A 56855-nucleotide genomic window follows, 5' to 3' on the forward strand; every position below is an offset into this window, starting at 1 on the left:
GCCCGTTCGCGCCCGGCGGCGAGGCGGCGCAACGGGCCGGTCATGGCGCGCGCCGCCCCGGCAGGGTGGCGATGGTCACGATGTCGGCCAACGTGGTCAGCACCAGATAGGCCAGGCAGAAGACCAGGGCGCAGGCCTGCACCGTCGGCACGTCGCGCGCGGTGACGGCATCGACCATCAGCCCCGCGACGCCCGGATAGGCGAAGACGGCCTCGATCACCACCACCCCGCCCAGCAGCGAGGACAGGCTGAGCGCCACCGCGTTCACCACCGGCCCCACGGCATTCGGCAGCGCATGCACCACGACCAGCCGCACCGGCCCCACGCCCTTCAGCCGCGCCATCTCGACATAGGGGGCGGACAGCGTGTCCACCATCGCCGCGCGGGTCATGCGCACCATCTGCGCCAGCGTCACCAGGGCGAGACTGGCCACCGGCATGAAGAACGCGCGCAGGAACTGCCACAGCGTATGCACGCCGCCGATATCCGACAGGGCGGGCAGCAGGTGCAGCCGGGTCGCGAACACGAACACCGCCAGCGTGGCGATGACGAATTCCGGCACCGACACCAGCCCCAGCGTCAGGACGGTTACGCCGCGATCGTACAGCGTGTCTCGCCAGACCGCCGCCGTAATGCCCAGCAGCAGCGACACCGGCACGGCCAGCAGCGCCGACGCCCCGGCCAGCAGCAGCGAATTATGCAGCCGGGGCCGCAGCATGTCCGCCACCGGCAGGCCGTTCAGCAGCGACCGGCCGAAATCGCCGTGCAGCAGGCCGCCCAGCCACAGGACGAAGCGCAGCGGCGCGGGCCGGTCCAGATGCAGGCTGTGCCGCAGGGCCTGCACGGACTGGGGCGTGGCGCTCTGCCCCAGCACGCTGTCCGTCGCGTCGCCCGGCAGCAGGCTGGTGATGGCGAACACGGCCACCACGACGAAGACCAGCGACAGCGCCGCCGTCGCGAAGCGGCGCCCGACCAGCGGGACCAGAGCGCGCCTCACGCCCCGCCCCCGTCCAGCCAGACGAAGCGGGCGAAATCGTAGCCCATCAGTTGCCCGGCCTGGCTGGGACGCAGGCCGCGGACATGGGGCGCGTACCCGTCCAGGCTGGTGGTGAAATTGGGAATGCAGACGCCCGAGCCGCCCTTGATCATCGCCTGCATGTCGCCGTACAACTGCCGGCGCCGCGCGTCGTCGCGCGTGGCGCGGGCTTCGGCCAGCATGGCGTCGAAACGCGGGTCGCGCCAGCGGGATTCGTTCCAGGGCGACGCGCTGGCGAAGCCCATTTCGAAGATCAGGCTGGGTGCGGGACGCGGATTGACGTTGCCGAACCCGAACGGCGCCTTCATCCAATATTGCGTCCAATAGCCGTCGGCCGGCACGCGCCGGACCGCCAGGTCCTGGCCGATGCGGCGCGCGGCATATTGCAGCAGCACCGCGATATCCACCGACCCCAGCGCGGCCGGCGAACAGACCAGCGGGATGCGTTCGCCCAGGAATCCGCCGCGCCGCAGCAGGAAACGGGCGCGATCCGGGTCATGAACCGCCGGGGGCAGGTCATGGTTGCAATAGGGGCTTTCCGGAGCGATCGGCTGGTCGTTGCCCAGGCGGGAATAGCCCAGGAAGACCGAACGGCGGATCTGCTCGCGGTCCAGCAGGCACTTGATCGCCTCGACGAGGCCCGGCGCGCGCGCCAGCGGCGTATCCAGCCGGATCGCCAGGTCGGTATAGGTCCCGACCGGACTTTCCATCAGCCCGAAGCCGCCCGCCTGCACCATGCGCACCAGCCGCGGATTGACCGAGGCGATCAGGTCGACATCGCCCGACATCAGCGCGTTGTGACGCGCCATCTCGTCGGGAATGGCGATGAGTTCGATGCTGTCCACGAACGGCCCGTCGCCCCAGAACGCCGCGTTGCGCCGCCCCAGCGTGCGGATGCCGGGCACGAATTCGGCGCAGGTAAAGGGCCCGGTGCCGTTCGCCGTCTCGAAACGCCCCGTGCCGTCGCGGATGATGGCGAAATTGCTCATGGCCAGGATGGCGGGAAAATCGACATTCGGCGCCGTCAGCACGATCTCGACGTCGCGCGGGCCGGTCGCGCGGATCGTGTCCATGGTCCGCGCCAGCATATATTGCTGCGCGCCGACCGAGGGAATTTTGTGCCGGGCCAGCGAGAAGACGACGTCGGCGGCGCCCAGCGGCGCCCCGTCATGGAAGCGCACGTCCCGCCGCAGCCGGATGTGCCAGGTCGTCAGGTCGTCGCTCTCGATGGTCTCGGCCAGCGCCGGATGCACGACCAGCGCGTCGTCCAGCGCCGTCAGCCCGTCGTAGAACATGTGGCCGCGCACATAGTCCGTCGCCATCGACAGCCGGGCCGGATCCAGCGTTTCCGCCGTCGATCCCACCGCCCCCGCGACGCGCAAATGGCCGCCGCGCACCGGAGCGGCGACTGGAACGGCGCTTGGGACGGCGCCCCGCGCCCCGCCCGTCGCCAGGCCGGCCATGGCGGCGCCCCCGCCGCCCAGCACGGCCCGCCGGGGGATCGCGCCGGCTCGGCCGCCGACCGGTGCTGTCTGGCGCGGGTCCAGGGTTACAGTCCGACGACGGCAGGCAGGCCGCCGATATCCGTGATCTCGGTATAGCCATAGGCCGGGGTGGACGGCTCATGGCCGCGCGCCACGAAGACTTTGTGGGTGATGCCCAGGTCCCGTGCGGTCATCAGGTCGTAGCGCAGCGACGAGGAGACGTGCAGCACATCCTGCGGCCCGCAGCCAAGCTGGTCGAACATATATTCGAAAGCGCGCATGCGCGGCTTGTAGGCCTGCGCGTCCTCGGCGGTGTAGACGCGGTGGAACGGCGCGCCCAGCAGCCGCACATTGTCATGGATCTGCCGGTTGTCGGCATTCGACAGGATCACCAGCGGGATCTCGCGGGCGATCCTTTGCAGCGGCTCGGTGACGTCCGGCCACGGGCCCCAGGTGGGCACCGCGTCATAGAAACGGTTGGCGACGTCGGCGTCGAAGCGGATGCCCCAGCGGCGGCAGGTCCGCTCCACCGCGTTCATCACCACATAGCGATAGGGCTTCCAGGCGCCCAGGACCTCGTCGAGCCGATAGCCCGCGAAATCGGCGCAGAACCGGGTCATCCCCTCTTCCGGGACCTGATCCGCGAACAGGGTGCGGGCCAGGTCGCTCATCCGGAAGCGGGTCAGCGTGCCGTAGCAGTCGAAGGTGATGTATTTCGGCCGGAAGACAGACATGACTCTCTCTCTTTCTCTTCGGTGGGCTTTCTCCACTCCATCACGGACGGCACGGTCGGATCATCCGAAACGGCCGCCGGCACAGAGTTTCCTGCCGAATGACTTTCAGATCATAGCAGGATCGCCTGCACCCGGCGTCTTCATCACCAGCTCCCCGCGATCAGCCAGGTCGGCCAGTTCGGCCATGCTGTGGACATGATAGTCGGGCGCGGTCAGCGTCTCGACCGCGACGGTGCCGCCGAAACCGCCGCCCGCCGCCTTGCGCCGCTCGATCCAGCAGACGGTGTAGCCCAGCGCGCGTGCCACGCCGATATCATGGAACTGGCTCTGCGCCACGTGCAGCACATCCGCCTTAACGAACCCGGCGGGGGCGAGCTTCGCCAGCGCACGATCGAAGAAGGCCGGATCCGGCTTCTCGCATCTTGCGTCATCCACGGTGACGGTGTCGAAGAACGGCATGCCGAGCGTCTTCTCCATGCCGGCGAAGGCCCAGCGCCGCGCATTCGTCATCGCCACCAGCCGGAAATGCCGTGACAGGCGCGCCAGGGCCTCGACCGAGTCGGCAAAGGCCGGCCAGTCATGCGCCGCCGCGACGAAGCGTCGTGCCGCCTCATTGCCGGCCGGGAGGCCGAAGCGGGGCGCCAGTTCGTGATAGATCGGCTCCAGATCCTCGGGGAACAGGCGCTTGTCCGGCCGGTTCCGCATGCCGCGATAGGCCGTCAGGAAGGATTCGAAGTCCAGCGGCGGCGCGTCCGGGCCGCGCAGGGCGCGCAGGGAGTCATGCATGCCCCGTTCGAAATCGATCAGCGTGCCGACGACGTCGAAGGTCAGGACCCGGGGTGTGCGTGTCATGGACTTGGCTTTCGCGATGACGGGTTTCAGAACCCGGTGGTGAGGGACAGCACGCCGGCGAAGCCGCCGCCGACATAATAGGTCGGCGCGCTGCCGGCGATGCTGGACCCGAAGACGCCGCGTACCGTCTTGGCATTCGTGCTCAGGCCGCTGACGCCGGACAGGAAACCGTTATTGCCGATATTGAGCAGATTGAGCTGGATCTGCGGATGTTTCAGATAGCCGAAGGAACGGAAACGATAGCCCATGTTCAGGTTGAACGTCTCGAAGGACGGCACCGTCTCGTCATCCATGAAGGTCGAATATTGCTTGCTGACGTAGTTCATGTTGAACGCGCCGAACAGGCTGCCGTCATCATAGGACAGGCCGACGGCGACCGTCGCCTTGGGGCTCTTGACCGCGATCTTGCCGGCGGTCGGCACATAGTCGCCGCCGACCTGCAGGTTGTTGTCCGTCGTCGCATGCAGATACTGGGCCGAGACATAGGGGCTGACATGATGCCACGGCCGCAGGCCCAGCTCGATCTGCGCGCCGCGCGCCGTCTGGCCGCCGCCATCGATCGATTCCGTGACCGGAATGCCGCTGGCATAGGTCGTCGTATTGATCTGCCGGTTGGTGAAATTATAGTTGAACAGCGCCAGCGCCAGATTGACCCGGCCGTAATGGCGATAGCCGATTTCCTCGCCGATCGCATATTCGGGCTTGGGGTCGACGGCGTGCGCGCGAGTCAGCGCGCCGGTCGAGACGCTGAAACGGTCGGCATAGGACATGATGGAGGCCGGCAGGCGGAAGGACGTCGTGCCGTTGACGTAGACCATGTCGTGCGGCGTCAGCCTGTAGCTGACGGCGACCTGCGGCAGCGGCGCGGCCTCGCTTTCGCCATTGCGGTAGGTCGCGCCGGGAATGTTCTGCGTTTCGGTCCGCGTCACCATGGTTTCCTTGAACCCGGCCGTGAGCGTCAGCCGGTCGCCCAGGGCCCTGTAGGTGTCGTTGATGAACAGCGAGTTCGTCTGCTGGACCAGGTGGATGTCATATTGCGACAGCGGCAGGCCGCTCTGCGTCAGGATCGGCCACTGGCCGTACATGCTGGAGACCTGCCCCTGGGGCCCCAGCGCCTCGTACAACGAGGGCTCGGACTGGTCGAAATAGGCATACCAGTAGCCGATGGCCAGCGTGTTGCGCCCCGATGTCCAGGACAGCGTATTGTTCAGGCCGCTGTAATACAGATTGTAGGTATCGATCGAAATCGCGGGGATGATCGGCCCCGCCTGGGCACCCGGCACCTGCAGCACGCCGGCCGGCTGGTTGCCGTAATAGCTGGCCGTGCGCGACAGGTTGGTGCCGCCATTGTCATAGCCGGTGGCGTAGGTGAAATAGGGCGTGGTGTTGAAGCGCAGCCCGCCGCCGAGGTCGAGACTGACGGGCGCGCCAAGGATCACGGTGCGGTGCACGTTCTCCTCGAGCTTGTAATAGGCCGAATTTCCGGTCGTGTATGTGTCGGCATAGTTGTAGTTCACGCCGTACCGGTTCCATTGCGCGCGGGTCGGCGCGCGCAGGTAGTATTGCAGCGGGTCGTTGTAGGACAGCACGAATTCGGCACGGTTGCCGTGCCCCCATTCCTTCAGGATCTTGCCGTCCACGTGATAGCGGCGGGTCTGGCCGACGCCGCGCCATTCATCCGCCTCGCGATAGGAAAAAGACAGGAAGGAACGGATGCCGGTATGGCCGATCTCGCCGCTGTCCAGCCGGACGAATTCCCGCTTCAGGCTGAAGGAGCCGTAGGACGCATTGACCAGGCCGCCGAAATTCTCGGACGGATCGCGCAGCTTTTCCGTCAGTTCGCCGCCCACCGCGTTGTAGAGCGGCGAGGTGATGTCGGGCGAGCCCTGGGTCAGTTCGATGCTCTGAATATTCTCGTTGTCGGCGGTCGACGAGGTATAGGGCAGCAGATAGACCGGTGCCGCGGTCGGAATCCCTTCGTACAGATAGCCGATTTCCGTCTGGTCCAGCCCGCGTACCGACAGGCCCTGCTGGTCGTCATTGGTGCCCAGCGGATCGTTGCCCGAATAGACCACGCCCGGCAGGCTGGCGACCATCGCGACGGGGTTGGAGGTCGGGCTCTGCTTGGCGATGAAATCGCGCGTCAGGCCGCTGCGCGACTTGGCGACCGTCTGCGGCGGCATCAATCCGCCGCCCGGGGTGGTGTTCGTCACCCCGGTGGCCGAGGCGATCCCGGCGCGGACCGTGATGTCCTCGCCCGCCCGGCCCTGCATGCCGCGCGGACGGCTGGCCTGCTTGGCCGGAGATGGCTGCCGGGGATGGGACGTCGCGCTCGCCGCCCAGCCGGCATGGGCCGACAGCAGCGTGGACAGCGACAGAACGGCCAGGCGCCCCCCTGCCGTCAGGCGTCGCCGGACGCAAGGCCCCGGAAGAACGGACGATGTTCTGGAATATGCCATGTCGGACTCCATCTGCGGGAGACGGGGTGCCGCTTCACACCAGCCCCGGCCGCGTTGCGTTTTCTCCTGACAGGCCATTCGTTACACATCCGGGTCAGAGCATTCTGTCGATTGTCCCCCTGTGACGGCAGATGATTTCGTTCTTTGAACGAAATGCGCAGGATGCGCCCTATGAGGCCGGCAGCGCCGCCGCGATGGCCTCGCCAAGGTCCGCCGTCTTTGCGCTGCCGCCCATGTCGGGCGTGCGCGGCGCGTCCGCCCGTTCCAGGACGGCCGACAGGGCGCGCAGGATCATGCCGCCGGCCTCGGCCTCGCCCAGATGGTCGAGCATCATCGCCGCCGCCCAGATCTGGCCGATCGGATTGGCGATCGCCTGTCCGTAGATGTCGGGCGCCGAGCCATGCACCGGCTCGAACATCGACGGATAAGCCTTCTCGGGATTGATGTTGGCGGACGGCGCCACCGCGATGGTTCCGGTCATGCCCGGCCCCAGGTCGGACAGGATATCGCCGAACAGGTTGCTGCCGACCACCACGTCGAACCGTTCGGGCGACATGACGAAGCGCGCTGCCAGGATGTCGATATGGTACTGGTCGGTCCGCACGTCGGGATAGTCCCGGCCGATCGCCGCGAACCGCTCGTCCCAATACGGCATGGAATGGAACAGGCCGTTGGACTTGGTGGCCGAGGTCACGTGCGGCCGGCCCAGACCGCGCGCCAGCTCGAACGCATAGCGCAGGATCCGGTCGGTGCCGAGGCGGGTAAAGATGGCGGTCTGCGCGACGCCTTCGGCCGGCGTGCCTTCCGCGAAGCGGCCCCCAATTTGGGAATATTCGCCTTCGACGTTTTCCCGCACGATCCAGAAATCGACGTCGCCCGGTTTCTTGCCCGCCAGCGGGCAGGGAATGCCGGGCAGCAGGCGCACCGGGCGCAGATTGACGTACTGGTCGAATTCCCGGCGGATCTTCAGCAGCATCCCCCAGAGCGACAGATGGTCCGGCACGCCCGGATATCCCACCGCGCCCAGCAGGATCGCGTCGTTCTGCGCCAGTTGCGCCATGCCGTCATCGGGCATCATGCGCCCGGTCTTCAGCCAGGTCTCGCAGCTCCAGTCGAAATGGCGGAAGGCGAAACCGATGCCGCATAATTGCCCCACGCGCTTTAGGACCTTCAGCGCCTCGGGCATGACCTCCTTGCCGATGCCGTCGCCGGGCAGCACGGCGATCGAATATGTCGTCATGATTTCTGATCCTTGTCCCTGTGCCGGCGCCCGCTCGCGGACGGACTCTCAATCCTCGAAGGCCATCAGTACGCTCTTGTGCCGCAGATTGGCCTCGACCGCCTGGCGGCCCAGATCCTTGCCGATGCCCGATCCGCCGAACCCGCCGGTCGGAATGACGAAATCCGCCGACCGGCCATAGCGGTTCACCCAGACCGTCCCGGCCTTCAGGCCGCGCACCGCCCGCATGGCGCGGCCCAGGCTGGCGGTATGCACCCCGGCGGCCAGCCCATAGGTCGGATGCGACGCCAGGGCCAGGGCCTCGTCCTCGTCATCGAATGTCTGCACGGTCAGGACCGGGCCGAACAATTCGTCGCGCACCGCCGGGGTTTCGCCGGTCACGCCGTCCAGGATGCAGGGCGACAGGAACACGCCGCCCCCGCCCTCCAGCCGGGCCAGCGGGGCCAGCGCCCGGGCGCCGCCGGCCAGGCTGCGCGTCACCGCATCCTCGATTCCGGCGGCCTGGCGGGCCGAGATGATCGGCGAATAGCGCGTGGCGCCGTCCTCCAGCCGACCGGCGCGCAGCAGGGCGGCACGAGCGGCGATGCCGTCCAGCAGCGCGTCGCGCACCCCGCGCTGGACCAGCAGACGCGATCCCGCCACGCAGACCTGTCCCGCATTGCCGGTAAAGGCCCGCAGGATACGCTCGGCCACGGCGCCGACGTCGCGGATATCGTCATAGACGATCTGCGGGCTCTTGCCGCCCAGTTCCAGCGTTACCGGCTTCGGCCCGCTTTCCGCCGCCGCCTTCATGACGGCGATGCCGGTACGGGTCGAGCCGGTGAAGGTCAGCTTGCCGCAGGCGGGGTGGCGGGCCAGCGCGTCGCCCGTCACCGTGCCGCTGCCCTGCACGACGTTGAACAGGCCCGCCGGCACCCCGGCCTCGACCGCCAGGCGGGCCAGCATGACGATCGAAAACGGCGTCATCTCGGACGGTTTCAGCACGACGCCGTTGCCCGCCACCAGTGCCGGCACCACTTTCCAACTGCCCATGACCAGGGGGAAGTTCCACGGCGCGATCGCGCCGACCACGCCGTACGGCTCGGCCATCACCATGCCCAGCAGGTCGGTCTGCGTGGCCGCCACCTCGCCGCCCAGCTTGTCTGCATATTCGGCGAAAAAACGGATGCCCTCGGCCGTGAACGGCACGTCCCAGCCCGCCGTCTCGGCGATCGGCCGGGTGGAGCATACCGTCTCCAGCCGGGCCAGCTCCGCGGCATGGTCCTCGACCAGCCGTGCCCAGCGCCGCATCACCCGCGCGCGCTCGCGCGGCGGGCGATCGGCCCAGCCACTGGCGCGCTGCGCGTCCCGCGCCAGCCGCACCGCGCGATCGACCATGCCTGCGTCCGCTTCCGGCAGCGCGCCCAGCAGGCGGCCATCCGACGGCGCATGGACCGGCAGCACGCCCGCCCCGCCGATCAGCTCTCCGCCGATGAAATGTCCCCAGGGCAGCGTGACCGAAGCAGGATCGAAACTCAATGCCGACATGAAACAACCACCTTGCGGAGCGTGGGCAAACCGTAGCCGGCGCGACACTGCGCCCGGCGTCGCGGCAGGCGCAAACGGCAAAACGCGCGCCGCGCAAATTCGGAGATCTGTGCTTTTCCGGCCGCGATTACGGTATTTTCTGCTCTGGGATACGGTGTTTCTTGCAGGACATGCCACACGTTCCGGACGATGATCGTCGTCCTGATCCCGACAGGATACCGCCATGGATACCGCGCGCCTCATTTCGCTCGACCGCGAGCATCTGATCCATCCCGTCTCGTCCTGGCGCGGCCACGAGGCGGCCGGTGCCACCATCCTGGAGTCCGGCAAGGGCGCGTGGCTGACGGACAGCGAGGGGCGGCGCCTGCTGGACGGGTTCGCCGGCCTGTGGTGCGTCAATACCGGCTATGGTTGCGACAGCGTGATCGAGGCGGGACGCAGGCAGCTTGAAAAACTTCCTTATGCCACGGGGTATTTCGGATTCTCCTGCGAACCGGCGATCGAGCTGGCCGCCCGCCTGACCCGCCATGCGCCGGGCACGCTGAATCGGATCTATTTCTCGCTGGGCGGGTCGGACGCGGTGGACGGCACGCTGCGCTTCATCCGCTATTACCAGAACGCACGCGGCATGCCGCAGAAACGGCACGTGATCGGGCTGGAGAAGGGCTATCACGGCTCGTCCTTCGCCGGGTCGGGCCTGACGGCGCTGCCGGTGTTCCACCGCGACGCGGACGTGCCCCTGCCGTGGCAGCACCATCTTCCCAGCCCCGATCCCTATCGCCATCCCGCCGGGCCGGATGGCGAGGCGATCATCCATGCGTCGGTCCGGGCGCTGCACGATATGGTCGCGTCGCTCGGCGGCCCGGACCAGGTGGCCGCGTTCTACTGCGAACTGGTGCAGGGGTCCGGCGGGGTGATCGTCCCGCCGGACGGATGGGCGCGCGCGATGCAGGCCGCCTGCCGCGAGCTGGACATCCTGTTCGTCGTCGACGAGGTGATCACCGGCTTCGGCCGCACCGGCCCGCTCTTCGCCTGCGCGCATGAAGGGCTGGAGCCCGACATGATGACCGTCGCCAAGGGCCTGACCGCGGGCTATGCCCCGATGGGCGGCGTGTTCCTGTCCGATGCGGTGTACGAGACCATCCGCGACAACACGCCCCCAGGGGTCGCCATCGGCCACGGGCAGACCTATAGCGCCCATCCGGTCAGCGCGGCGATCGGCCTGGCGGTGCTGGACCTCTATGAGGGCGGCCTGCTGGACAATGGCGTGGCGGCGGGGCGCCACCTGGCCGCCAGGCTGGCGGGACTGGGCAACCATCCGCTGGTCGGCGCCACACGCGCCAAGGGCATGCTGGCGGGCATCGAACTGGTGACGGACAAGGCGGCGAAGGCGAAGCCGGACCCGAAACTGGGCATCGCAGGAAAACTGGGGCGCTACGGCTACGAACAGGGTATCCTGTACCGGGCCTTCGCCGATGACGTGATCGGCCTGGCGCCGCCGCTCTGCTGCAGCACGGATGAGATCGACATCCTGTGCGACGGGATCGTCGCGGTCCTGGACCGCGTGATGCGGGACCCCCAGGTCGCGGACGCCATGCGGGGGTGACGGCGCCTTTTTCCGCTTCCTCCATCCGGATAAGAGGGATCATGCAGGTTCAGTTCCGACGTGTCGCCGAAACGGGGCGCAGGACCATCGCGCTGGTCATCGACGGCCGGGCGGTCGAGGCATGCGAGGGCGATACCCTGCTGGTGGCCATGATGACCAACACCACGCGCCTGCGGCAGAACGAGTTCGACCACCGGCCGCGCGCCGGGTTCTGCCTGATGGGCGCCTGCCAGGATTGCTGGGTCTGGACCGAGGACGGCGAACAGTTGCGCGCCTGCTCGACCACGGCGCAGGACGGCATGCGCATCCGCACGCAGGAGGCCGCATGGACGACCGGCCAGTAATCGTCGTCGGCGCCGGGCCGGCCGGCACCCGCGCGGCGCAGCGCCTGGTCCGCGCCGGCCTGCGGCCCATCGTGCTGGACGAAAACGACCGGCAGGGCGGGCAGATCTATCGCCGCCAGCCACCAGGATTCACCCGGCCGGCGGCGCGCCTGTACGGCACCGAAGCCGGAAAGGCAACGGCGCTGCATCGGGATTTCGAAGCCATCCTCCCTGACATCGACTATCGCCCCGGCACGACCGCCTGGGGCGTTTCGGGCGACGTGCTGCTGGCCAGCCGGGGCAGCGCGGTATCGGAACTGTCCTTTTCCGCCGTCATCATCGCGTCGGGGGCGACCGACCGCATCATGCCGTGCCCCGGCTGGACGATTCCGGGCGTCTTTTCACTGGGCGGCGCGCAGATCGCGCTGAAGGCCCAAGCCTGCGCCATCGGCGCGCGGCCGGTCTTCATGGGCACCGGACCGCTGCTCTATCTGGTCGCGTGGCAATATCTGAAGGCCGGCGTGCCGCCCGTCGCGGTCCTGGACACCAGTTCGTACGCCGACCGGCTGCGCGGCCTGCGGCAGATGGCGGCGCGCCCGCGCGTGCTGGCAAACGGCCTGCGTTACCTGGCCGACCTGCGGCGCGCCGGCGTGATGCTGCGCACCGCCATCCGCCCCGAACGCATCGAGGATGACGGCGGCACGGTCGGCGGCATCGCCTGGCGGACCGCGCGGGGCACGCTGCAGCGCGCCGCCTGCGACGCGGTGGGCGTCGGCTACGGGCTGCGTTCGGAAAGCCAACTGGCCGACCTTCTGAAGTGCGATTTCGCCTTCGACTCCGTCTCGGCCCAATGGGCGCCGGTGATCGACGGGTTCGGCCGGACGTCCAACCGCCAAGTTTACCTGGCCGGCGACGGCGCCGTCCTGCGCGGCGCGGACGGGGCCGAGGCCGCCGGAACGCTGGCCGCCTGCGCCCTGCTGCTGGATCGGGACCATCCCGTCGCGACCGCCGAGATCGCCGCCCTGCAACAGCGCGTGGCGGTCATGGACCGGTTCCGCCAGGGGTTGGGCCGCGCCTTCCCCTGGCCGGCCCACCTGGCCGGCGCCCTGCTGGACGAGACGATCGTCTGCCGGTGCGAAAACATCACGGCAGGCGAGATCCGGCACGCCGCGCAGGCGCTGGACGCCCCGGACATCAACCGCGCCAAGGCGCTGGTCCGGCCGGGCATGGGCCGCTGCCAGGGGCGGATGTGCGGATTGGCGGCAGCGGAAATCCTGGCGCATGCACGCGGGGTGCCGGCGGAGCAGGTCGGGCGCATCCGCACGGCAGCGCCCGTCAAGCCGCTGCCGCTCGACAGCAGGATCGTGCCATGAGCCGCGCTCCGTCCGCCGCGCCGCGCCGTGCCGACGTCGTGATCGTCGGCGGCGGCTTCATGGGGGCGGCGACCGCCTTCTTCCTGCGCCGGCACGGCCTGTCCGTGATTCTGCTGGAACGCGACCTGATCGGCCAGGCGGCCAGCGGCGTGAATTTCGGCAATGTCCGCCGCCAGGGCCGCTTTCTGCCGCAATTGCCCCTGTCCAACCTGTCGCGCGACCTGTGGGGGCGCCTGCCGGAACTGATCGGCGAGGATGCGGAATTCCTGCCTTCGGGGCATATCCGCGTCGCCTTTACCGAGGACAACGCCGCCCGCCTGGAACGCTACGCCGCCGATTGCCGGCCCTATGGGCTGGAACTGGAGCTGCTCAGCGGCAATGCCGCGCGGGCCCGCTTTCCCATGCTGGCGCCCGACGTGCATACCGTCTCGTTCTCGCCCGCGGACGGCCACGCGAATCCGCGCCTGGCCGCACCCGCCTTCGGCCGGGCGGCCAGGCGCGCCGGCGCGCACGTGCTGGAAGAAACCGAAGTCACCGGCATCGGCAAGGACGGCGAGGATTTCGTCATCGAGACACGCGGACAGGGCGTCTTTCGCGCCCCGCTGCTGCAGATTTCCACCGGCGCCTGGGCGCAGGCCATGGCCGCGACCTTCGGCGATCATCTGCGCCTGATTCCGCGCGGACCGCAGATGGGCGTGACCGAACCGGTGCCCTATCGGATCGGGCCGGTCATCGGCTTCGCCTCCGACGTGACCGAGGAAGGCGTCTATCTGCGCCAGGTGGCGCGCGGCAACATCGTCTTCGGCGGCGGCAGGCGGACCGACGCCAACCTGGTGACGAAGCGCGCGCCGCTGGACCCGCTGAACACGATCCGCCAGATGCCGCACCTGGCGCGGCTGCTGCCGGACATCGCGCGGCTGCGGGTGATCCGCACCTGGTCGGGGGTGGAAGCCTATCTGGACGACGACATCCCGGTGATGGGCCCCAGTGCCGGGGTGGCCGGGCTGTTCTACGCCTTCGGCTTCTGCGGACATGGATTTCAGCTTGGCCCGGGGGTCGGCCATGTCATGGCGGAACTGATCGCGACCGGAAAAACCAGCGTGCCGATCGACGCCTTTCATATCGGCCGCTTCCGCGGTCCGGACCGGCCGAACGTTTGAACAGCATGGCGGCCGCCTCCTGCCCATCCGCCTCCTGCCCTTCCGCCCCTGGCCCGGTGCGCACGCTGGACGACCTGCCGCCGACACCCTTTCACGCACGGCTGGCGGCGGTCGCGGCGGGCGGCCCGTTCTGCGACGGCTATATCCTCGGCATCGTCGGCATCGCTCTTCCCAGCCTGGCACAGGATCGGCATCTGTCCAGCGGCGGCATCGGCCTGGTCGGCGCCTCGGCCCTGCTGGGGGTGCTGGCGGGTGGCACGCTGGGCGGGGTGGTGGCCGACCGGCTGGGGCGCAAGCCGCTCTTCACCCTCAATATCGCGGCCTTTGTCGTCCTTTCGCTGCTGCAGGCCGCGTGCCCGGACCTGGCGACGCTGGTCCTGCTGCGCTTCCTGCTGGGAGTGGCGGTCGGGGCGGACTATCCGATCGCCACCGCCTATGTGACCGAATTCATGCCCCGCGCCTGGCGCGGCCCGATCCTGTCGGGCCTGATCCTGTCCTGGTGGGTGGGCTATACCGCCAGCTATGCCGTCGGCTATCTGCTGTCGCTGCTGGGGGACGATTTCTGGCGCGCCGGCCTCGCCTCCAGCGCCGTACCGGCGTTGCTGCTGTTCCTGATGCGGGCCGGACTGCCGGAATCCCCTCGCTGGCTGGCCCAGCAGGGCCGGATCGAAGAGGCGCGCGCCGTCGTCCGCCGCCATCTGCGCGCGGATCTTCCGCTGGGGCAGGAAAGCCAGGGCGCCCTGTCGGTGATGCAGATCCTGCGTTCGCGCTATCGCGGGCCCCTGCTGTTCGTCAGCGCCTTCTGGATCCTGCAGAGCGCGCCGGGCTTTGCCATCCATACGCTCCAGGCGCAGTTGCTGACGCAATATCACGTGCCGGGCGCGCTGCTGGGATCGTTTATCCTGACCGGCCTGACCGTGCTGGGGATCCTGCCGGTCTCGCTGGGGCTGATCAACCGGGTCGGCCGGCGGCCGCTGCTGATGAGCACGTTCGCCGTCAGCCTGGCGGGCCTGCTGCTGCTGGGCGCCGCCCCGGCCCCGGCGGAATGGGCGGTGTTCCTGGGCTTCACCCTCTATTCGGTCGCCGAGGCCGCCGGATCGGGCCTGCAGTTCGTCTATCCGAACGAACTGTTCCCGACCGCCATCCGCGCCACCGCCATGGGCCTGGCCTGCTCGTTCAGCCGGCTGGGCGCCGCGTTCGGCACGTTCCTGCTACCCGTCGGCTATGCCCGGTTCGGCATGCAGGCGATGATGCTGGTCGCCGCGGGCTGCATGCTGCTCGGCCTGCTGATCAGTTGGCGCTGGGCGCCGGAGACCACAGGTCTGCGCCTGGACGATACACCCCAGCCCCCGGCGCACCTTGCCGCCGGTTCCCTTTCCGACCTGCCCGAGCGGACTACGCGATGAAACTCACTTCCTACTGGCTCGACACCGCCGCGTCCCCCCAGGGAACGCCGCATGACGCCTTTCCCTCGACCGCGGACGCGGTGGTGGTGGGCGGTGGCTTCACCGGTCTGTCCGCCGCGCATGCTCTGGCGACGCGCGGCCTGTCGGTCGTGGTGCTGGAAGCCGACATGATCGCCTGCCATGCCTCGGGCCGCAATGGCGGGCATGTCAATAACGGCACGGCCGGCAGCTTCCAGGCATTGGCCGCGACCCATGGGCTGGACCATGCGGTCGCGCTGTACCGCTTCTTCGACGACGCCGTGGACACGGTGGAACACCTGGTGGCCGACGCGGCGCTGGAATGCGATTTTCGCCGCTGCGGCAAGCTGAAAGTCGCCTGGACCGCCAAGCATCGCGAGGCCCTGCGCGCCGACCAGGCGGCACTGGCGCGACACGCCGACTCGCAGACGGATTTTCTCGATCGCGACGCGGTGGCGGCGGAAATCGGCACCCCCGCGTTCCAGGGCGGCATTCTCTACCGCAAGAGCGCGCAGATGCATGTCGGCCGCTTCGGAGCCGGGCTGGCGCGGGCGGCCATGACGGCAGGGGCGCGGATCTTCGAGCATACGCCAATGACCGCCTTGCGCCGGACCGCTGGAGGCCATGAGATCATGACCGCGCTGGGTGCGATCCGGACCCGGAAGGTGCTGCTGGCCACCGGTACCAGTCGCCGGGCACCGAACTGGTTCCGCCGCCGGATCATGCCGGTGGGCAGTTTCATCGTCGCCACGGCCCCCCTGCCGGACGCGCTGCTGGCGCATATCCTGCCGGGCCGTCGGAATGTCGTTACCACACGTAATATCCACAATTATTTCCGCACCACCGCCGACGGCCGCCTGATCTTCGGCGGACGCGCCAATTTCTCGCAATCCAGCGCGGCGTCGGACGTCAAATGCGGGCAGATCCTGCATCGCGCGATGACCGAGATCTTTCCGGCGCTGCAGGACACGCCCGTCGCCTATTGCTGGGGCGGGAACGTGGATATGAGCGTCGATCGCCTGCCCCATGCCGGCGAATGGGAGGGGATTTATTACGCCATGGGCCTCAGTGGCCATGGCGTGCAGATGTCGGTCCATCTGGGACAATTGCTGGGCCGGAAGCTCGCCGGCGAGACAGTCGCGATCCCGATCTGGAATGCGCCATGGCACAAGATCCCGGCCTATGGCATTGCCGCTTCCCTTATGCCGGCCGTCGGCCTGTATTACCGGATCAAGGATCGTCTCGCCTGACGATCGAGGGCGGCGCCAAAGGCGCGTATCCCTCTCGGCGCGAGGCAAAGCCATCCGGACTTGGCACTTCCCCCGTATCGGCGCATCCTTGCCGGCAAACAGAGGGAGGAACCCGTCCATGTTCATCGTCAGCCTGAGCTACCGGAAGCCGGTCGAGGAAATCGAGGCGCAGATCGTACCGCATCGGGACTATCTGGACCGCTATTATGCCGAAGGGATCTTCCTTGCCTCCGGCGCAAAGACTCCGCGCACGGGCGGCGTCATCCTTGCCAGCGGGAAAGTCTCACGCGGGCGGCTGGACGCCATTCTGGCCGAAGACCCGTTCCACCTGCATGGCATCGCGGACTATGAGATTATCGAGTTCTCGCCCACGAAATACGTCCCGGCGCTCGAGGGTCTTCTCTGACGTTCGGGGCGACCGGCCGGAAGCGAAAAGCGCTTGCTTCCGGCCACCGCCTCGGAAATCGGCCTCCGCATTGCGGCGGCCATCGCCGCCGGGTGGTTCGATATCATCTTTGCGGCGAAAGCTTTTCATACCGGCCCAGGCATCGATCAGGGTGCCGTCGACCGAAAAATACTCGCTGGACAGAAGCTGCCTGACCCGTTGCTGCTCCAGGATAGCAGCGAGAAACTTGCCCGCGGGCGGCGTTCGTAACGGCGTGCTATGTTGGTCGAGGTCCAGGTCGCGTCGATGAACACCAGACGCTCCGGATCAAGCTCGGGCTGGGCGTCGAACCAGTCCCGCCGTCGGGTCAGGATGTCCGGATGGTTCTGCTCCGCCGCATGGTCGGACTTTTTCCATGTAGTCTGATGGCGCGCGAAGAAGCGTCACAGCGTGCCGATCACGAAGTGATACCCGTCATCGGCCAGCCGGGCACGAATCTCGGCTAGCGTCGGGTTGTGCTTCTCGGCGATCAGGGCATGGATCCGCCCGGCTTGCGCCTCGATTCTGTGTGACAGGCGATCCCCCTCGCAAGGGCACACCAACGAATGGCACGCGCCGGGCTGACGCCGAACCGATCGGCTGCCTGGCGGCGCCCTCCTATCGCAGTCCGGCGAACACCAGCCGACTTGCGAGCCATTCTTGATCTGAGATCAACCGGGAAAACGAAAGTCGGATATGCGGAGCACCACCAACGGAACATTTTTTGCCGCCTGTCACCCGAATGCCGTCGGATGCCAAGGTTGCCAGTGCATCCACTTCATTCACCACCGGCAACCAGAGACTGAACCCGCCCCCGCCGCCGACATCGATGCCATGATTCGCGAGGGCATCAGCCAATGCACGCCGACGCATACCATAGACATGTCGTGCCCGGGCAACGGTCGCACAGGTTTCGGTATCAGTCAGCATCCACGCGGCTGCAGACTGAAGCAGACGGCTTGTCCAGCCCGCTCCAAAGCTTCGGAATGCCTGCAGTTCCCGGATGATACGGGCCGACGCCGAGATGACGCCAATTCGCAGATCCGGTCCAAGGCTCTTTGACAATGAGCGGACGTGGATCGTTTGCTCCGGTCGCCAGACACCCAGGCTTGCGGCCGTTTTGTCGGCCAACCCGGATAACGCGTCGTCCTCGATAATCCAAGTCGCTGGCGCGTCTGCCATGGATACGGCAAGTTCCGCCGCCCTTGCCGCCGAAATCGCGCGTCCGGTGATCGCATTCAGGCCGGGTTGCAGATAAAATGCCGTCGCGCCTCGCCCGAGTGCGGCTTGCAGTGAATCAGGCAGTGGGCCCTCCTCGTCGCTCCGGACCGGCACAATGAGAGCGCTGAGATGATCAAGAATATCGAGCACGCGCATAGGTGCCGGGTCCTCTACGGCGACCATGGAGCCGGGGGGGATAAGCGCATGCATCACATCGTGTACCCCACCATAGCCCCCGTTGCAGGCCATGAAATCCTCTGGCGTATAGGGCCAGGTGTCCGACGCGATCGCCCGCAATGCACCAATGATCGTCTCGTCTTCGTAGGCGTTAAGGTTCGGCGTCCGTCCAACCAATGAAAACGCCCGATCCAACGACGGCAGCAGGCTCAGGTCGGGCGTGTAGCTGGTCAGATCGAACGACGTCTTGCTCAGGCCCACGCTCGCCGTCCGGCGAACCGGGTGTGGAACGATCGATGTTCCGGTCACAAACATGCCAGACCGTCCGCGCCCCTCGATCAGGTTGCGCCGGCGCAGTTCTCCCCAAGCGATCGAAACTGTCGCCGGGCTGACGCCAAGAGCAAACGCCAGCTTTCGGATCGGCGGCAAATTCGTGCCGACCGGGAGCATGCCGGACTGGATCAGGGCCGCGACCTGCCGGGACAACCCGCGGATCGACCGATCATGCAAGCGAGCGACGAACCATTGAGATTCCACGATACATACCTGTGATTATCGAATTTATTGTACAATAACGTAATAACATTTGTCGGATTGGTCGATAGGGGCCTTAATCATTTCGAACGAAATTCGTTCATGTCCCTTCTCTGCATTTCGGACGACGCCCATGATTCCTGTCCGTATTCCTTCGTTTGGCCGACGCATCGGCGTGCGAATGCTGCTGTGCGGCACGATGCTACAGGTCTGTCCGGCGTCGATCGCTGCCGCACGACGCGCGCCCCCTCATGCATCCACGCGCCATGCGATATCGTCGGCCCGCAATATCCATCAAGCACGTCCGGAGGCCATGACCGTCACCGGCACGCGTCGGTTCAACTTCGCCCACGCACAGAGAGAAGCAGACTCCACGACGCATATCTCCGCCGAGACATTACGCGATCGCCATGTCGTGGCGGTCACGGACCTGCAGAATCTCGCGCCCAATCTGACGGTCCAGTCGCTCAAGGGCACGCAAAGCATCAATTACCATCTGCGCGGCGTCGGCCTCGACGATTACTATGAGAACAACGTGTCCTCGGTCATGGTCTATGTGGACGATGTGGCGTACCCGTTCAGTTCCATGACGGACGGGATGATGTTCGATATCGCCGACGTCGGCATCGCCCCAGGGCCAGCGGGCTTCACGCACGGTACGCCTGACAGCGGTGGCGAAGTATCACTCCATAGCGCCGATCCGACCTCGACATGGCATGGCGGCGCATCGGAAGATATCGCAAGCTACGCGCGCTCAATTACCAACGGTTATATTTCCGGACCGATCGCGCGCAATCTTACGTTCCGCCTCGCCGGCCAGACAATCCAGGGCGGTGGTTGGCAGTACGATCCGAGCAACGGCGCGCATCTCGGCGATCAGGATCAGTCCGCGCTGCGCGGCAAGCTGCGCTGGACTCCTGATTCCCGCACATCCATCCAGATCGGCGGCCACTGGACACGGGACAATTCGGAGCTGGTCAATGGCAAGCCGGTCATCAATCTCGATCCGTCATGGCAGCACTATCCGGACCTGTCCGGCTATCGGCAGACCGCCTGGGACATGCGGCCCGATTTCGCGAAGCTCGTCGGGCGCCCCGATACGCTCAAGCCGTCGGAACATAATATCTTCTGGGGTGCGGACGTCCGCATCGGCCATGATTTCGGTTTCGCGAAATTCGATACGATCTCCGCTTTTGAAACCGAGCGACAGGGCGAATATTCGGACGAGGATGGAACGGCACTCGCAACCGGCGACGTCTATCGCAACGTGGACGCCAACGCGTTTTCGCAGGAAGTGAAGCTGACATCGGCAGACGGCCATCCGCTCCACTGGGTGATCGGCGCGTATTATGCCCGGTCACGCATGGCGCAGCAATTCTTCTCGAATTTCACGGATTACAAGGGCCGCGGCTATATTTCCCAAAGTTCCTACGATCAGAATCAGCAGGCTTTCTCACAATACGCCAATCTGGAGTATCGTCTGACGCACACCATCAACTTGATCGGCGGCCTCAACCACATGTCGGACGACCGGCAACTCCTGAACTATCGTACCATTCAATACGGGCATAGCAATCTTGCCTTCGTTCCCGAGGGCGCGTTGACCAACCAGATCGGCGGCCTCCTGGGTATCCAGGACCAGTTCACCGAACATTTTCAGGGCTATTTCAAGGTCAGCAAAGGCTTCAAGCCCGGTGGCTTTGCCGCCAACAACACCGTCGCGCAAGCCCAGCTCAATGCATTCAAGCCGGAATCTCTCGTAGCCTACGAACTTGGCTTCAAGAGCGACCCGTTACCCGGCAAGCTGCGCCTGAACGGCGCTGCCTTCTATTACGATTATCACAACCAGCAGGTCGTCTCGAGCTTTCTGCTCACAGATTACGGACCGCTCGGTACCTACGTGAATGTACCACGTTCCAACATCTGGGGCATCGAATTCAGCGCCGATGCCCGTCCGCTGGCCCATGTCTACCTCAACGGCAACATGGGATACGAACGAGGCACCTACACGACGTTCGATGCCCTCAACACCCCGGCCACAAACGCTTATCATGCCGCGACCGGCGTCTATCGCGCCTTCTATACCGATTACAGCGGAACGGATCTTGGCATTCCAAAGCTCACGATGACCGGATCTGCCGCCTATCGCACTGATCTGACAGCGGACCTGACCGGCGAATTGGGCGTGAACGGCAATTATCGCGATTCCCAGGCCATGACGATCGGGGGCACGGGTGCCTATCGACTTCCTTCGTATTTCCTGATGGGTGCCTGTGCCACGGTCGCCAGCAAAGCGCATGGCTGGAGTGCGACCGTCTATGCAACCAACCTGCTCGATCGCCACTACAGCGTCACCTCCTCATCCGAGAGTACGACCTACCAGCATGTACCCGGCGCTCCACGTTTCATCGGCGGTCGTCTGAGCTACGGCTTCTGAAAAAGGAAGACATCATGAAAGTTGCTCTGGGACAGTTCGCCGTTGCCGCAGACTGGCATACCAATCAGGCGGCCTGCCTGAAGCTGATTGCGCGCGCGAAATCGGGCGGTGCGGACCTGCTGGTCCTGCCCGAAGGCATCCTCGCACGCGACATCAACGACCCGGAGATCATGCCCAAGACGGCGCAGCCGCTCGATGGTCCATTCATGGCCGGACTGTGCGCGGCTTCCGAAGGCATTACGGTGATGGGCTGCGTCAACGTGCCGGACGGGGATGGTCGTTTTTACAACACGCTCGTCGTTCTGCGCGACGGCAACATCATCGCGCGCTATCGCAAGATCCATCTCTATGACGCATTCGGCGCGCGTGAGTCCGATCGCACGGCACCGGGCCACAGCCTCCCCCCGGTGATCGAGATCGGGGGGCTCAAGGTCGGCGTCATGACCTGTTACGATGTTCGCTTCCCCGAAGTCGCACGCGCGCTCGCCGCGGCAGGCGCCGAAGTAATCGCCATACCGGCAGCGTGGATACGCGGCCCGGGCAAGGAGCACCACTGGCGTGTCCTCAACACGGCGCGTGCGCTGGACAACACCTGTTATGTCGTGGCGGTCGGTGAATGCGGCGTGCGAAACTGTGGCGCCAGCATGGTGGTCGACCCGCTGGGTGTCGTGACGCTTGATCTTGGTGAGGCTCCGGCGCTCGGCTTCTGCGACCTCGACCCTGCGCGCATCGCGCATGCCCGGAAAGTGCTGCCCGTGATCGAGAACCGGCGCTTTGCCAACCCGATCCTGCGCTCGGCCTGAACCGCGCATGGCTGATACTCAGGAAGTCGTCGCCGAGCGTGCTGATGGTTCCTCCTGGACCATGCTGGTGGCTCTTGTGGTTCCCATTAACATCATGATGGCGCTCGACAAGAACAGCTTCGCACTCGCCGCCCCACGTATTGGCCATGCGCTCGGACTGAATTACGTCCAGATATCGACCGTGATTGCGTCCCTCGCCTGGAGCTACGCCGTCATGCAGTTGCCGAGCGGATGGCTCGTCAGCCGGATCGGGCCGCATCGCGCCTTGGGCTTTGCCTGCCTGCTTTGGTCGCTTGTCACAATGGCGATGCCGCAGGCATCAGGCTTTACCAGTTTCCTTGCCTTCCGCATCGCCATGGGTGCCTTCCAGGCACCCGACTGGAGCGCCAGCGTCAGCGCCGTGCATGACTGGTTCGCCTCGACCCGCCGGTCCCGAGGCAATGCCGTGCTTCTGGGATGCCTCTATATCGGGTCGGCATCGGCCGGTCCGATCACCACGCAAGCCGTCACGGTCATCGGGTGGCGCCACACGCTTGTGGCATTCGGTGCGATCGGTGTCGGGCTGAGCCTTCTGTGGCTCCTGTTTTACCGCGACGGCCCGCATCGTGGCGATCAGACGTCTCCACCCCGAGCGACGACGCCGATTTTCGCAGCCTTGCTACGCTCGCCCCGCTTCTGGGCGAGCGGCGCTTTCTATCTCTGCGTCCTGTCGGTGCAGTCCTTTTATCACGTGACCTTGCCGCACTACCTGATGTCAGCCCGTCATCTGAGCTACGCGTCCATGGGTTGGATCTTCGCCATGCCGTGGCTCTGCCTTTACGTTTCGGTCATCGGCAGCGGCTTTGCCAGCGATCTGATCCTGCGGCGCACGGGGTCGATTTTTGCAAGCCGCGCGGTGTTCGGGGCCGTCGGCGCGGTACTCAGTGCATTGGCCCTGGAAGCCGCGACATTCTGCGCCAGCACGATCGCCGCCGTGGCCTGCCTGTGCATGGCCCTCGCAGCACTCGGCATGTGTCAGGTCTCCATCTGGTCGCTTGCACAAGGGCTGACAAATCGCTTCGTCGGCATTGTTGTCGGATGGGCGGGGTTCTGGGGAAACGTCGCCGCCGGTATCGTACCGATTGTGACGTCCTGGATGCTCGCACGCGGCGTCGGCTGGTCCGCTGCGCTTGCCGTTCCGTGTCTGCTCGGCGTTCTCGGCGCTGTGTTCTGTCTGGTGGCTGGCAGACGCGGGCCCACGCTCGACGCGGATTTTTTTTGACAATCCTGAACCCATAGGGAAAAAGATTGTGGACAACACTTCCCTCAGCGGTTGCTGGATCATCGACGCGGCGCATTCGTCGTGGAGCGATGGCCGGTTTCCACCCGACATGAGTCTGCGCCTCTATCTCGAGTTCACGCAAGATCGGCTGCGGTATCACTCGGAAAATGATACGGATCGTACACAGGCCGTCCGTACTCTCGATTACGACACGGTCCTGGACGGAAGCACGTCAGGCCTTGCGGGCAGCCCGCGCTTCGATACCGTCCGCGCACGCCAGATCTCCGCGTTGGAATTCGAGATTCTAGAACTGCTCGATGGCGACGTGATCGTCGCCGCCTATTGGCGCTTCAGCGAGGACGGGCGTACTCTGTGGCGGTGGGGTGTTGGGAAGTCCCCGCTCGGACGCTCCCGTACTTACGCAGAGCTCTTTGTCCGCAAGGATTGATTGCGAAAGAGGCCCTCATATGTCACTGCACCGCGTCTGTGTCGTTCGAAGCAGCCAAGGTGCCGCCTGCGTTAGCAGGGGGAATGCTGCGGAGCGGTCTATGAATGCCAACAGCATTTTCCGCGGCGATCGAGCTCCACCATCGCAAAATATGCCGATGCCTTACGCAGGATCTCGTTGGCGCGCCGCAACTCTTTGTCCTCGCGCTCAAGCTCTTTGAGCCGAATGCGCTCGTCACCAGCTTCCCCGCCGATCCTGCTCGCCGTCTCGCCTCATCGCGGTACCAGCACCACGGCGCCTCGGCCGTGCAGCCGATCTTGGCAGCAATCGAAGTCATCGCAGCCCATTCCGAGCCGTAATCGGCGCGATGCTCGCCCACCATACGGACTGCAGGCTCACGGACCTCAGGCGAACGCGGCGGATTTCTCCTCCTTTCATCGTATTCTGAGCTGCAATCACTGGAGTGCTCTGGCCCTGGCCAAGACGCCGTTTGTCTGGCTGGTCGCGGTTCTGGTGCCTGACGGTTCGGTCATCATCGGGGGTCGACGATACGCTGGAACCGCGGACAGGGCGCAAGATCAGCGCGCGTGGCATTTATCGTGATCCGATGTGCTCGTCGCATGGACATTTCGTCAAAGCCAGCGGCCTACGCTGGCAAGCTTTCATGCTTCTTGCGCCGACCTCATGGACCGGACGGGTGGGGGATTGCCGTTCCCGACTGCGCTGTGCCCCTCGGAGTGCTACGCCCGTGAGCGTGGTCGCCCTCACCGGAAGCTGACGGACAGGGCGCCACCGTGCCGAGCATCCGGCCATGCTCCATCCAGCCACCGCCGCCGCCGTCGCAGCCGGCCGCTCAATCGCTCCACGGATCGACCCGTTCGACGCCAAATCTTTTGAAGTCGCGTAGACGCGTTTGTGACAAACTGCTCCTGTGGATTGAACGACCAAGGCTGCCGCTGAAAAGCAGAAAGAACCTGCGGAATGACGCCCCGAAGGAAAACCCCGAACGCCGACCCGCTTGCAAGGTTCGCCTCCGCGACCCGCGCATGGTTCGACGCGGCGTTCGCGTGTCCGACCGCGGTGCAGGCGGCAGCCTGGGCGGTCATCGGCGCCGGGGAAAACGCACTGGTGATCGCGCCGACCGGTTCGGGCAAGACCCTGGCCGCATTCCTGCATGCGATCGACCGGCTTTTCCGCGAGCGCGAGGCGGAGACCGCCGCAGAGGCGGCACCCGAGTCAACGACGCCCGAAGCAAGGGCGGCGACACGCATTCTCTACATCTCGCCGGTCAAAGCGCTCGGCGCCGACGTGCAGCGCAATCTGCGAATCCCGCTCCATGGCGTTGGAGTGGAGCGGGAGCGGCGCGGTGACGCACCCGTTGAAATCACTGTCGGCATGCGCACCGGCGATACCCCTGCGGCCGAACGGGCGGGGCTGCTGCGCCGCCCTCCCGATATTCTCATCACTACGCCCGAGTCACTCTATCTGATGCTGACCTCGAAGGCGCGCGAGACGCTGCGTGGCATACAGGCCGTGATCGTCGACGAGGTTCATGCGGTGGCCGACACCAAGCGCGGTGCGCATCTGGCGCTGAGCCTGGAGCGTCTGGACGCGCTGCTGGCCACACCAGCCCAGCGGATCGGATTGTCGGCGACCGTGCGTCCGGTCGATCGGGTGGCGCAATTCCTGGGTGGGGCGCAGCCGGTCACGGTCGTGAATCCGCCCTCGAGCCGCCGGCTCGATCTGAAGATCGTGGTGCCGGTCAAGGACATGGGCGACCTGGCGGCATCGGGCGGCCAGGCCGGCGATGAGGAACGGAGCGTACGAGGCGGCTCGATCTGGCCTCATGTCGAAGCCAGCATCTTCGAGAAGATCCTGGCCCAGCGCGCGACGATCGTCTTCGCCAATTCGCGCGGCCTTGCCGAGAAGCTCACGGCAAGGCTTAACGAACTCTATGCCGAGCGATTCGCGCAAGACGCGCCGCTCATGCCGAATGCCGAGCCGCCCGTCCATTACGCGTCGGCCTCCGGCAGCACCGAAAAGCGATCGACGGGCGTGCCGCCGCTGCTCGCGCGCTCGCATCATGGCTCGGTCTCGAAAGAGCAGCGCCGCGAGATCGAAGACGCCCTCAAATCCGGCGATCTACGCTGCGTCGTCGCGACGTCGAGCCTGGAACTCGGCATCGATATGGGGCTGGTCGATCTGGTGATCCAGGTTGCAGCGCCCCCATCGGTGGCGAGTGGCCTGCAACGGGTGGGCCGCGCCGGCCATCAGGTCGGCGGCGCGTCATCCGGGTTGGTCTATCCCCGCACGCGGCGCGATCTGGTCGATGCCACCGTAACCGTCGAATCCATGCGCGCCGGCCGTATCGAGGCGATCGACCCGCCTCGCAACCCGCTCGACGTGCTGGCCCAGCAGACGGTGGCGGCGGTCGCAGTCTCACCCGTGGCCGTCGAGGACTGGTATGCGGCGGTGCGCCGCGCCGCGCCTTTCCGGACCCTGCCGCGCGGCGCGTTCGATGCGACGCTCGACATGCTCGCCGGGCGCTATCCCTCCAACGATTTCGCCGCGTTCCGCCCCCGCCTGGTCTGGAACCGCGAGACCGGGGTCCTGACGCCGCGTCCCGGCGCCTTGCAGCTTGCCGTCACGAGCGGCGGCACCATTCCCGACCGGGGAATGTTTGCCGTCGTCCTCCCTGAGGGCGAGGAACGGGCCGGGTCGCGCCGCGTCGGGGAACTCGATGAAGAGATGGTCTACGAATCCCGGGTGAACGACATCATCACACTCGGCACGACGTCCTGGCGCATCGAACAGATCACCAACGACCAGGTTATCGTGACGCCGGCGCCGGGCCGCTCGGCCCGGCTACCTTTCTGGCACGGCGATGGCGTGCGGCGGCCCGCCGAACTGGGGGAAGCGATCGGCGCCTTCCTGGCCGCGCTCGACGCCGGAATACGCGAAGAAACCGGAGACGACGATACCGTTCCCCCGCCGGCGACGAGGCTGCGGGCGGCCGGGCTGAACACGAACGCGATCGCCAACATGCGTGCGCTCGTCGACGCGCAGCGTGCGGCGACCGGCGTGCTGCCGACGGATCGGACGCTGGTGGTCGAGCGCTGCCGCGACGAGGCCGGCGACTGGCGGGTCATCCTGCACTCGCCCTATGGGCGCCGCGTGCACGATCCCTGGGCGCTGGCGATCGCGGCGCGCGTCCGGCGCCGGTTCGGTGTCGACCCTTCGGTAGTGGCCAGTGACGACGGCATCGTCGCCCGCCTGCCCGATACCGCTGGACAGGTGCCGGGGGCGGAACTGTTCCTCTTCGACCCGGACAAACTCAGGGGCATTGTGACAGAAGCCGTGGGCGGCTCGGCATTGTTCGCTGCCCGCTTTCGGGAATGCGCCGCTCGCGCGCTGCTTCTGCCGCGCCGTGCGCCCGGCCATCGCTCCCCGTTGTGGCAGCAGCGGCTGCGCGCCGGCCAGTTGCTGGAGATCGTGCGGGACCATCCGGATTTTCCGATCCTGATCGAGACCGCCCGCGAATGCCTGCGGGACGTGTATGACCTCGCAGCACTCGACAGCCTGGCGCGCCGGCTCGCGGATGGCGCGATTCGGATCGTGGAGGTGACAACCGAAATTCCGTCGCCGTTCGCGGCGGACCTTCTGTTCGGATACGTTGCCGAATTCATGTATGCGACGGACGCGCCGATCGCCGAGCGACGCGCCTCGGTGCTGTCTCTGGACAGTGGGCTGCTCGCCGAACTTCTCGGCGAAGTCGATCTTGGGACACTTCTCGATCCCCTGGTCGTTGACCAGGTCGAGAATGAGTTGCAGCGCCTGGCACCGGCTTATCGGGCGAAGGGGAAGGAGGGCGTGGCCGATCTCGTGCGCGAACTCGGCCCCTTGTCGGCAGAGGAGGTCGTGGGGCGCCTCACGGATGGCAACGCCGAAGCCTGTCTCGCCACACTCGCGACCGAGCGCCGCCTCATCCGGGTGGCGATCGCAGGCCGAGCGTGCTGGACCGCCGTCGAGGACGCCGCCCGCGTGCGCGACGCGCTCGGCGTGACGCTGCCGGCCGGTCTGCCCGACATCTTCCTGCAGCCGGCCGCCGACCCGCTCGGCGATCTGGTCGCGCGATATGCGCGCACCCATGGACCGTTCACGACGAACGCGATCGCAGTCCGTTTCGGGCTCGGCGTCACGGTCGCCGACGCGGCACTGGAACGGCTGCGCGCGCAGGGCAAGCTGCTCAAGGGGAATTTCGGCGTCGAGCGCCGGCTGGAAGCGCAGGAGGAGTCCGCGGGCGCCGATCCCTCGATGCGCAATCCCCCCATGCCTAATCCGCTGGCTGGCCACGAATGGATAGCGGACGACGTGTTCCGGCGCCTGCGGCTGCGCTCGCTAAAGGCCGCGCGCGAGGCGACCCGCCCGGCCACCAGAGAAACCTATGTACGCCTGCTACTGGAACGCCACGGCCTTGTTCCCCTGTCCGTCGGGCAGGCCGCGCTGCATCCCAGGCATACGGAGGGGGGAGCCCTCACGGGCATCGACGGTGTCGCCCGCGTTATCGAACAACTCGCCGGCGTGCCTTTGCCGGCCTCGGTGTGGGAGAACCAGATCCTGCGTGCCCGCGTGCACAACTACACCCCGGCCATGCTGGACGAACTGATCTCCATCGAGACGGTCCTGTGGTGCGGCCATGGCAAGCTCAGCGGGGAAGACGGCCTGATCTCTTTGCATCCGCGAGAATTCGCCGCCGAAACTCTGCCGCCCACAGCAGGCGCTGATGACGCAGCGGCCCTGTCGCCGCTTCAGCGAGCGATCCTCGATGTTCTCGCCGATGGCGGAGCCTATTTCGCACGCCAGCTTGCGACATTGGCGCCCGCCCGATTGGCGGAAGGATCGGTCGGGACCAGGGACGATGGTCCGCTGGTCCCGGCGTCCGATCTCGCTACGGCGCTCTGGGACCTTGCCTGGGCCGGATATATCACCAGCGACAGCTGGTCGCCGCTACGGGCTCGCACGGGCACACGCGCGCCGCACCGTCCGATTCACCTGTCGCGGCGACGCAGGGGGCTTCGCGGATTGTCCTCGTTCGCGCAACCGAGGACAACCGGTGCTTCGACATCCGGTGCACGGGGCGATCCGACCCTGGCGGGCCGCTGGTCGCTGCTGCCCCGCGAATCGGCCAGCGACACCGCCCGTACACTGGCGCTGGTCGAGGGGCTTCTCGACCGGTACGGCATCGTCACACGCGGCGCGGCCGTCGCGGAAGACGTGCCGGGCGGCTTCCCCGCGCTCCAGCCGCTTTTCCGGAGCATGGAGGATGCGGGGCAGATCGTGCGCGGCCGCTTCGTCGAAGGGCTGGGGGCCGCCCAGTTCGCGGAACGTGCGACCGTCGACCGGCTCCGCGAACTCGCGGACATGCGTTCCGCCGATCCCGTTCCGGTCGCGCTTTCGGCTGGCGATCCGGCCAACCCCTTCGGCATGATTCTGCCATGGCCGCCGCACCGATCCGCGATCCGCCCGACCCGCCGCGGCGGCGCGTTCGTCGTGATCGCCGCTGAACGCCTCGTATTCTATCTTACGCAGGGCGGCCGTAACCTGCTGACTTATATCGATGCGGATGATCCCGCCCTCGCCCCCGTCCTCAGCACCAGTCTTGCAGCGCTCGCCGCCGCGCTTAAGCGCGAGAAGCATCTCATGTTCACGCTTGAAATGGTTGACGACCGTCCCGTGAGGACGACGAAGCTGGACGCTGCCCTGCGCGCCTGCGGTTTCTCAATGGTGCCGAAGGGCCTGAGCTGGCATCAATAACGCGGCAGCCTCGAGATCGGCTGGCAGGAATCGCAAGCTGGGAGCTGAGATCCGTCGTCGTCCGGTCATAGGAGAAGCCGCTCATGTCCATTCGCATCGGCGTCGCTGGTTGGTCGATCCCGTCCGCGCTTACCCAGCGATTTCCCTCGGTCGGCACGCACCTTGAACGTTATGGCGCGCGCTTTTCAGCTGTCGAGATCAATAGCAGCTTCTATCGACCGCACCGGCGCACGACCTATGAGCGCTGGGCAGCAAGCGTGCCGCCCGAATTCCGCTTCTCCGTCAAGCTGCCCAAAACGATCACGCATGAGCGCCGCTTGATCGATTGTCGGGCGCTCATCGAACGCTTTGCCGAGGAAACGAGCGGCTTGGGCGACAAGCGTGGTCCCGTCCTGGTTCAGCTTCCTCCGAGTTTCGCCTACGCCGGCGACATCACCGAACGATTCATCAATGAGCTGAAGGCCACGGTCACTGGATCTGTCGTTTTGGAGCCGAGACATGCCAGTTGGTTCCAGCCGGAGGTCGACCACATGTTAGGGAGGCAGCAAGTGTCACGGGTCGCGGCGGATCCGGCCAAACCATTGCTTGCGGCGCAACCCGGAGGCTGGAGCGGCCTCGCCTATTTTCGGCTGCACGGCTCCCCTCGCATCTACGAGTCAATTTATGGGAAAGAGGCTATTGAAGCTCATGCGAAAGTCGTTGCTTCGCTCGCCACGTGCGGCGCCGATGTTTGGACGATCTACGACAACACCATCTATGGCGCAGCCACCCAGAACGCGTTTCAGCTTACCGAAACTGTGATTGAATACGAAGTCGGAGACGAATTGGTCAGTTGCCGTTAGCAGGCGAAACCGCATGCGCGGGAGCCGTCTTCCTTATCGGCTCCCGCGACATCATCGTGGACGGACTCGTGTCAGTTCGGTCCGTCCACCGCCATCAGTTCAGGATGGAATGCAGGGCTGTCTATACACTTGAATCCCCCTTTACTCGACAAGGAGCCGGCCATGTCCGCAGAACCGTCTCCATCTTCGTCGGTCGAATCATTGAAATATTGGTCCACCAGATCCGGAGTGGGCTGAAGCGAGCCGATCTCCAGAGGCGACAAGCCCAGGCTGTCCAATGCCAGCATGAAGGCCTTCATATGCGTGATTTCACGAGTCATCAGGAACTGCAGCGCATCCCGTGTGCCCTGGTCGTCACAAAAATCGATCAACCGCTCATAGGTGATCTTCGCACGGGCCTCCGCCGCGATATTGTTACGAAGGTCTACCTCTGGCTGCCCGGTGATCTTCAGGTAATCAGCCGTCCACGCATTGCCTCGGGAGTTAAACAGATTGACACCACTCCCCCCGGTGATGGCGAGCAGCGGGTCGGCGTCAGCGTCCTCCCGCGACGTTTTCATCGGCTTGAGGTGCATGCGAGCCAGCGTGCCGATCACCTCCAGGTGACTCAATTCCTCGGTGCCGATATCCATCAGCAGATCCTTCAGCATCGGATCATCCGTGTTAATGCCCTGAATCGAATATTGCATCGCCGCGGCCAGCTCGCCGTTCGCCCCGCCAAATTGCTCCAGAAGCATGGCACCGAATCTCGGATCGGCTTCACCGATCCGCACTGTATACATCAGCTTTTTTACATGATGGTACATAACACATTCCTATATCTTCTAAATATAACGTTTTCCCCCGGTGGGTTTCGCAGTCCAGAAAGGGCGTTGCCATCATCGGCCTGGATCTGGCCAAGAACGTGTTTCAACCTGATTGCTAGGTATTCCCTTCCGTCTCACGCTCCGGCTGGTGAGCACTGGCCTGCGGATTGTTGATCTGTTGAGCGATTTCGGAAAGCAGAGAATCGGTCCGCTTTTCCTCGCCCAGTGTTTCATCCAGCAACTTTTCCGCGTCTGAAAGGCCAAGATCGGCCGCCCATGTCTTCAGCGTGCCGTAGCGGGTGATTTCATAATGCTCGATCGCCTGAGCGGTGCCGATTAGTACCGCGTCGGACGCTTCCGATCCACCAAACTCTTCCAGATCATCCTCCATTTCGGCAAGAATTCCCTGCATTGCCTCGCAGGTCTTGGAGCGCGGGGCCTTGCCGATAATTTCGAAGACCTGATTCAAGCGCTCGATATGCTGCATCGTTTCGCTGCGGTGAGTCTCGAACGCCTCCCGCAACTCCGGTTCCTGCGCCACGCGCTCGGACCTCTTCAATGCCTTTACGATCTGCTTTTCAGCGAAATAGATATCTTTCAGCGTTTCATAAAACGCATCAGACAATGTCTTTTCTCTTGTCGACATGATGTCTTCCACTTCGTTTTTTGCCATCTGGATCGGAACAGATCCCGACTACGGCCGAAGCGCCTCCGACACTCACCGCCCGCTCGAAAAAGGATCCGTGGCTGCTAACAACCCCCGTTCGGGTGGAGTTTCGTCTCGGCGCTGGTTTAGTTTTTCGTCCTGTGGAACAGGATCGGAAAGGAGGAATGCGGTATATCGCTACCCAGCGTGAGGCGTCATCATCACCTTTATGCATCCTTCCCGTTTTGCACGAAAAGCCTCGTACAGTTCCGGACCATCTTCAAGTTTTGCACGATGGGTTATAATGCTGTCCGACCGCAACCGGCCGGCAAGGATAAGATCCAGAAGCGGCCGCATATAGCGCAGCATGTGCGTCTGCCCCGTACGCAGGGTCAGGCCCTTTTGCATCAGCGCGCCCAGGGCGATGGGACCGACCTGGGCGACGAAGACCCCCGGCATGGACACTGTTCCGCCTGGACGGCAGGCCAGGATTGCCTGGTTCAAGGCAAAAGGCCGCTCGAAACTGGTCACGGCACCCATCACCGCCGAGGCCACGCTCTGGGCCGTGGTCGCGCCGTGGCTTTCCAGCCCCACTGCTTCGATAACGGCGTCCGGCCCGGCTCCCTTGGTCATGGCCAGGATCTGTTCCTGCATGCCGTGTCAACGCGCGCATGATGATTTCCCCCTGTCCGGGACACCTCCCGCATATGGCAGTCCGGTCCCCAAGAGACAGGAAAAATCTCCAACGTCCGGAACACGTCCCAGTGAGAGTACAAATGAGCCAATGGAACAGATAAATTTGACGATCTCTTCACGCAAGCTTGCGGCGTAGACATGCAACATCTGTGAACGTGGCGTCTTGTCTGACTGCCGGACGAATTCCGGCAGCCCGTTGCAAAGGAATCCGAGCCATGAGCAAGACGCCATCCGGGCACCTGCTTGACTGGCTGCGCGACGCGCATGCCATGGAAGAACAGGCAGAAAAGATGCTGCAGGCCCAGGCTGCCCGCCTTGAAAATTATCCTATCCTGCAGGAAAAAATTCGGCAGCACCTGGAGGAGACACGCCGCCAGGCCACCCTGATCCGCGGCTGTATCGAACGCCACGGCAGCAGCCCGTCCGGCCTCAAGGATACGGGCGGAAAGCTCATGGCCATGCTGCAGGGTCTGGGCGGCTCGCTGATGGCGGACGAAGTGATCAAGGGCTCCATGGCGAGCTACGCCTTCGAACATTTCGAAGTGTCCGCTTACGTGGCGCTGATCGCCGCCGCCGAGTTCTGCGGCGACATCCAGACGCGTGACGTCTGCGCGCAGATCCTGGAGGAGGAAAAGGCCATGGCCGAATGGCTGGCGCAGGCCCTGCCGGAAACAGTGGGGCTGTTCCTGACCCGCGACAGCACAGAAACCGGCAGCGCGAAGCGATAGGCGCTCGACCTCACCATGCCGCCGGGGCAGGACGCGACGGCGATGCAGGACACGTCAGCGTCGCGATGTATGAACGTGACAGCCAACATCTCCACTGGCTGGTTACGCATTTGGCGGCCTCGGCGCCGCTGCCGTTCACGATCGCCTTCGGCCTCGACGTTGTGATCGCCGCGGACCTTATGCTGGAGGGAGATGGTCGCGCGGGCGCATGGTCGGCGTAGCGTGTTCGGGCTGTGGTGCGTCTGGGCCGATGGCGATACGGCGATCCAGCAACCCCTGATCCGCCGCACCGTTGATTCCGGGCCCTCCGACTGGCCGATGACTTTCGCGGTCATGCGGAAACCGACGGGCTTTTCCCGGTACGCCCGCGTCACAGGCACAGTCCGAAACCTACGCAAAGGGGACCTGCGATGGCCGAGGCCGAAATCGTCCTGATGCGGCATGCCGAAAAGCCGGACAAGGCGCGCGACGAAATCGGCCTGTCCCCCACCGGCCGCCCGGACGAACACGCACTCGGCGCCCGGGGCTGGCAACCCGCGGGCGCGCTTGCCCTGTTGCTGGGCAGCGACCCGTGCGTCCAGGCGTCCTTGCCGACGCCCGACAGAATCCTCGCCTCCGCTTTTCGCAAGGATGGGGGCCACAGCCGCCGGCCGGAACAGACCGTATTGCGCCGGCCGCCGGGCGTGCATCTGGTCTACTGGGAGCGTGAAGGCCTGCCGGCCCCGGCAAGCGCGATCGCGCCGGACGCCCTGGCGGACATTCCCGAAAAACGGACATGGCCGGCGGAGCGTTTCGACGTGTTCTGGCGCCGTCCGCATCCGCGCGTGGCGGTTCACGCGGTCCAGCCAGTGCCTGCTGCCCGGCGATATGGACCGGCCCTTGACGCTGCGGGGCTGACGGCCCGCCCGTACGGATCCGGCCTCGACAAGGATCGATCCCATGAATGTAAGCGAGTTCGTCTGGCGTCGTCTTTGCGAATGGGGATTGCGCCGCGTCTATGGATATCCCGGCGACGGCGTCGGCGGTCTGGACGTCGCGCTGCAGAAGATGCTGGACCTGGGCATGGAATACGTCCAGGTCCGGCACGAGGAAATGGCAGCCTTCATGGCCTGCGCGCACGCCAAGTTCACCGGACAGATCGGCCTTTGCTACGCCACGTCGGGACCGGGCGCCATCCACCTTCTCAATGGCCTGTACGACGCCAAGCTGGACCATGTCGGGGTCGTCGCCCTGGTCGGACAACAGGCGCGATCGGCGATCGGTGCGCAGTACCAGCAGGAAATCGACCTGCAATGCCTGTTCAAGGACGTGGCCGGCGCATTCGTCGCCACCGCCTCCGTACCGTCGCAGGTACGGCACCTGATCGACCAGGCAGTGCGGACCGCCGCCGCCCAACGGGCACCGACCTGCGTGATCCTGCCGAATGACCTGCAGGAATTGCCCTATGCCGACCCGCCGGTGGCGCATGGCGCGACCCACACCGGGACAGGCTTTCCCGACACGGCCATGGTGCCGGACGACGCAGCCCTGCACCGTGCCGCGGCGGTGTTGAACGAAGGACGCCGGGTCGCGAATCCTGGCCGGCGCGGGCGCGCTGGACGCGACCGACGAACTGCTGGCGGTGGCCGAGATGCTGGAGGCTGACGTGGCCAAGGTCCTGCTGGGCAAGGCCGCCCTGCCCGACGACCTGCCTTTCGTCACCGGATCGATCGGCCTGCTGGGCACCCAGCCATCCTGGGCACTGATGCAGGGATGCGACACGCTGCTGATGGTCGGCTCATCCTTTCCCTACAGCGAATTCCTGCCCAAGCCGGGCGCGGCGCGCGGCGTGCAGGTCGATATCGACGGCGCCAATCTTTCCCTGCGCTATCCGATGGACGTTGACGTGCTCCCCGAAAATTGGACCAGCTCGAGTTGGAATTTTCCACTTATGATCCCGTGCTCGGGATGAGGAGAGTTCCATGAAGGCATCGAAGTTCACCGAGGCGCAGATCGCGTTTGTTCTGAAGCAGGCCGAAGGGGGAGCGTCGGTCGCCGAGGTCTGCCGCAAGGCGGGTATTTCGGATGCGACGTTCTACAATTGGCGGAAGAAATATGCGGGTCTGATGCCGTCCGAGATGAAGCGGCTGCGGGTGCTTGAAGAGGAAAACGCCAAGCTGAAGCGGATCGTGGCGGACCTGTCGCTTGATAAGGCGATGCTGCAGGACGTGCTGTCAAAAAAGCTTTAAGGCCTGCGCGCAATAAAGTGCTCCCCGATCTTAGGCCAGGGCGAGCTGGAAATTCCCGGGGTTAGGGCTCGACCGGCAAGCACGCCGGCAAGCTATTGAGCAGCGATATCGGCGGTTTATTGCCGATGGCACTGTGTGGGCGGACCTCGTTGTAGTCCTGACGCCAAGCCTCCATTTTTGCCCGGGCGTCGTCAAGGCTCATGAACCAGTGCGTGTTCAGGCACTCAGCCCGGAATTTCCCGTTGAAGGACTCGATAAAGCTGTTGTCGGTCGGTTTGCCGGGGCGGGAGAAGTCGAGCACGACCCCCTTCTGATACGCCCAGAGATCCAGATCCCGGCTGACGAACTCCGTGCCCTGGTCGACCCGGATGCTTTTTGGGTAACCCATCTGCGCACAGATCCGCTCCAGCGTCTGGACGACATCCTCGCCACGATAGCTGAACCGTGGATCGGTCGCCGGCGAGAAGCGGGAGAAAGTGTCGATCACCGTCAGGATCCTGATCTTGCGGCCCGTCGCTAGCTGGTCGTGCACGAAATCCATGGCCCAGGTGTCGTTATTATGGGCGGCCGGACGGCGATCCTCGCGCACCTTCGCCTTGACCCGGCGCCTGGGCACCTTGTTGCGTAACTGCAAGCCCAACTCCTTGTAAAGCCGATAGATCCGCTTCGGATTGACCGCCCAGCCATCGCGTTTCAACAGGACATGAACGCGCCGATAGCCATAGCGAACGCGCGTTTCACAGATCTCGCGGATCTTCTGTGTCAGTTCGGCCTGCGTGCCACGCTTCGACTTGTAGACATAGAGCGAGCGGTCGATCCGCAGCACCGCGCAGGCGCGTCGTGTCGAGACTTTCCAGTCGCCCTGCAGCATGTCCACGAGTTCGCGTTTGCGCGCAGGCCTTAAAGCTTTTTTGACAGCACGTCCTGCAGCATCGCCTTATCAAGCGACAGGTCCGCCACGATCCGCTTCAGCTTGGCGTTTTCCTCTTCAAGCACCCGCAGCCGCTTCATCTCGGACGGCATCAGACCCGCATATTTCTTCCGCCAATTGTAGAACGTCGCATCCGAAATGCCCGCCTTGCGGCAGACCTCGGCGACCGACGCTCCCCCTTCGGCCTGCTTCAGAACAAACGCGATCTGCGCCTCGGTGAACTTCGATGCCTTCATGGAACTCTCCTCATCCCGAGCACGGGATCATAAGTGGAAAATTCCAACTCGAACTGGTCCAATTTTCGGGGAGCACGTCAGCAAACGCGAACTCGTGGACATGTGTCAAACGAATTGAAGAACTGACCCCTTTGGCGAAGCGAGGAACTGACCCCGTCATGAAGTGGTTGTCTCGGCTTCTCTGATGGACGCTCCGGCCTTCTGCAGAAGGCCGGAGCGTCGTTTCTCCCGCAGACGGTAGCTGTCGCCGCGGATGGTGATCACGGTGGAATGGTGCAGCAGGCGGTCCAGGATGGCGGTGGCCACCACCGGGTCGCCGAAGACCTCGCCCCATTCTCCGACCGAGCGATTGGAGGTCAGCAGGATCGAGCCGCGCTCGTAGCGCCTTGAGACGAGCTGGAAAAACAGATGCGCGGCGTTGGCTTCGAACGGCAGATAGCCCAGTTCGTCGATGATCAGCAGCTTCGGTCGCGATAGGAGCGCCAGTTGCTTGTCCAGCGCGCCGTCCGCATGCGCCTTGGCCAGCATGGCGACCAATGTCGCGGCGGTGACGAACTGCACGCTGTAGTTTCGCCGGATCGCCTCGCGCCCGAGCGCCACGGCCAGATGCGTCTTCCCCGTTCCCGGCGGCCCCAGCAGCAGGATCGTATCGCCGTGCGCGACCCAGCGGCACTCGGCCAGATCGCGGACCTGCCGGGGATCGAGGGACGGCTGGGCGTCGAACTCGAAGCCGTCGAGTTCCCGCACGAACGGGAACTGCGCCATCTTGCTCGCCATGGCGATGCGGCGCTCGTCGCGTCGCGCGATCTCGCGCCCGACCAGGAATGCCAGTGCCTCGCGTAACGTCATGTCCGAGCGCGCCGCCTCGTCGAGCAGCGTGTCCAGCTGGTCGCGGATCGCCGTCAGCTTGAGCCGGTCCAGCATCCCGACCAATGCCGCATGGTCCACGCCCGCCATCACCAGGCCCCTCCCGCGACAGCCTCATATTCGGCCAGCGGCCGGAGCAGGTCGGGCAACGGGGTCGGTAGCCCGGCAAGTGATGGGCCGTTCGCGGCCGGTCCGCCGACCACGCCGGCGAGATGGGAGCGATCGACGATCCGCTGCCGGCGTCCCGCGCAAAGCGGATGATCCGCCACGACCTGCCCGGCATGACGCACGACGACGCGTCCGCCCAGCACCACAATCTGGACGCTCTCGCCGATCAGCCGCCACGGCACGGAGTAGCTGTTGGTGTCCAGGTCGATCGCGCAATCGGCCTGAACCTTGCGCACCAGATCGCGCAACTGGCCGAACGGCGCGCGTCCACCGAGCGGGCGCAGGGCCTCGGCCTCGCCGGCGAAACGCTCCGACGGTGCAACGCCCGTCGTGCCATGCACGCGCCGGTCGGCAATCTCGCGCGTCCATTGGTCAAGATGCGCCTCGAACATCGCCCAGTTCGCGAAACGCCGTCCCGCGACCGCGTTCTTCTTGACGTAGCCGACCCCGCGCTCGTCCTTGCCCTTGGTCCGGGCGCGATACGGCGCGCAGGCACGCGGCGCAAAGCCCCAATACCGCGCAAAGGCGTGCAGCCGCCCATTGAAACGAACCTCCCGCGTCGTCGCGTCGTGATGCTCGACCAGAGCTTTGGCATTATCGAGCAGGATCTCCGCCGGAACCCCGCCGAACCGCAGGAATGCGCCCTCCATGCCCGCGAACCAGTCCGCCTGTCCCTGCCTCAGCGACGCGCGGATATGCAGGCGGCGCGAATAGCCGAGCGTCGCCACGAACAGATACACCCGCAGCCGCTCATCGCCGATCCACACCCGCGTCTCGCCGAAATCGATCTGCAACTGCCGCCCAGGCGGCGTCTCGAAGCGAACCGTCGCCCGCTTCCGGGCCAATAACTCCCGCCGCCACGGCCGGACCTTCAACTCGACCGAGCGAAGCCCAATGACGATCCCATGCTCGCTCGCCAGTTCCTGGCGGATCACGTCGGCATTGCCGTCGTGCCGGAAGAACCGCTCCCGAAGCCAATCGTCCAGACCATCGAACGCCGACCGCCGCTCAGGCTGCCGATACGCGATCGCCCCGCCAGCACGGACATATCGTCGCGCCGTGTTCCGCGAACAGCCAAACTCCCGCGCCAGCCGCTTGGCTCCCCAGCCAAGCCCGTGCAGCCGCATCATCGCGGCAACCTCCTCGGGTTGCAGCATCCCCGTTCCCCGCATCGTTCCAGACAATGCGGAAATCATGCTCTTTTCTTCCGTCATCGGTGCCCCTTTCAAAAACGAAGGGGGGTCAGTTCCTCATTGCGACAGGGGGTCACTTTCTCACTTCGCCTGACACTTGGAACGCCTACCTTTCGACGGCGATGCGTTTTCAAGGGAAATCTGGCTCGTCGTCCACGCGGATCTGAAACATTCGACATCGATCCGCACCGTGACAGATTTTATCGTCGATTCCGTTTCAAAGTCCGATCTTGGGTCGGCCCTCTTGTAGAAGAAGCCGTGTCCGATTCGCGCCCGCCCCCTTCGACGCCACTTCGCACGCGCCTATTACACGGGAATTCGCTTCCGGCTGCTTCCTATATGCTTCCGGTTGGGGTGCCATGAACGCCGAAGGCCGCCCATGAGGCGGCCTAATACCAACGGTTATAGACACAGACTTGTGTGAGCCCATTTTCTGAGTCCGATGGATCGGATGGTTTCCGGGAGGGCGGCGAGATTGTTCCAGGCGGAACAGGCGGCGTCGATGATGTGCTCGACGCCGTCGAAGACGGTGTTGGACAGCCAGTTGGCGCGAAGGAACTGCCAGATATTCTCGACCGGGTTCAGTTCGGGAGCGCGGGACGGCAGGAAGATCAGGCTGATATTGCGGGGCAGCTTCAGCTTGTCGGTGGTATGCCATCCTGCGCGATCGAGCAGCACGACAGCGTGGGCACCGCGGGCGACGCAGCGTGAGATTTCCTCGATATGCAGTTGCATGCCGGCCGTGCCGATGAACGGTAGCGCCAAGCCGGCGGCTTTGCCGCGCGCCGGGCAGATCGCCCCGAACAACCAGGCATTCTCGTAGCGCTGGTCGGCCGGCTGGCGTGGCCGCGTGCCGCGCCGGGCCCATTGTCGGACGATCCCGTTCTTCTGGCCGATCCGGGCCTCGTCCTGGAACCAGATCTCGATCGGCTTGCCCTTAGGCAGATGGCCGATATGGGCGTTCAGGATGCGGGGGAAGTTTTTTTAAACGCCTCCATGACGCCAGCGTCCTGACCCGGATGGCGTGGCCGGGCGCTGACATGGGAAAAACCAAGCCGTTTCAGCAGAGTGGACACGTGCCGCTCGTGGTAGACGACGCCGAAGCGCTCCTCGATCACGCGTTGCAGATCGACCCGGCGCCAGCGCACCACGCCATCGCGCTGCCGATCCGGGCCCGCCTCGACCAGGGCCTTCAATTCGGCCTGCTGTGCCCCGTTCAATCGGCAGGCTGGCCCCGCGTGCTGATGATCGCGCAGGCCATCGGGTCCTTCGGCATTGAAGCGATGAACCCAGTCTCGCAATGTCTGGCGATCCATGCCGCCTACGCGGGCCGCATCCGTCCGGCTGGACCCGTCACGGATCGCCGCCAGGGCCAGAAGCCGGCGCGCAGCGTTCGCCTGCTGGCTGCGCGCCGCAAGTCGCCTCAGATCAGAGGCCGAATAGTCATCTCGTAGCTTTACCGCCGCCGTCATCAGCCAGATCCTCCCGCATCAAGAGAATCAGAGCCGGCGCCGTTCGTCACTTCACACACGAGTCAGTGGCTACGTCCTTTGGTATAAGCATTTGTTTTCAAACGTGATTCATGGTTGCGGGGGCAGGATTTGAACCTGCGGCCTTCAGGTTATGAGTCAGTAAAACTGGCCTACGCTCGGCTACGCTCCAGCCGACAGTTCTACGCTCGACTACGCTAACACCCTTATTTTTCTTGATACTTCCACCCGAAACGCTACGCAGATCTTGTACCCGCTACGCCCGGTTACGCTCTCATCTGTTTCCTATGTGTTTCCTGCGGTGGAGGCAAGGATGCCCAAAATCACCAAGCGCGCCATTACGGCGGCGGAGCCGGCAGCGAAGGACTATTTCCTGTGGGACGACAGCATTCCCGCCTTCGCGGTCCGGGTCTGGCCATCGGGGCGCAAGGTCTATGTCATCCATTATCGCTCGGGCGGCCGGATGCGGCGCTATACCATCGGGCAGCATGGCAGCCCATGGACGGCGGATCTCGCCCGCGAGGAAGCCATCAAGGTGCTGGCCCGGGTTCATGACGGCGAGAACCCGGCGGATGTGCGGGCCGAGGAACGCCGGTCGATGAGGGTCAAGGAGTTCGGCAAGCGCTTTCTGGAAGAGTATGTCGACATCCACCTGAAGCCGACCACGCAAGCGGAATACAAGCGGTCGGTCGATCTGTTCATCGTGCCGAAATTCGGATCGTGGCGCGTGGCGGACATCACCCGTGCCGACATCGCCGACTTCCACGGCGAACAGCGACATATCCCCTACCAGGCCAACCGGACGCTCGGCGTAATCTCCAAGATGTTCAGCCTTGCCGATTTGTGGGGCATCCGCGCCGATGGCATCAATCCCTGCCGGGGCGTGCGACGGTATAAGGAAGAGAAGAGAGAGCGCTACCTCACCGGGGAGGAGTACGCCCGGCTTGGCGCCACGCTGGATGCCACGGAGGATATGCCCGAAGCTGTCTGGGCGATTCGCCTGCTGGCACTCACCGGATGCAGACTTCGGGAAATTCAGACCCTGCAATGGGATCACGTCTATCTCGACCACGCGGAACTCCGGCTGCCGGACAGCAAGACCGGCGCCAAGATCGTCCAGCTGGGACAGGCTGCCGTCGAGGTGCTGAAGTCCATCCTCCGTGTGAAGGATAATCCCTATGTCATCACCGGTCGGAAGAAAGGCGGCCATCTGACTGACCTGCAGAAGCCCTGGCGACGGATACGCAAGGCGGCCGGCCTGGACGGCGTCCGTATTCATGATCTGCGCCATTCCTTCGCCTCCGATGCGCTGGAGATGGGCGCGGATCTGACCATGATTGGCCGGATGCTCGGTCATAGCGACATCAAGACGACCGCGCGGTACGCGCATTTGAAACGGGAGAACGTCCGGATCTCGACCGACAAGGTGGCGGAACGCATTTCAACGGTCCTGTCGGGTCGAAAAGATCCGTCAGCCGAAGCAGATGCTCCCGTTGAGGGGATCGCCCAGGAAGCGACGACCGCAATTGCCGCATGATTGACAATCATTGCCAATAATTGGCATATATGACGTTCATTGGAGGCTCATATGGCAACGATGAATGTCTCTCTGCCCGACCCGATGAAGGAATGGGTCGAAGCGCAGGCACGGACCGGTCGCTACAGCAACGCCAGCGACTATGTCCGCGACCTGATCCGGCGCGATCAGGAAACGCGGACCACGCGCGCGGAACTGCAGGAGCATATTACCACAGGCCTGCGCAGCGGGGTCAGCCCCCGGTCCATGGATCAGATTCTTGAGATCGCGCGGGCCGCTGCCGGGACGGCGGATGACGCGCTATAGAACCACCCGGCTGGCCGACGAGGACATCATCGGCATCTATCTGCACGGCGTGAACGCATTCGGAGTCGACCAGGCGGAGCGCTATCATGCCCAGCTTGCCGCGACCTTCGCGTTGATCGCCCGTCATCCTGGGCTGGCGCCCGAACGCACTGAATTTGACCCACCGATCAGGCTTCACCGTCACCAGGCCCACCACATCGTCTATCTGGTTGACGAAGACGGCGTGCTGATCGTCCGGCTTCTCCCGCGACAGCGACATTGGGAAGCCCTGCTTTCCTGATCGCATTCACGCTCACAGCACAGATAGTTACGCAGCTCGACAAGCTGGTATAAAAAGCTAATCCTCACATTACAGGGCTCTAAAAACGACGCTTCGTTCGATTGTGATGCTATGTTTCTATTCCGGGCCACTGTTATCGTGCGCAGATGACGATCGACATCCGCCATCTCCGGTGCGCTCTGGCAGCCTACGACCAGGGCAGCCTCCGTAAAGCCGCCCTGGCGCTCGGTATCCGCCAAGTCACCGTCGCACGAAATATCGAGGCCATCGAAACCCGGGTCGGATATGCACTCTTTATCCGCCAACGGAACGGTGTTCACCCGACCACCGAAGGCATGGACTTCCTGCATATGGCGAGGCGCATCTTACGCGACATGGAGAGCCTGACCGGGGATAGAAGCGCCGTCCGCCGTAGTCGGGGCAGCCATCTGACGATCGGCTTCTATACCTCCGTCTCGGCGGGGCAGTTACGCGCCACCTTGCTGGAATTCCGCAATCGGTTCCCCGACATGCAATGGCGATTGGTCGGCGGCACGCGCCGCGAGGTCCTAAAAGGGGTCGAGGAGGGACATATCGACGTGGGGATCGTCACCACGCGCGGATTGGTGTGGCCCGACGCGTCACTGCCGCTCTGGCCGGAACGTTGCGTCGCGGCGCTTCCCGCCTCCCATCCGCTCGCCGGCCAGACGGTCGTCGAATGGAGCCAGCTTCGCGGAGAACGCTTCCTGACCAGTACGGTCGACCCAGGCACCGACATCGCGGCGCTGATCCGTTTCTACCTCCAGCGAGGGAGCTTCCATCCCGTGATCGCGGAGCATGAGACGAGCCTGCATATCCTCAAGCCGTTCGTGGCGGAGGGACGCGGCATCGTGATCGACTGCGAAAGCAGCACCGGCGAAACTCTCCCGGGCGTGATCTACCGGGAAATCCGCCATGAGAACATGCCGAGCGAACTGCGTTTGACCGCGTGCTGGTCGCGGAACAACCCGAACCAATCGCTGGCGGCGTTCCTGGCCCTGCTGCGTGAGCGTCATCCGGATTTTGCTTCCGGAAGCGCCGATGGCGCGGCCTGACGCCGCCGCTTCCTGAAAGCGCGATCACTCTCCATGAAGCGCGCCACCATCAGCGGGATCAGTCGTGCCGGCTCGGGTTTCCCTGCTTTCCCGGCAGATTGGGCAATGGTTGCCGCATAGAGGGTCAGATCCTGAAACACGGTCGCCGGCAGTTCGACGGCCAGCCTGACCGGCTTGTCGTCCGGCACGAGTGCGATGCGCAGCTTATCCATGGTCTGTGGTCCCCTTGCCACCATATTGTTTCAGGATCAAATCGTGATGGATCAGCACGACGAACGGCAGGCCCGGCCGGTCGGTCAGGGTCGGCTGGACATTGAGGCTGCGGTCGATCAGCCGATTGCCGACCATCGAAAACCCGTTCGACGCCCCACTACGGATCGCCTGCATCAGATTGTTCTCGCCGAAGGACGTCCCGGCCTCGGACCCCACGCTGAGCATGGTGGTCACCAGCGCCGCCTTGAACAGTTCGCCCCAGTGCCGATCGACCTGATCGGAGAGCCCGGCCTGGCCGATCGCGTCGGCGCCCGGCAGGTTCTCCAGCACGACGGACTCCCCGTCCGGAAGGATCAGCCGGGTCCAGATCACCAGCGTGCGGTCCTGCCCGAAGGCGATCGCACTGCTGTACTGGCCGACCAGCGTGCTGCCCTGGGGAATCAGAAGATAGCGTCCGGTCGGGCTGTCATAGACGTTCTGCGTCACATGGCCGGCAAGTTGCCCCGGCAGGCCGGAATTCACCGCAGTATTGAGCGCACCGGCGATGGCTGTGCCCGCCTGGAGTATATAGGGCGAAGCCGGCGCCACGATCCGTTCCAAACTGACCGTGCGGTGATCGACCGCCTGCGCCAAAAAGCCGCGGTTTCCCGCCTGCGGGTCGATGTCGCTCGGCCGCGATGGACTTCCCGCTCCGGCCACTGTCCCTACCATCGGAGCGGCAGTGCCGCCACCCCGATCCCCCTGCCCGACCTGGACGAACAGCTTGCTGCCGATCGCGGCATCGATCTCCTGCTGGGCGCGGCGCGCGTCATCATTGCCGATGGCATTGACCGGGATCGACTTGCCCTGCTGCTGCGCGTTGAGAATCGGCTTACCAAGATCGCCGGGCAGCGCCGGTCCCAGCTTGGGCACGCCGCTATATTCCTTCGGCAGAGCCTCCAGCCCCGCCGCGGCAGGGCGCGAACTGGTATCCTGATTCGCAAAGGCAGATGGCGCATGATGGCTGGCCTGCAGGGCATACCCCAGCGCGAAGGCCACCGCGATGGCCCCTGCTCCACCCAGCGACCAGACGACCCGGCGCGAAAGCCGCACCACGCGCGGCCGATCGCCACGCAGGCGCAAATCGGGCGGCGCCACAGGCGTCTGCGAGGAGGCCGCTTCTCCGGCATCGCGTCGATCATCGCGATCATGATCGTCCGTCATGACCGCCGCCCGTCGGTGCGGACGATGCGCACACGCTGCTCGCTGTGCTTATCGCCCAGCCGCAGTTCGGCGGCGGCAAACAGCCGGTCGACGATCATCCAGTTCTGCCGAACGCGGTAATTGACCAGCGCCGGATTGCCGTCCGGGCCCAGCACGAACAGCGGCGGCAGTTCGCCCTGTCCGATCCCGGACGGAAAGGCGATATAGACCTTGTTCCCGTCATCGAAGGCGCGGAGCGGCTGCCAGGGCGGCACGCCGCCTTTGACGTCCTGGATCACGTAACGGAAATTGAGGGCATTGAGGTCCAGCCCGGTATCGACGGGCGCCTCATCCTCGGAGGCCGCGTCCTGGCGGTGGAGGGCGATCAGATCGTCCTCGGGATAGTCCCAGGACACCGAGGCCATGTAGGTGGCGGGGGTGGAGCGCAGCTCGGCGAGATAGGTCCGCCGGTCGGTATTGACGATCAGGTTGGTGACCAGATCTGGCCTGGTCGGCTTGACCAGAATATGAACGCGCCTGGTCGCCCCTGCCCCGCTCTCGGTATCGCCGATGATCCAGCGTACCGTGTCGCCGGCGGCCTCCGGGCCGCTGCCCACCAGCTTCTCGCCGGGCTGGAGCATGATGTCGGTGATCTCGCCGGGCGCGGCATAGACCTGATAGAGCGCACCGGCACTATAGGGATAGACCTGCACCGCGTTGATGAAGCCGGCCCGCGTCGGCTGGATCCGCGCCGCCAGATTCGCCTGGGTCACCCGTGCGGCCGGGTCGACGACTTCGGGGGCCGTGCGACCCGAACGTCGTGAGGGCAGCGGCTTCAACTGGCCGGGCAGCGGCAAGGGTTGCGGGATCTCGACCACCCGCACGGGCTTCGGTGGGTCCGGCAGGCGCGTCGCCCGCACGGCGTCGTCATAGCGGATGGCGGGCGGATGATACTGTCCCGCGCAGGCGGACAGTGCGAGCAGCATCAGCGGCAGGACACGCATGACCATGCGGATCATTGTCCGAGTTCCTTCGACCAGTTGATGGCGGAGACGAAGATGCCGAGCGGGTTGCGGCGCAGCCGGTCGGCGTCGTGCGGCGGTGCGATCAGCACCGAGAGGATCGCGGTCCAGCGTTCGGTGCCCGTGTAGGCCCCGTCGCGGTAATGCCGCTCGGTCCAGGCAATGCGAAAACTCGCCGGCGAGGCGCGGATCACCGAGGAGACGTCCACCTCGACCTGCTCGCGCCCGATGCGGGAAAACGGATCGTTAAGCCGGGCCTCGTCGTTCAGCGCGGTTGCACCAGACGTCGTGGTGAAATCATAGGCGCGCAGCCAGTCCTGCCGGACCACCACCGGGTCGGAGGACAGGCCGCGCACGTCCTCGATAAAGCGTGCCAGAGACCAGGCAATCTGCGGATCGGTGGGCGTGTAGCCGGCCATGGCCGGGGCCACGATTTGCGCTTCGCCCAATTTATCCACCTGCACCACCCAGGGCACGATGGTGCCGCGCGCCGACTGCCAGACCAGCGCCGCGCCGAGCCCGGCCGAGAGCAGCAACGAGCCAAAGGCCATGAAGCGCCAGTTACGCGCTTGGACGCGGGCGGAGCCAATACGCTCGTCCCAGAGCTGCGCCGCCTTCTGGTAGGGCGTGACGGGCTCGGGCGTGATGCCATAATTGGTGGTCGCGCGACGGAACATCGCCATCATTCTTTCTCCGAAAGGTCGATGCTGGAACTTCCGCCGCCGCCGTCGGCGGAGCGGATGACATTGGCGGCTTCCGCCGCATGGGCCGTGGCATTGCGGCGCTTCATTTTCCGCGCCCAGCGCGGCGGCTTGCCGTCGGGGGCTGGACCGGCCCCTCCATCTGCGCCGCTAGCTGCACCACCGCTCCCTGGCTCCGCCGACGCTCCCCCCGTGGTGCGCCCGCCCGTCGCGGTGAAGGCGGCGCGGCCGCCGGAGGCATAGCTCTCCTTGAGGGCACTGGCGGCAGACGACGCCTTGTCCTTCACCGCATTCATCGCAGCACCTCCGGCCGCGCGGCCCACACCACCCAGACCGGCGGCCATCCGCGCGCCAGCGCCCTCGGCGGCGGACGTGGCGGTACCGAGGGAATAGGCGGTCGAGGCTGCGCCTGCCGCGGCGGCCCCACCCCGGGCGGCGGCGGCCGTTGCCGCCAGCGCCGCGCCACCACCGGAAACCGCCGCACCGACCCCGGCAACAGCAGCGGCGCCCATGCCGGCGACCGCCATGCCGGTCCCGACGGCGGCCCCCGCGCCCAGTTGCGGAGCGCCGGAGATCAGCCCGTTGGCGATGCTGCCGCCATAAATGGACAAACCGACGATGGCGATCGACCCCAGCACCACGGACATGGATTGCCCGATGGTCGGAGCGGCATCGCCATAGGACGTAGTGAATTGCGCGAAGAGCCCGGCGGCGATTCCGCTGATCACCGCCAGCACCATGATTTTCACACCCGACGAGACGACGTTGCCCAGCACCTTCTCGGCCAGGAAGGCTGTGCGGTTGAACAGGGCGAAGGGAATCAGCACGAACCCGGCGAGCGTGGTCAGCTTGAACTCGATCAGCGCCACGAAGAGCTGCACCGCGAGAATGAAGAACGCCGCCACCACGATCAGCCACGACAGACACAAGACGAAAATCTGGATGGCGTGGGTGAACAACGCGACCGGGCCGACCATCTTCGCGGCGGCATCGAGCAATGGCTGCGCCGCGTTCAACCCCGTCTCGGCCAGGCGGCCCGGCCGCAGGAAGGACGCCAGATCGATGCCGCTGCCACCTGCTTTCAGGCCGAGTGCTGCGAAGCTGTCGAAGATCTTCTGCGACAGGCTGTCGAAATCGTTGATGATCAGCGCGAAGAACCCGACATAGAGAGTCTTCTTCACGAGGCGCTGGATGATGTCCTCATCCACCGCCCAGGCCCAGAACAGGCCGGCCAGCACGATATCGAGTACCGACAGGGTGCCCGACAGCGACAGGACGCTGCCCTTCACCAGCCCGAACCCGGAGTCGATCGTCGTGGTGAAGACGTTCAGGAACCGATCGATCACGCCCAGATCATTGGTGGCCATGGGCGTCAGTTCCCGCTGGGACCGAACATGGTGATCACGGTCGGCGCGTAAGCATCGTGCTGGGCGAAATGCTGGTATTGGGCCTGGCCGTCGGCCTCCTCGGCGGCCTCACGCGCCTGCTGAAGTTCCTGTGCCCGGCCATTGGCGGACAGCACCGCGATCACGTCGGAAAGCTGGCGGGATTGCAGGGCAAGCAACTGGTTGCCGGCCTGCGCCGCCTGCAACGCCCCGGCCGAACTCTGGCTCGCCGAGACAAGCTGGGTCATGGCGCTACTGTCGGACGGGATATTGCCCACCACTTGGGCCTGAATCTTCAGCGCATCCTCGAATCCACCGACCGCGTTCCGCCAGCGGGTCTGCGCCTGGCTGAACAGGGCGCTGTCGGACATCCCCGACGAAATCGAGGTGTAGGCCTGCTGGTATTGCTGCTCGACCGACTGGACGCTGTAGGCGATGTTCTGCGCCTGCGTGAGCAGCGCCGTCGTCTGGGAAATCGTCGATTGCAGCGTCGACAATCTCGACAGTGGCAGGGTAGCGAGGTTCTTCGCCTGGTTGACCAGCATCTGCGCCTGATTGGCGAGCGAGGAAATCTGGTTGTCGATCTGCTGCAACGCGCGGGCGGCCTGCAGCACGTTCTGGCCGAAATTGGCACCGTCGAACACCGCCCATTGCGCGCGGGCCGGAATGGCGGAAAGAGAAAATACCCCGAAAATACTGCACAGGAGCAGGACGCGCCTCATGGCACATCTCCTTCCCGGAGAAGGTCGGCGGCCCAGGTCACACCCCGCGCCGCGAACCAGGCCGACAGGAATCCGTCCCGCCCATGCTCGGCCAGTACCTCGTCGATCAGCCGGTGATCGTCCTTTCCCGAAGCCGCGCACAGCGCCAGCGCCACGGGGCCAAGCCCCAACTCGAACAGACGGTTGCCGCGCTGGGTCTGGCAGTAATACTCCCGCTTGGAGGCCGCACGGGCGATGATGCCGATCTGGCGGTCGTTCAGCCCGAAATCGCGATAAAGCACCATGATCTGCGGTTCGATCGCCCGCTCGTTGGGCAGGAAGATCCGTGTCGCGCAACTTTCGACCACGGCCGGCGCGATCCGGCTATTGGCGATGTCGGACAGAGACTGGGTCGCGAAAACGACTGAGGCGTTCTTCTTGCGCAGGGTCTTCAGCCATTCGCGGAGCTGCCCGGCGAAATCGCCATCGTCCAGCACCAGCCAGCCCTCATCGATGACCAGCAGGGTCGGCCGACCGTCGAGACGGCCCTCGATGCGGTGGAACAGGTAGGAGAGAACGGGCGACGCCGCCCCGGAACCGATCAGCCCCTCGGTCTCGAACACTACGACGTTCGCCTCGCCGAGACGTTCGGCATCGGCGTCGAGCAGCCGGCCATGGGGACCGCCGAGGCAATAGGGCGCCAGCGCCTGCTTCAGCGTGTTGGATTGAAGGAGCGCCACGAGGCCGGACAATGTCCGTTCGTGAGGGGGCGACGACGCCAATGAGTTCAACGCCGACCAGAGGTGAGACTTCACCTCGGGCGTGAGCGACAGGCCCTCGCCAGCAAGGATCTGGCCGACCCATTCGGTCGCCCAGGTGCGTTCATGGGGATCGTCGACCCATGCCAGCGGCTGGAGGGAAACCCCGCTTTCCTCCGCGCCATCGACGTCCTTCCCGGCCGTCAGCCCCACCCCCAGCCCCCCACCCAGGTCGTGCCAATCCCCGCCCATGGCCAGCGTCGCCGCGCGCAGCGAGCCGCCGAAGTCGAAGGCGAAAACCTGCGCCCCGGCATAGCGCTGGAATTGCAGCACCATCAGCGCCAGCAGGACGGATTTGCCGGCACCAGTCGGTCCCGCAATCAGCGTGTGACCGACATCGCCGACATGCAGGCCGAAGCGGAACGGCGTGGCACCGGCGGTCTTGCCATAGAACAGAGGCGGGGCGTTGAAATGCCCGTCGCGGTCCGGTCCCGCCCAGACGGCGGAGAGCGGGACCATATGCGCCAGGTTCAGGGTCGAGATCGGCGGCTGACGCACATTGGCGTAGACATGCCCCGGTAATGATCCGAGCCAGGCTTCCACCGCGTTCAGGCTTTCCGCCATGCAAGTGAAATCGCGGCCCTGGATGATCTTCTCGACCAGACGCAGCTTCTCGGCGGCGATACTGGCGCTGCCGTCCCAGACCGTAATCGTCGCGGTGACATACGCCTGCCCGACATTGTCCGCGCCGAGCGACTGCAACGCCAGATCGGCATCGGCCGCCTTGTTGGCGGCGTCGTTGTCGACCAGCGCCGACGCCTCGTTGGTCATCACCTCGCGCACGATGGCGGCGATCGATTTCCGCTTGGCAAACCATTGGCGACGGATCTTCGTCAGCACCTTGGTGGCATCGGTCTTGTCGAGCAGGATCGCCCGCGTCGACCAGCGATACGGCATCGCCAGCCGGTTCAGGTCATCGAGAATCCCCGGAAAGGTCTGGCTCGGAAACCCGGTGATGGTCAGGGTCTTGAGGTAGGCCGCGCCCAGTTTCGGTTCGAGCCCACCCGTCAACGGCTGATCCACCAGCAGCGCATCGAGATGCATGGGAATTTCCGGCACACGCACCCGCTGGTTCCGCGTCGAGATGGTGCTGTGCAAATAAGTCAGCGTCCCGGCATCATCGAGCCAGGCGGCCTCGGGCATGAAGCCGTCGAGCAACGCGAGCAGCCGGTCGGTCCGGTCGACGAAATTGCGCAGCAGCCCGTGTGGATCCGGCCCGTCGCGCTCCATACCCTCATAAAGCAGGCGTTCCGCCCGGCCCGAGGTTTCCGCCGGGGGCAGCCAGACCAGGGTCAGGAAATACCGACTCTCGAAATGCGCTCCTTCATCCTCGAACGCCTCGCGCCGTTCCAGATCGACCATCTGGCTGGCCGCGTCGGGGAAGTCACTCTCCGGGTACAGGGTGGCCGGCCCCCGCTGCGCCTCGACGAACACCGCCCAGCCGGAGCCAAGCCTTCTGAGCGCGTTGTTCAGCCGGCCGGTGACGCCGACCAGTTCGGCAGGCGTCGCGGAATCGAGATCGGGACCACGGATGCGCGCGGTGCGCTGGAAGCTGCCGTCCTTGTTCAGCACCACGCCGCGTTCGACCAGCGTCGCCCAGGGCAGGAAATCGGCCAGCAGGGATGCGCGGTTGCGATATTCGCCAAGAGACATCATCGCCGTGCCCTCCTCACGCCCGCAGCCAGGCGGGATAGCGGAGGTGGCGGCGCGCCACCTCGACAAACAGTGGGTCGCGTTTCGCGCCCCAAACCGCCAGGCTGTGCCCGACGATCCAGAACGCGGCGCCGATCAGCCACAGACGCAGGCCCAGCGCGATCGCGGCGGCCAGCGTACCGTTGGCGATCGCCACCGTGCGCGGGGCACCGCCGAGCAGGATCGGCTCGGTCAGGGAGCGATGCACCGGGACATGGAATCCCGGCACCGCATCGTCCTCGTATCCGGCGGCCATCAGATCAGCGCCCCGCCGGCGAAGGAGAAGAAGGACAGGAAGAAGCTCGACGCTGCAAAGGCGATGGACAGGCCGAAGACGATCTGGATCAGCCGGCGGAATCCGCCCGAAGTCTCGCCAAAGGCCAGGGTCAGGCCGGTCACGGTGATGATGATCACCGACACGATCTTGGCCACCGGTCCCTGCACCGAGTCCAGGATCTGGGTCAACGGCTGCTCCCACGGCATGCCGGAGCCCGACGCCCAGGCACTGGAACCGAACACCGCCGTCAGCAGGGCGGCGGACGCGATCGTGGCAACGTGCTGCCGCACACGGGGACTGTACTGGATCATCGGGATTCTCCGTCGGTCTGGATTGGATGGAGGCGATAATCGCCGGTCGCGGGATCGCGCCCGTCGACCGTGGCGAGTTCGGACAGGCGCCGGGCATTACCCCGCCCGGACAGCACCGCGATCACGTCGATGGTCTCGGCGATCAGCGCGCGCGGCACGGTGACCACGATTTCCTGGATCAGCTGCTCCAGCCGATGCAGGGCACCCAAGGCGGTGCCGGCATGCAGGGTGCCGATGCCACCGGGGTGGCCAGTACCCCACGCCTTGAGCAAGTCGAGCGCCTCGGGACCGCGCACCTCGCCGATCGGGATCCGGTCGGGCCGCAGGCGCAGCGCCGAGCGCACCAGGTCGGAGAGGGACACCACGCCGTCGCGGGTACGCAGTGCCACCAGGTTGGGCGCCGCGCATTGCAATTCGCGGGTGTCCTCGATCAGCACAATCCGATCGTCGGTTTTGGCGACCTCAGCGAGCAGGGCGTTGACCAGGGTGGTCTTGCCAGTCGAGGTGCCGCCCGCGACCAGGATGTTCTTTTGCTCGGAGACAACGCAGCGCAGGAAAGCGGCCTGGCCTGCGGTCATGATCCCGGCGGCGACATAATCGTCGAGGGTGAACACCGCGACCGCCGGCTTGCGAATGGCGAAACTCGGCGCGGTTACAACCGGGGGTAGCAGACCCTCGAACCGCTCTCCGGTCGGCAGCTCGGCCGATACGCGCGGTGCGGCGTCATGCACCTCGGTGCCGACATGGTGCGCGACCAGACGGACAATGCGCTCGGCGTCAGCCGGGGTGATATGGTCTCCGGTGCCCGCCAACCCCTCGGACAGACGGTCGATCCACAGCCGCCCATCCGGGTTGAGCATCACCTCGACCACGGCCGGGTCGGCGAGATGCCCCGCGATGGCCGGCCCCATCGCCGTGCGCAGCATGGAGATGCCGCGCTGCGCGCCCGGTGCCAACTTGGGAAGAAAAGACATGCCGTCCCCGCCCTGTTCAGGCAGCGAAACCATTCCGCCACCAGCGGGATGAATTAAGAAAGGCAGAAACCTGCTGAGTTCAACAGCATTTCCCGGCACTGCGCAGCGGAGCGTAGAACGGCGCAGCGGAGCGCAAAATTGTCGGCGGGAGCGCAATCACGGCGACGGCGGGGTGTCCTGGTCCAGTTCCTCATGGAGACGCCGCCCGGTGCTCATGCGCCGGGCCAGGGTTTCGATGAACTGCTCGTAGCGCGCGCTGGCCTGCGCCCGTGCCGCCGCGGCGGGCTCGGGCAATGCGGGCGTCGTCAGCAGCCAGAAACGGATGAACAACGCCAGGGTCTCGACGCTGATACCGAGATCCCGCTCGATGCGCCCGAGGCGCCGGTCGACCCGCTCAAGCCGGCGGCCAACCGCCCCCTCCCCGCCTCCCTGCTCCGGCGACAGGAATGCCGCCAGGGCGGTTTCGACTACCATGGACTGCGACTGATGACGGCGGGTGGCGAGATCGCCGACCGTTTTCGCCAGATCCGGGTCGAGATAGACGGTCATCTGCTGTTTCCTGCGCGGGCGGCTCATCAGCGATCCATCCCCATATCGTCGTCGCGATCCAAGGCAGTCAGGCGGGCGATACGCTGCAGGTCCGCGAATTCCCGCTGCGCATGCGCCGACCGTCCGTCGGCCTCAGAATGCTGCGGGTCCGGCTCGGCTGGCGACGTCCGCTGCGGTGGCGGCGTGTGGGCGGCGTCAAACTCCTTGCTGTGCTTCTTCCCCGCCCCGACAGGATCGCCAGTCGCCTCCTCGTCCGTGGCTGCGGGCGCTTCCTCCGGCATCTGTTCCGGCCGGGCCAGACCGGTCCAGTCGTCTGGTTTCGGTGGAGTCTCGCCCCCGTCCCGAAGCGGCGGCGGCAGAACCCGGCTCTGCAAGCGAGAATCCGTGTAGTAACGGGCCTTTTTCGCACGCACCGGCGGCGTGCCCGCCGCCATGACGATCTCGTCCGCCGCCGGCAATTGCATGATCTCGCCCGGCGTCAGCAGCGGGCGCGCGCTTTCCTGGCGGGAGACCATGAGATGCCCGAGCCAGGGCGAGAGCCGATGCCCGGCATAGTTCTTCTGCGCCCGGATCTCGGTCGCGGTGCCCAGGGCGTCGGAGACGCGTTTGGCCGTCCGCTCGTCATTGGTGGCGAAACAGACGCGGACATGGCAATTGTCGAGGATCGAATTGTTCTGGCCGTAGGCTTTCTCGATCTGGTTCAGCGACTGGGCGATCAGGAACGCCTTGATCCCGTAGCCGGCCATGAAGGCCAGCGCGCTCTCGAAGAAATCCAGCCGGCCCAGAGCCGGGAATTCGTCGAGCATCAGCAGCAGGCGATGGTTCTGTTTCTGCCCTTGCAGATCCTCGGTCAGCCGTCGGCCGATCTGGTTCAGCACCAGCCGGATCAATGGCTTGGTGCGGCTGATATCCGACGGCGGCACGCTGAGATAGAGCGTGGTAGGCTGGCCGCCCCTGACGATATCGGTGATCCGCCAGGCGCAGCGCGCCGTGACCTTGGCGACGACGGGGTCGCGATACAGGCCGAGGAACGACATCGCGGTGGACAGCACGCCTGAGCGTTCATTGGGGGATTTATTCAGCAGTTCGCGCGCGGCGCTGGCGACCACGGGATGCGGTCCCGCTTCCCCGAGGTGCCGGGTGCGCATCATCGCGCTCAGCGTGCTCTCGATCGGTCGCTTGGGATCGGACAGCAGATTGGCGACGCCGGACAGGGTCTTATCCGGCTCGGCATAGAGCACGTGCAGGATGGCTCCGACCAGCAGGGAATGGCTGGTCTTCTCCCAATGGTTGCGCCGCTCAAGCGAGCCCTCGGGGTCGACCAGGACATCGGCGACGTTCTGGGCGTCGCGCACCTCCCACTCGCCGCGACGGATTTCAAGCAGCGGGTTGTAGGCATCGGACCGTGGATTGGTGGGATCGAACAGCAGCACCCGGCTGAAGCCGGCGCGGAAGCCCGCCGTTCCCTGCCAGTTCTCGCCCTTGATGTCGTGGACGATCACCGAGCCCGGCCAGGTCAGCAGGGTGGGGATGACCAGGCCCACGCCCTTGCCCGAGCGGGTCGGCGCGAAGCACAGCACATGCTCGGAGCCGTTATGGCGGAGATACTCTCTTCGGTAGCGGCCGAGCACGACGCCGTCGGGATCGAGCAGGCCGAATCTGCGCAGATCCTCGGGCTCGGCCCAGCGGGCGCTGCCGTAGGTGGCGGCACGTTTCGCTTCGCGGGCACGGCGCACGGACAGCGCCACCGCCACCAGGAAGGCGGCTACGCCGCCCGACCCGGCGATCCAGCCGCCCTGCGCAAAGATGTGCGGCGCGTAGGCGTCGAACACATACCACCACCAGAAGATCATCGGCGGCGGATAGATCGCCCAGCGATGGAACAGGACGAACCAGGGCGATCCCAGTTCCGGCTGGAAGGCGAGCTGCCAGGCCACCCATTCTGTCGCCAGCCACCACGACAGCAGGATCATCGCCAGGACGACGATCATCTGCCCCCAGAGAATGCGTGCTCCAGACATTGGACGGCTCCTTTCTGCAACAGGCGTTACAGAGAGGGGCTCCGTCAGGAATTCAATCACTTTGCCCGGTCGTGCGTAGTCGGGCGGAGCGGAGCGTAAAATTGTCGGATTTGACCCAACCCATACTACCACTCGCTGACGGGGGCGTGACGAAACCCCGAATCGCACGTACCATGCCGGGGCATTTCGCCGAAACAGGGACCGGTACCGTCGATGAGCAAGGCTTTTATCGCAGCTGTTCTTCAGGACTCTCTCAACTGCACCGGGGTCGCGGCGCAAAAGGCGGCCGCCGATCTGATCGACGCGATCACGGTCGAACTGAAGACGGAAGGCGGCTTCACCCTGCCCTCCTTCGGCGCTTTCACGGTCCACAAGACCAAGGCCCGCAAGGCGCTCAATCCCCGCACCGGCGAGCCGGTGAAGGTCAAAGCGGGCAAGACCGTGCGGTTCAAGGCCAGCCCGGTGCTCAAGAAGGCCGTCTGACCCTCGGGTCAGGCAGGCCGGCATCTCTGGGCTCCGCCTGACAGGATCCGGGCGTTTTCATCCATCGCTGCAGAGGTCGGGGCAGGCATGGATCAACCATGCGGGCAATGGCGTAACACGGTGGATGATCCGACCGTCCGCGATCTTGATCACCGAATTGGGTCGCACTGCGGTAATATCCGACGCCACCACGCGAGGCGCGCGCGATCGCGGCCGGCTGGTTGTGCAGGCTGCTCACATAGCGCCGCCGGATATCGTTTGGCTCGATGCGCAAACCGCTTGACTACTATATGTGCATGGCAGACCGGCAGGATTGACCGGGGAACGTTAAGGTCCGGTCTTGGTGAGAGAGACAGAAAAACTCGCCATTCCTTAGCGGCACATATGAGATCATTTTCCCTTTCTAAGCGTGTCGTCCTGCAGCGCATCAGTCGCGCGATCTGGACGACCCCAGTAAACAGAGACATATACGCAGCGAGCGTTCAGGATATGAACTCAGTGGAGAACTGCCTGTGCTTTCTTCAACAAAGCACAGGCGGCCCAACTCATGATATCATGAATCAGCTTGTTCAAGGCCGCTCACTGCCGTGGCGGCAATCACCCACCCCATCGGCCAAGGTGTTCCGTCCGCGCAGGAGCCCACGAGCGCGGAGCCCAGCATCCCGCAGCCATACTGCATCGCACCCACAAGGCCGGAGAGGCTGCCAGCGTGCCGGGCAAAGTTTTCCATCGCAAGCGTAATGGAATTGGCGAAGATGAAGCCGCGGGACGAGATGAACAGGAAAACCGGGACGAAAACCCCGAAAACGCCGCCCCATCCGGTCCAGGCATCGCAAGCCAGAAGACAACCGGCCAGGGCGGAGAGGACCGACCCGCAAAGCAGCATCCGCCGGGCGCCATAACGCATGACGA

Annotated in this window: 51 protein-coding genes and 4 pseudogenes (2 of these 55 running past the window's edge); 23 read left to right on the top strand and 32 right to left on the bottom strand. The window is 65.3% G+C overall.

What is annotated here, in order from left to right:
• From AAC691_RS12040 to AAC691_RS12075, 8 genes are all read right to left on the bottom strand, one after another.
• On the bottom strand, positions 1 to 44 hold the start of the coding sequence (locus tag AAC691_RS12040) for an ABC transporter permease (protein WP_342627060.1). It extends 763 nt beyond the left edge of the window; 44 of the gene's 807 nt are visible here — the first part of the coding sequence; the start codon lies at positions 42 to 44; its stop codon lies beyond the left edge, outside the window.
• Positions 41 to 997: an ABC transporter permease gene (locus AAC691_RS12045; RefSeq protein WP_342627061.1), complete on the bottom strand. Its 957-nt coding sequence runs from the start codon at positions 995 to 997 to the stop codon at positions 41 to 43. Before AAC691_RS12045 ends, AAC691_RS12040 begins: the two co-directional genes overlap by 4 nt.
• Positions 994 to 2499, bottom strand: coding sequence for an ABC transporter substrate-binding protein (locus AAC691_RS12050; protein WP_342627062.1), 1506 nt, complete (start codon positions 2497 to 2499; stop codon positions 994 to 996). Before AAC691_RS12050 ends, AAC691_RS12045 begins: the two co-directional genes overlap by 4 nt.
• Positions 2500 to 2585: 86 nt before the next feature.
• Positions 2586 to 3254: a haloacid dehalogenase type II gene (locus AAC691_RS12055; protein WP_342627063.1), complete on the bottom strand. Its 669-nt coding sequence runs from the start codon at positions 3252 to 3254 to the stop codon at positions 2586 to 2588.
• 105 nt (positions 3255 to 3359) lie between these two features.
• Positions 3360 to 4106 (bottom strand): HAD-IA family hydrolase, encoded by a 747-nt coding sequence (locus AAC691_RS12060; protein ID WP_342627064.1) that lies wholly within the window; start codon positions 4104 to 4106, stop codon positions 3360 to 3362.
• Positions 4107 to 4132: 26 nt separating this feature from the next.
• Entirely contained in the window at positions 4133 to 6565 is a 2433-nt protein-coding gene (locus AAC691_RS12065) for a TonB-dependent receptor domain-containing protein (RefSeq protein WP_342627065.1), read from the bottom strand.
• Between the two features lie 169 nt (positions 6566 to 6734).
• Complete coding sequence (locus AAC691_RS12070) at positions 6735 to 7805, bottom strand: tartrate dehydrogenase (protein WP_342627066.1); 1071 nt, start codon at positions 7803 to 7805, stop codon at positions 6735 to 6737.
• 48 nt (positions 7806 to 7853) lie between these two features.
• Complete coding sequence (locus tag AAC691_RS12075; RefSeq protein ID WP_342627067.1) at positions 7854 to 9332, bottom strand: aldehyde dehydrogenase family protein; 1479 nt, start codon at positions 9330 to 9332, stop codon at positions 7854 to 7856.
• A 223-nt stretch (positions 9333 to 9555) separates the two neighbouring features.
• On the opposite strand from AAC691_RS12075, the gene AAC691_RS12080 reads away from it, so the two are divergent.
• The 7 genes from AAC691_RS12080 (at position 9556) to AAC691_RS12110 (ending at position 16874) form a co-directional block, all read left to right on the top strand.
• Positions 9556 to 10938 (top strand): aminotransferase class III-fold pyridoxal phosphate-dependent enzyme, encoded by a 1383-nt coding sequence (locus tag AAC691_RS12080; protein ID WP_342627068.1) that lies wholly within the window; start codon positions 9556 to 9558, stop codon positions 10936 to 10938.
• Positions 10939 to 10979: 41 nt separating this feature from the next.
• Positions 10980 to 11282 (top strand): (2Fe-2S)-binding protein, encoded by a 303-nt coding sequence (locus AAC691_RS12085; protein WP_176641122.1) that lies wholly within the window; start codon positions 10980 to 10982, stop codon positions 11280 to 11282.
• Positions 11264 to 12634 (top strand): FAD/NAD(P)-binding oxidoreductase, encoded by a 1371-nt coding sequence (locus AAC691_RS12090; protein WP_342627069.1) that lies wholly within the window; start codon positions 11264 to 11266, stop codon positions 12632 to 12634. The genes AAC691_RS12085 and AAC691_RS12090 overlap by 19 nt, the downstream gene beginning before the upstream one ends.
• The gene (locus AAC691_RS12095) at positions 12631 to 13794 is read left to right on the top strand and encodes an FAD-dependent oxidoreductase (protein WP_342627070.1); all 1164 of its coding nucleotides are present in this window, start codon (positions 12631 to 12633) and stop codon (positions 13792 to 13794) included. Before AAC691_RS12090 ends, AAC691_RS12095 begins: the two co-directional genes overlap by 4 nt.
• A 5-nt stretch (positions 13795 to 13799) precedes the next feature.
• Complete coding sequence (locus AAC691_RS12100) at positions 13800 to 15200, top strand: MFS transporter (RefSeq protein WP_342630210.1); 1401 nt, start codon at positions 13800 to 13802, stop codon at positions 15198 to 15200.
• On the top strand, positions 15197 to 16468 hold the full coding sequence (locus AAC691_RS12105; protein WP_342627071.1) for an FAD-binding oxidoreductase: 1272 nt from the start codon (positions 15197 to 15199) through the stop codon (positions 16466 to 16468). The genes AAC691_RS12100 and AAC691_RS12105 overlap by 4 nt, the downstream gene beginning before the upstream one ends.
• Positions 16469 to 16586: 118 nt before the next feature.
• Positions 16587 to 16874, top strand: coding sequence for a YciI family protein (locus AAC691_RS12110; protein ID WP_342627072.1), 288 nt, complete (start codon positions 16587 to 16589; stop codon positions 16872 to 16874).
• 6 nt (positions 16875 to 16880) lie between these two features.
• On the opposite strand, the pseudogene AAC691_RS12115 reads toward AAC691_RS12110, so the two are convergent.
• The 3 genes and pseudogenes from AAC691_RS12115 to AAC691_RS12125 all read right to left on the bottom strand — a co-directional run.
• Positions 16881 to 17108 (bottom strand): annotated as a pseudogene (locus AAC691_RS12115) (IS5/IS1182 family transposase); the annotation flags it as partial.
• A 188-nt stretch (positions 17109 to 17296) separates the two neighbouring features.
• Positions 17297 to 17455 carry a hypothetical protein gene (locus AAC691_RS22325; RefSeq protein ID WP_408904515.1) on the bottom strand — a complete coding sequence of 53 codons (159 nt, stop codon included), beginning with the start codon at positions 17453 to 17455 and terminating at the stop codon, positions 17297 to 17299.
• A 55-nt stretch (positions 17456 to 17510) separates the two neighbouring features.
• On the bottom strand, positions 17511 to 18827 hold the full coding sequence (locus tag AAC691_RS12125) for a PLP-dependent aminotransferase family protein (protein WP_342627073.1): 1317 nt from the start codon (positions 18825 to 18827) through the stop codon (positions 17511 to 17513).
• A gap of 130 nt (positions 18828 to 18957) precedes the next feature.
• Between AAC691_RS12125 and AAC691_RS12130 the strand changes: the two genes are divergently transcribed.
• From AAC691_RS12130 to AAC691_RS12145, 4 genes are read left to right on the top strand one after another with little or no spacing between them, the layout of a single operon-like run.
• Positions 18958 to 21261 (top strand): TonB-dependent receptor domain-containing protein, encoded by a 2304-nt coding sequence (locus AAC691_RS12130; protein ID WP_342627074.1) that lies wholly within the window; start codon positions 18958 to 18960, stop codon positions 21259 to 21261.
• Positions 21262 to 21275: 14 nt separating this feature from the next.
• Complete coding sequence (locus AAC691_RS12135; protein ID WP_342627075.1) at positions 21276 to 22064, top strand: deaminated glutathione amidase; 789 nt, start codon at positions 21276 to 21278, stop codon at positions 22062 to 22064.
• Between the two features lie 7 nt (positions 22065 to 22071).
• Positions 22072 to 23325, top strand: a complete 1254-nt coding sequence (locus AAC691_RS12140) for an MFS transporter (RefSeq protein WP_342627076.1) — start codon at positions 22072 to 22074, stop codon at positions 23323 to 23325.
• 28 nt (positions 23326 to 23353) lie between these two features.
• A complete protein-coding gene (locus tag AAC691_RS12145; RefSeq protein ID WP_342627077.1) occupies positions 23354 to 23773 on the top strand; it encodes a hypothetical protein in 420 nt (139 codons plus the stop codon).
• 96 nt (positions 23774 to 23869) lie between these two features.
• Here AAC691_RS12145 and AAC691_RS12150 read toward each other — a convergent pair.
• Positions 23870 to 24185 (bottom strand): annotated as a pseudogene (locus tag AAC691_RS12150) (hypothetical protein); the annotation flags it as partial.
• A gap of 569 nt (positions 24186 to 24754) precedes the next feature.
• On the opposite strand from AAC691_RS12150, the gene AAC691_RS12155 reads away from it, so the two are divergent.
• Both AAC691_RS12155 and AAC691_RS12160 read left to right on the top strand, forming a co-directional pair.
• Positions 24755 to 29587 carry an ATP-dependent helicase gene (locus tag AAC691_RS12155; RefSeq protein WP_342627078.1) on the top strand — a complete coding sequence of 1611 codons (4833 nt, stop codon included), beginning with the start codon at positions 24755 to 24757 and terminating at the stop codon, positions 29585 to 29587.
• 83 nt (positions 29588 to 29670) lie between these two features.
• Complete coding sequence (locus AAC691_RS12160; protein ID WP_342627079.1) at positions 29671 to 30429, top strand: DUF72 domain-containing protein; 759 nt, start codon at positions 29671 to 29673, stop codon at positions 30427 to 30429.
• A 71-nt stretch (positions 30430 to 30500) separates the two neighbouring features.
• Here AAC691_RS12160 and AAC691_RS12165 read toward each other — a convergent pair whose 3' ends face one another.
• The 3 genes from AAC691_RS12165 to AAC691_RS12175 all read right to left on the bottom strand — a co-directional run bounded on the left by AAC691_RS12165 (position 30501) and on the right by AAC691_RS12175 (position 32535).
• Positions 30501 to 31235, bottom strand: a complete 735-nt coding sequence (locus AAC691_RS12165) for a manganese catalase family protein (protein WP_342627080.1) — start codon at positions 31233 to 31235, stop codon at positions 30501 to 30503.
• Positions 31236 to 31350: 115 nt separating this feature from the next.
• A complete protein-coding gene (locus AAC691_RS12170) occupies positions 31351 to 31908 on the bottom strand; it encodes a DUF892 family protein (RefSeq protein ID WP_342627081.1) in 558 nt (185 codons plus the stop codon).
• A 171-nt stretch (positions 31909 to 32079) separates the two neighbouring features.
• Positions 32080 to 32535 carry a hypothetical protein gene (locus tag AAC691_RS12175; protein WP_342627082.1) on the bottom strand — a complete coding sequence of 152 codons (456 nt, stop codon included), beginning with the start codon at positions 32533 to 32535 and terminating at the stop codon, positions 32080 to 32082.
• A gap of 257 nt (positions 32536 to 32792) precedes the next feature.
• Here AAC691_RS12175 and AAC691_RS12180 point away from each other — a divergent pair, with 257 nt between their 5' ends.
• From AAC691_RS12180 to AAC691_RS12195, 4 genes and pseudogenes are all read left to right on the top strand, one after another.
• A complete protein-coding gene (locus AAC691_RS12180) occupies positions 32793 to 33305 on the top strand; it encodes a ferritin-like domain-containing protein (RefSeq protein WP_342627083.1) in 513 nt (170 codons plus the stop codon).
• Between the two features lie 65 nt (positions 33306 to 33370).
• Positions 33371 to 33526 (top strand): hypothetical protein, encoded by a 156-nt coding sequence (locus AAC691_RS12185; protein ID WP_323989579.1) that lies wholly within the window; start codon positions 33371 to 33373, stop codon positions 33524 to 33526.
• A gap of 718 nt (positions 33527 to 34244) precedes the next feature.
• Positions 34245 to 35238: pseudogene (locus AAC691_RS12190) on the top strand (thiamine pyrophosphate-binding protein); the annotation flags it as partial.
• Positions 35239 to 35266: 28 nt separating this feature from the next.
• Positions 35267 to 35556 (top strand): annotated as a pseudogene (locus AAC691_RS12195) (transposase); the annotation flags it as partial.
• Between the two features lie 38 nt (positions 35557 to 35594).
• On the opposite strand, the gene AAC691_RS12200 reads toward AAC691_RS12195, so the two are convergent.
• The 4 genes from AAC691_RS12200 to AAC691_RS12215 all read right to left on the bottom strand — a co-directional run bounded on the left by AAC691_RS12200 (position 35595) and on the right by AAC691_RS12215 (position 40400).
• Positions 35595 to 36700, bottom strand: a protein-coding gene (locus AAC691_RS12200; protein ID WP_342627084.1) for an IS3 family transposase whose coding sequence is annotated in 2 segments (ribosomal slippage) — positions 35595 to 36448 and positions 36448 to 36700 — 1107 coding nt in all. Because the reading frame shifts where the segments join, the coding sequence is not laid out codon by codon here.
• Positions 36701 to 36856: 156 nt separating this feature from the next.
• Entirely contained in the window at positions 36857 to 37657 is an 801-nt protein-coding gene (gene istB / locus AAC691_RS12205; protein WP_342626975.1) for an IS21-like element helper ATPase IstB, read from the bottom strand.
• Positions 37657 to 38949 carry an IS21 family transposase gene (gene istA, locus AAC691_RS12210; protein ID WP_176639677.1) on the bottom strand — a complete coding sequence of 431 codons (1293 nt, stop codon included), beginning with the start codon at positions 38947 to 38949 and terminating at the stop codon, positions 37657 to 37659. The genes istB and istA overlap by 1 nt, the downstream gene beginning before the upstream one ends.
• A gap of 381 nt (positions 38950 to 39330) precedes the next feature.
• A protein-coding gene (locus tag AAC691_RS12215; RefSeq protein ID WP_342627085.1) for an IS630 family transposase occupies positions 39331 to 40400 on the bottom strand; the annotation gives its coding sequence in 2 pieces (ribosomal slippage) (positions 39331 to 39914 and positions 39914 to 40400; 1071 coding nt in all).
• Positions 40401 to 40731: 331 nt separating this feature from the next.
• On the opposite strand from AAC691_RS12215, the gene AAC691_RS12220 reads away from it, so the two are divergent.
• From AAC691_RS12220 to AAC691_RS12235, 4 genes are all read left to right on the top strand, one after another.
• The gene (locus AAC691_RS12220; RefSeq protein ID WP_342627086.1) at positions 40732 to 41955 is read left to right on the top strand and encodes a tyrosine-type recombinase/integrase; all 1224 of its coding nucleotides are present in this window, start codon (positions 40732 to 40734) and stop codon (positions 41953 to 41955) included.
• Positions 41956 to 42006: 51 nt separating this feature from the next.
• The gene (locus AAC691_RS12225) at positions 42007 to 42261 is read left to right on the top strand and encodes a type II toxin-antitoxin system ParD family antitoxin (protein WP_342627087.1); all 255 of its coding nucleotides are present in this window, start codon (positions 42007 to 42009) and stop codon (positions 42259 to 42261) included.
• Positions 42248 to 42541: a type II toxin-antitoxin system RelE/ParE family toxin gene (locus tag AAC691_RS12230; RefSeq protein WP_342627088.1), complete on the top strand. Its 294-nt coding sequence runs from the start codon at positions 42248 to 42250 to the stop codon at positions 42539 to 42541. The genes AAC691_RS12225 and AAC691_RS12230 overlap by 14 nt, the downstream gene beginning before the upstream one ends.
• A gap of 146 nt (positions 42542 to 42687) precedes the next feature.
• Positions 42688 to 43614 (top strand): LysR family transcriptional regulator, encoded by a 927-nt coding sequence (locus tag AAC691_RS12235; RefSeq protein WP_342627089.1) that lies wholly within the window; start codon positions 42688 to 42690, stop codon positions 43612 to 43614.
• On the opposite strand, the gene AAC691_RS12240 is transcribed toward AAC691_RS12235, so the two are convergent.
• The 12 genes from AAC691_RS12240 to AAC691_RS12295 form a co-directional block, all read right to left on the bottom strand.
• The gene (locus AAC691_RS12240) at positions 43572 to 43826 is read right to left on the bottom strand and encodes a DUF2274 domain-containing protein (protein WP_342627090.1); all 255 of its coding nucleotides are present in this window, start codon (positions 43824 to 43826) and stop codon (positions 43572 to 43574) included. The two genes, AAC691_RS12235 and AAC691_RS12240, sit on opposite strands and share 43 nt — an antisense overlap.
• Positions 43819 to 45030: a TrbI/VirB10 family protein gene (locus AAC691_RS12245; protein ID WP_342627091.1), complete on the bottom strand. Its 1212-nt coding sequence runs from the start codon at positions 45028 to 45030 to the stop codon at positions 43819 to 43821. The genes AAC691_RS12240 and AAC691_RS12245 overlap by 8 nt, the downstream gene beginning before the upstream one ends.
• A complete protein-coding gene (gene trbG, locus AAC691_RS12250) occupies positions 45027 to 46028 on the bottom strand; it encodes a P-type conjugative transfer protein TrbG (RefSeq protein WP_342627092.1) in 1002 nt (333 codons plus the stop codon). Before trbG ends, AAC691_RS12245 begins: the two co-directional genes overlap by 4 nt.
• A complete protein-coding gene (trbF, locus tag AAC691_RS12255) occupies positions 46025 to 46708 on the bottom strand; it encodes a conjugal transfer protein TrbF (protein ID WP_342627093.1) in 684 nt (227 codons plus the stop codon). The genes trbG and trbF overlap by 4 nt, the downstream gene beginning before the upstream one ends.
• Before the next feature lie 5 nt (positions 46709 to 46713).
• Complete coding sequence (gene trbL / locus AAC691_RS12260; protein WP_342627094.1) at positions 46714 to 48099, bottom strand: P-type conjugative transfer protein TrbL; 1386 nt, start codon at positions 48097 to 48099, stop codon at positions 46714 to 46716.
• A 5-nt stretch (positions 48100 to 48104) separates the two neighbouring features.
• Positions 48105 to 48839: a P-type conjugative transfer protein TrbJ gene (trbJ, locus tag AAC691_RS12265; RefSeq protein ID WP_342627095.1), complete on the bottom strand. Its 735-nt coding sequence runs from the start codon at positions 48837 to 48839 to the stop codon at positions 48105 to 48107.
• The gene (gene trbE, locus AAC691_RS12270) at positions 48836 to 51292 is read right to left on the bottom strand and encodes a conjugal transfer protein TrbE (RefSeq protein WP_342627096.1); all 2457 of its coding nucleotides are present in this window, start codon (positions 51290 to 51292) and stop codon (positions 48836 to 48838) included. Before trbE ends, trbJ begins: the two co-directional genes overlap by 4 nt.
• Positions 51293 to 51305: 13 nt before the next feature.
• Entirely contained in the window at positions 51306 to 51584 is a 279-nt protein-coding gene (locus AAC691_RS12275) for a VirB3 family type IV secretion system protein (protein WP_342627097.1), read from the bottom strand.
• Positions 51584 to 51916, bottom strand: a complete 333-nt coding sequence (locus AAC691_RS12280) for a TrbC/VirB2 family protein (protein WP_342627098.1) — start codon at positions 51914 to 51916, stop codon at positions 51584 to 51586. Before AAC691_RS12280 ends, AAC691_RS12275 begins: the two co-directional genes overlap by 1 nt.
• The gene (gene trbB / locus AAC691_RS12285; protein WP_342627099.1) at positions 51913 to 52890 is read right to left on the bottom strand and encodes a P-type conjugative transfer ATPase TrbB; all 978 of its coding nucleotides are present in this window, start codon (positions 52888 to 52890) and stop codon (positions 51913 to 51915) included. The genes AAC691_RS12280 and trbB overlap by 4 nt, the downstream gene beginning before the upstream one ends.
• A 156-nt stretch (positions 52891 to 53046) precedes the next feature.
• Entirely contained in the window at positions 53047 to 53466 is a 420-nt protein-coding gene (locus AAC691_RS12290; RefSeq protein ID WP_342627100.1) for a CopG family transcriptional regulator, read from the bottom strand.
• Complete coding sequence (locus AAC691_RS12295; RefSeq protein ID WP_342627101.1) at positions 53466 to 55460, bottom strand: conjugal transfer protein TraG; 1995 nt, start codon at positions 55458 to 55460, stop codon at positions 53466 to 53468. Before AAC691_RS12295 ends, AAC691_RS12290 begins: the two co-directional genes overlap by 1 nt.
• A 213-nt stretch (positions 55461 to 55673) precedes the next feature.
• On the opposite strand from AAC691_RS12295, the gene AAC691_RS12300 reads away from it, so the two are divergent.
• The gene (locus AAC691_RS12300; RefSeq protein WP_342627102.1) at positions 55674 to 55943 is read left to right on the top strand and encodes an HU family DNA-binding protein; all 270 of its coding nucleotides are present in this window, start codon (positions 55674 to 55676) and stop codon (positions 55941 to 55943) included.
• Between the two features lie 553 nt (positions 55944 to 56496).
• On the opposite strand, the gene AAC691_RS12305 is transcribed toward AAC691_RS12300, so the two are convergent.
• Positions 56497 to 56850 carry a hypothetical protein gene (locus tag AAC691_RS12305; protein WP_342627103.1) on the bottom strand — a complete coding sequence of 118 codons (354 nt, stop codon included), beginning with the start codon at positions 56848 to 56850 and terminating at the stop codon, positions 56497 to 56499.
• Here AAC691_RS12305 and AAC691_RS12310 point away from each other — a divergent pair.
• Positions 56849 to 56855: the 5' end (the start) of a hypothetical protein gene (locus tag AAC691_RS12310; protein ID WP_342627104.1), read on the top strand. Its footprint extends 260 nt past the window's final position; only the first 7 of its 267 coding nucleotides appear in the window; the start codon lies at positions 56849 to 56851; its stop codon lies beyond the right edge, outside the window. The two genes, AAC691_RS12305 and AAC691_RS12310, sit on opposite strands and share 2 nt — an antisense overlap.

Origin of the sequence: Nguyenibacter vanlangensis, from assembly GCF_038719015.1 — a bacterium.
Classification (GTDB): domain Bacteria; phylum Pseudomonadota; class Alphaproteobacteria; order Acetobacterales; family Acetobacteraceae; genus Gluconacetobacter; species Gluconacetobacter vanlangensis.

Excerpts from the sequence above, each read along its gene's own strand:
- AAC691_RS12290 (WP_342627100.1), bottom strand. The coding sequence starts at position 53,466 with ATGAGCCGCCCGCGCAGGAAACAGCAGATGACCGTCTATCTCGACCCG.
- AAC691_RS12305 (WP_342627103.1), bottom strand. The coding sequence starts at position 56,850 with ATGCGTTATGGCGCCCGGCGGATGCTGCTTTGCGGGTCGGTCCTCTCC.
- AAC691_RS12065 (WP_342627065.1), bottom strand. The coding sequence starts at position 6,565 with ATGGCATATTCCAGAACATCGTCCGTTCTTCCGGGGCCTTGCGTCCGG.
- trbB (WP_342627099.1), bottom strand. The coding sequence starts at position 52,890 with ATGTCTTTTCTTCCCAAGTTGGCACCGGGCGCGCAGCGCGGCATCTCC.
- istB (WP_342626975.1), bottom strand. The coding sequence starts at position 37,657 with ATGGCGGGCGTGGACCATGCGGCATTGGTCGGGATGCTGGACCGGCTC.
- AAC691_RS12240 (WP_342627090.1), bottom strand. The coding sequence starts at position 43,826 with ATGGATAAGCTGCGCATCGCACTCGTGCCGGACGACAAGCCGGTCAGG.
- AAC691_RS12235 (WP_342627089.1), top strand. The coding sequence starts at position 42,688 with ATGACGATCGACATCCGCCATCTCCGGTGCGCTCTGGCAGCCTACGAC.
- AAC691_RS12055 (WP_342627063.1), bottom strand. The coding sequence starts at position 3,254 with ATGTCTGTCTTCCGGCCGAAATACATCACCTTCGACTGCTACGGCACG.
- AAC691_RS12075 (WP_342627067.1), bottom strand. The coding sequence starts at position 9,332 with ATGTCGGCATTGAGTTTCGATCCTGCTTCGGTCACGCTGCCCTGGGGA.
- AAC691_RS12295 (WP_342627101.1), bottom strand. The coding sequence starts at position 55,460 with ATGTCTGGAGCACGCATTCTCTGGGGGCAGATGATCGTCGTCCTGGCG.
- AAC691_RS12165 (WP_342627080.1), bottom strand. The coding sequence starts at position 31,235 with ATGTACCATCATGTAAAAAAGCTGATGTATACAGTGCGGATCGGTGAA.
- trbL (WP_342627094.1), bottom strand. The coding sequence starts at position 48,099 with ATGGCCACCAATGATCTGGGCGTGATCGATCGGTTCCTGAACGTCTTC.
- AAC691_RS12225 (WP_342627087.1), top strand. The coding sequence starts at position 42,007 with ATGGCAACGATGAATGTCTCTCTGCCCGACCCGATGAAGGAATGGGTC.
- AAC691_RS12140 (WP_342627076.1), top strand. The coding sequence starts at position 22,072 with ATGGCTGATACTCAGGAAGTCGTCGCCGAGCGTGCTGATGGTTCCTCC.
- AAC691_RS12180 (WP_342627083.1), top strand. The coding sequence starts at position 32,793 with ATGAGCAAGACGCCATCCGGGCACCTGCTTGACTGGCTGCGCGACGCG.
- AAC691_RS12170 (WP_342627081.1), bottom strand. The coding sequence starts at position 31,908 with ATGGCAAAAAACGAAGTGGAAGACATCATGTCGACAAGAGAAAAGACA.
- trbJ (WP_342627095.1), bottom strand. The coding sequence starts at position 48,839 with ATGAGGCGCGTCCTGCTCCTGTGCAGTATTTTCGGGGTATTTTCTCTT.
- AAC691_RS12175 (WP_342627082.1), bottom strand. The coding sequence starts at position 32,535 with ATGCAGGAACAGATCCTGGCCATGACCAAGGGAGCCGGGCCGGACGCC.
- AAC691_RS12280 (WP_342627098.1), bottom strand. The coding sequence starts at position 51,916 with ATGATCCAGTACAGTCCCCGTGTGCGGCAGCACGTTGCCACGATCGCG.
- AAC691_RS12130 (WP_342627074.1), top strand. The coding sequence starts at position 18,958 with ATGATTCCTGTCCGTATTCCTTCGTTTGGCCGACGCATCGGCGTGCGA.
- AAC691_RS12080 (WP_342627068.1), top strand. The coding sequence starts at position 9,556 with ATGGATACCGCGCGCCTCATTTCGCTCGACCGCGAGCATCTGATCCAT.
- AAC691_RS12185 (WP_323989579.1), top strand. The coding sequence starts at position 33,371 with ATGTATGAACGTGACAGCCAACATCTCCACTGGCTGGTTACGCATTTG.
- AAC691_RS12090 (WP_342627069.1), top strand. The coding sequence starts at position 11,264 with ATGGACGACCGGCCAGTAATCGTCGTCGGCGCCGGGCCGGCCGGCACC.
- AAC691_RS12070 (WP_342627066.1), bottom strand. The coding sequence starts at position 7,805 with ATGACGACATATTCGATCGCCGTGCTGCCCGGCGACGGCATCGGCAAG.
- AAC691_RS12230 (WP_342627088.1), top strand. The coding sequence starts at position 42,248 with ATGACGCGCTATAGAACCACCCGGCTGGCCGACGAGGACATCATCGGC.
- AAC691_RS12095 (WP_342627070.1), top strand. The coding sequence starts at position 12,631 with ATGAGCCGCGCTCCGTCCGCCGCGCCGCGCCGTGCCGACGTCGTGATC.
- AAC691_RS12050 (WP_342627062.1), bottom strand. The coding sequence starts at position 2,499 with ATGGCCGGCCTGGCGACGGGCGGGGCGCGGGGCGCCGTCCCAAGCGCC.
- AAC691_RS12110 (WP_342627072.1), top strand. The coding sequence starts at position 16,587 with ATGTTCATCGTCAGCCTGAGCTACCGGAAGCCGGTCGAGGAAATCGAG.
- AAC691_RS12105 (WP_342627071.1), top strand. The coding sequence starts at position 15,197 with ATGAAACTCACTTCCTACTGGCTCGACACCGCCGCGTCCCCCCAGGGA.
- trbE (WP_342627096.1), bottom strand. The coding sequence starts at position 51,292 with ATGATGTCTCTTGGCGAATATCGCAACCGCGCATCCCTGCTGGCCGAT.
- AAC691_RS12275 (WP_342627097.1), bottom strand. The coding sequence starts at position 51,584 with ATGGCCGCCGGATACGAGGACGATGCGGTGCCGGGATTCCATGTCCCG.
- trbG (WP_342627092.1), bottom strand. The coding sequence starts at position 46,028 with ATGATCCGCATGGTCATGCGTGTCCTGCCGCTGATGCTGCTCGCACTG.
- AAC691_RS12100 (WP_342630210.1), top strand. The coding sequence starts at position 13,800 with ATGGCGGCCGCCTCCTGCCCATCCGCCTCCTGCCCTTCCGCCCCTGGC.
- AAC691_RS12085 (WP_176641122.1), top strand. The coding sequence starts at position 10,980 with ATGCAGGTTCAGTTCCGACGTGTCGCCGAAACGGGGCGCAGGACCATC.
- AAC691_RS12060 (WP_342627064.1), bottom strand. The coding sequence starts at position 4,106 with ATGACACGCACACCCCGGGTCCTGACCTTCGACGTCGTCGGCACGCTG.
- trbF (WP_342627093.1), bottom strand. The coding sequence starts at position 46,708 with ATGTTCCGTCGCGCGACCACCAATTATGGCATCACGCCCGAGCCCGTC.
- AAC691_RS12220 (WP_342627086.1), top strand. The coding sequence starts at position 40,732 with ATGCCCAAAATCACCAAGCGCGCCATTACGGCGGCGGAGCCGGCAGCG.
- AAC691_RS12245 (WP_342627091.1), bottom strand. The coding sequence starts at position 45,030 with ATGACGGACGATCATGATCGCGATGATCGACGCGATGCCGGAGAAGCG.
- AAC691_RS12135 (WP_342627075.1), top strand. The coding sequence starts at position 21,276 with ATGAAAGTTGCTCTGGGACAGTTCGCCGTTGCCGCAGACTGGCATACC.
- istA (WP_176639677.1), bottom strand. The coding sequence starts at position 38,949 with ATGACGGAAGAAAAGAGCATGATTTCCGCATTGTCTGGAACGATGCGG.
- AAC691_RS12160 (WP_342627079.1), top strand. The coding sequence starts at position 29,671 with ATGTCCATTCGCATCGGCGTCGCTGGTTGGTCGATCCCGTCCGCGCTT.
- AAC691_RS12155 (WP_342627078.1), top strand. The coding sequence starts at position 24,755 with ATGACGCCCCGAAGGAAAACCCCGAACGCCGACCCGCTTGCAAGGTTC.
- AAC691_RS12300 (WP_342627102.1), top strand. The coding sequence starts at position 55,674 with ATGAGCAAGGCTTTTATCGCAGCTGTTCTTCAGGACTCTCTCAACTGC.